A 56,984-nucleotide genomic window follows, 5' to 3' on the forward strand; every position below is an offset into this window, starting at 1 on the left:
GCGCGATGTTGGTGGTGCTGCGCCAGGGCGGATTAGAAGGCGGCCTGAACTTCGATGCCAAGGTGCGCCGCGAGTCGACCGACCTGGAGGACCTGTTCATCGCCCATATCGGCGGCATGGACGCGTTCGCGCGCGGGCTGGAAGTGGCCCATGCGCTGCTGACCGAATCGCCGTGGGAACAATGGCGCACCGAGCGTTATGCCAGCTTCGACAGCGGCGCTGGCCGCGACTTCGAGCAGGGCAAGCTGGCCTTGGCCGATCTACGCGATCTGGCCAGCAAGCAAGGCGAACCGAAACAGATCAGCGGCAAACAGGAACGCTACGAAAACCTGTTGAATCAATACCTGTTGCGATAAGACGATGAGCGTGCGCTTCGCCCAGGTGGATGCAGCCGGTCTACTTCCGCTTGGGCGGCGCGGCCACCGAGTCGCGCACGATGAGGCGATGGGGAACCACTTGGTCCACCAGCACGCGCGTAGTGGGATCCTTGCGACGGATGCCTCGCAACAGCACGTCGATGGCGGCGTTGGCCATCGACGCGATGGGCTGGTGGATAGTGGTCAGCTCGGGCCAGACAGTAGTAGCAGCCGAAGTGTCGTCGAAGCCCACTACCGACAGATCGCGGGGAACATCCAGACCGCGGCGGTGCGCCACCGAGATCGCCGCCGCAGCCATGTCGTCATTACTCGCGAAAATCGCGCTGGGCGGCCGGCGATGCGCCAGCAGTTTTTCGGTGGCCTTCAATCCGGAACGGTAGGTGTAGTCGCCGTGTTGCACCAGCGTGCTGTCCAGGGCGATGCCCGCTTCGTCCAGTGCGGCGTGGAAGCCCTGGAAGCGACGCGTGCTGGCGCTCAGGTCGGAGCGGCCTTTTATGCAGCCGATGCGGGTGTGGCCCTGCTTGATGAGGTACTCGGCGATTTCCTTACCGGCCTGAAAGTCGTCGATGCGCACGCAGGAAATGTCGTCGCTGAAACGGCCCGAAGCGATCGCGACGACGGGCACGTTGGCGCGAACGAATTCGGTGACCGCGGCGCGGGAGTCGCACAGAGGCGGCGGCAGGATCACGCCGTCCACTTTCTTGGCCAGTTTGCGGGCCGCCTTGCGCTCGGACTCGGCATCCAGGTCGTCCCAGTAATCGATGACCAACTGGATGGCGGTACTCGAGGCCACGCGCAGCAGGCCAACCAGCAGTTCGCGCAGATAGGCGCCACTGGGGTTGGTGTAGATGAGCGCGATACGCGTGTGTTGGGCCGCGGCCAGCGAGCTGGCGGCCAGGTTGGGCGTGTAGTCCAATTCGCGCACGGCGCGCATTACCCGTTCGCGAGTCGTATCGCGCACCTTGCCCTGGCCGTTGATCACGCGCGATACCGTCATCGGCGAGACGTCGGCCAGCGCCGCTACGTCGTCGATGGTGACGCTGCTGCTCTTGCGGCGTACGGATTTCCTGGGCTTTTCCAACGCTCTTTCCTTCATTCGGCTAGCGGCGGAGACGCCGCAGCCGATTTGTGCCATGGGGAACGCTTATGAGATTCAGCTCATGAGATCCAGCCGCGGAACGGTTTCCGGATGCTCAGAATGTTAACGCTAACCCGTTGGGGCGACGATAGCCAGCAGGCAAGCTCGCCCTTGCGTGGCTTTGGCATGGCTGTCCTCCTGTTCTGCGCGGCCGCCATGGCATGCGTGCCTGCCGCGCATGCCGAAGACGGCTACGATCTTTGGCTGCGTTACAAGCCGATTGAATCCGCAGATGCCACGGCATATCAGGCGTACATCTCACAATTGGTGGCTGCGGATGCCACGCCAACGCAGGCCGCGATACGGGCGGAATTGTTGCGTGGCCTGCGCGGCATGCTTGGCGCAACACCAGCATTGACGAACACCATCACCCAGGCGGGAGCGGTGGTGGTGGGAACGCCATCCTCTTCACCGACGATCGCCCGACTGCGCTTGGATACACGGCGTCTGGGGCCAGAGGGTTATCTGATCCGGAGCGTCGTGATCGACGGTCATGCCGCCACGGTGATCGCCGCCAATGGAGACGCTGGTGCGCTGTACGGCGCTTTCCATTTTCTGCGCCTGCTGCAGACCGGGCAGTCGATCGCAAAGCTCGACCTGCGCGAAACGCCACGGATGAAGCTGCGATTGCTCAACCACTGGGACAATCTGGATGGCCATGTGGAACGCGGCTATGCGGGCGCCTCGATCTGGGATTGGCACAAGCTGCCCGACTACCTGGATCCGCGCTACACCGACTATGCGCGTGCGAACGCCTCGCTGGGCATCAACGGCACGGTGCTCAACAACGTCAATTCCAATGCGCTTAGCCTGACCCCGGCGTATTTGGAAAAGGCGGCGGCGCTGGCCGGGATATTTAGGCCCTATGGAATCCGCGTTTTCCTCAGCGCTCGTTTCAGCGCGCCTATGGAAATCGGCGGGCTCAAGACCGCCGATCCACTGGATCCCGCGGTAAAGCGTTGGTGGCGCGACAAAGCCAATGAAATCTACCGCGTCATTCCGGACTTCGGCGGCTTCCTGGTCAAGGCCAACTCAGAAGGTCAGCCCGGTCCGCAAGACTACGGCCGCTCGCATGCCGACGGCGCCAACTTGCTGGCCGACGCTCTGGCGCCGCATGGCGGCACGGTCATGTGGCGCGCGTTCGTCTATTCGCATGAAGAGCCGGACGATCGCGCCAAGCAGGCCTACGCCGAGTTCGTACCGCTGGACGGCAAGTTCCGCGACAACGTGCTGGTCCAGGTGAAGAACGGAGCGATCGACTTCCAGCCGCGCGAACCTTTCCATCCTCTATTCGGAGCGATGCCCAAGACGCCGCTGATGATGGAGTTCCAGATCACCAAGGAATACCTCGGTTTCGCCACCCATCTGGTCTATCTGGGGCCACTCTACGAGGAAACCCTCAAGGCCGATACCTACGCGAAAGGGAAAGGTTCGACAGTCACGAAAGTGATCGATGGTTCGTTGGATGGCCATGCGCTGACCGGCATGGCCGGCGTGGCCAACATCGGTGCGGACCGCAACTGGAGCGGTTCGCATTTCGATCAGGCCAACTGGTACGTCTACGGCCGCCTGGCTTGGAACCCGACGCTTTCTTCGCGCGCGATCGCCGAAGAATGGGTGCGAATGACGTTTTCCAATGAGGAAAGCGTGGTCGCTCCCGTCGTGGAGATGATGATGGGTTCACGCGAGGCTGCCGTCGACTACATGACGCCGCTGGGCCTCCACCACCTGATGGGGCGCAGCCACCATTACGGCCCCGGGCCGTGGGTTGAAGGCGGGCCACGTGCGGACTGGACCTCGGTCTATTACCACCGCGCCAACCGCGAAGGCATCGGTTTCGACCGCACCGCGCACGGCAGCAATGCGGTTGCCCAGTATTCCCCTTACGTCGCGCGCGAATTCGGCGACCTGCAGCGCGTGCCGGAAGAATTCCTGCTCTGGTTCCATCACCTGCCGTGGGACTACCGAACCCGTTCGGGCCGCCCGTTGTGGGACGAACTGGTGCACCGTTACACGAGCGGCGTCGACTCTGTGCGGGGAATGCGCAATACGTGGAGTGGCCTCGAAGGCAAAGTGGACGCTGAGCGACATGCGCAGGTAGCCGCCTTCCTCGGCATTCAAGAGAAAGAGGCGCAGTGGTGGCGCGATGCCAGCATCGCTTACTTCCAGACGATCTCCGGACGTCCGCTGCCTGCCGGGGAAACGGCTCCGGCGCATACGCTGGAGTACTACCAATCGCTGGAATTTCCGTACGCGCCGGGAAGTGGACGGTGAGGAGATTTCCAGTGACAGTGAAGTTGTGGTGGTGCCGCGTCGTCGGCGCATCTCTGACGGCCTGGTTGTGCTTCGTCGCGTTCGCCGTAAGCGCGGCAGAGCAGGGCGATGCGCCATTGCTGCATGCCATGTTCCAGGATCACGGGGTGCTGCAACGGGGCAAGCCGATTCACCTGTGGGGCCACGCGAAGCCCGCCGAAGAAGTACGAATCACGCTGGCCGGAAAGAAAGCCCGTGCACGCGCCGACGGCGAGGGTCGCTGGGAAGCGCAACTGCCGGCGTTGAAAGCCGGCGGCCCTTACGTTTTGACCGCGACCGCGGGAAATGTCACGCAAACGGTCAGCGATGTGCTGATCGGCGACGTGTGGCTGTGTTCGGGCCAATCGAACATGGAGTTGCAGGTCTGGCGCACGCTCGATGCGCGCGCCGAGATCGCCGATGCGGCCGGCGACACCATCCGCCTGCTGACGGTGCCGCAGACCGGCAGCGCGGTGCCGCTGGAAACCTTCCCGACTCCCACGCGATGGCAAACGGTTAGCTCCGATACGCTGCGCGATTTCTCCGCGGCCTGCTTCTACTTCGCGCGCGAACTGCAGAAGACCGTCAACGTGCCTATGGGGCTGGTCAATTCGGCTTGGGGCGGTTCGCGCATCGAGGCCTGGATCAGTGGCGATGCGTTGCGCGCCAGCGGTCGCTACAACGACGAACTGGACGTGTTGGCGGCGTACGCCAGCGACCCGGTAACGGCGACCGGCCGCTGGGGCGAACTCTGGGGTCGCTGGTGGAGCGGCCGCACCGGCGCTGTCGCTGGAGACGAGCCCTGGAGCCTTGCCTATTCGACGGGTGCCAGCTGGCGTGACGCACCGCGTGAGCTCGGCGCGTGGGAACGCTGGGGCGTACCCGAGCTGGCGGATTTCAACGGCATGCTCTGGTATCGCACCAAGGTCCAACTGACCGCGCAGCAGGCGGCGCAGCAAGCCACGCTGATGCTTGGTTCCATCGACGAGACCGACATGACCTGGGTCAACGGCCGCGGGGTGGGCAGTGCCTATGCACCGGGTTCCGACCGCGAATACGCGCTTCCCGCGGGCCTGCTGCGCGCCGGCGAGAACGTCGTCGCCATCAACGCGCTGGACACCTATCACGACGGTGGCCTGGCCGGTCCCGCCTCGGCCTACGCGCTTCGATTGCAAGATGGAACCCGCGTGCCGCTGGACGGCGGATGGAAATACCGCATTGCGGGCGAAGACACGCCACCGCGTGCGCCGTGGCAGACGGCAGGCGGTCTGTCCACGTTGTACAACGGCATGATCGCGCCCATCGGTCGCTACGGTTTACGCGGCGTGTTGTGGTACCAGGGCGAATCCAACACGACCGAAGCGGCGGGTTATCACGCGTTGTTGGGGGAGTTCCGCAGCGACTGGCGTGCGCGTTTCGATGCGAATCTGCCCTTGCTGATCGTGCAACTGGCTAGCTATGGCAAGCCGAATGCGGTCCCCGCCGAGAGCGGTTCGGCGTCGCTGCGCGAGGCCCAGCGGCAAGCGGCTTCGGAAGATCCGAATACCGGGTTGGCCGTCACTATCGATATCGGCGACCGCTACGACATCCATCCGCCCAACAAACAAGAGCTCGGCCGCAGGCTGGCGCGTGCGGCGCGCCGCGTGGTCTACGGCGAAAGGCTGCCGGCATCCGGGCCTGTGCCGCGATTGGCAAAACGCGACGGCGAATCGGTGGTGGTGAGTTTCGGCGACGTGAGCGGCAAGCTGATCGCGTACGGCGCCGATGGCCCGGTCGGCTTCGAGCTGTGCGCTGCCGCGCCCGGTTCCTGCCGCTATGCCAGTGCCGAGATTCGCGGCCACGATGTGATTCTGCACGCGCCATTGGCGACTCCCGCCACGCGGGTGCGCTACGGCTGGGCCGATAGCCCGGTCGTCACTTTGTTCGACAGCGCCGACCTTCCCGCGGGGCCGTTCGAGATCCAGGTTCCCTGATGCTTTCCTTACCACGGACATCTTGATGACTACGCAAGCCCCTACCGAGCAAGCCCGTACTGAAACCGGCACCCACGGTTCATCGCGCGATCGTCGATGCCAAGGTCATCGTCGCTTGCCCGGGACGCAACTTCGTTGGTTCGATGCAAGCCAGGGCCGGCGATGGTTGAACGAGAATGAGGACGGTACGTTGCTGAGTACCGATGTAGCGGATGGTTTCATCGGCGCCGTGATCGGGCCGCACGCGCGAATAGCGCCGAAAGAACGAAAAGGAGCAAGCGAATGAATTATGAAGGCATGGTTAAGAAGACGATGCGCGGTACCTTTCTGGCCGCGCTGATAGCGGTCTCATGGCACGCGCAGGACGTTCGAGCTGCCGATGCGCAGCAAACATCGCCGGTCTACCAAAACACGCAGCGCAGCTTCGAGGAGCGCGCGGCCGACCTGGTGTCGCGGATGACGCTGGAAGAAAAAGCCGCGCAGATGCAGAACAACGCGCCTGCGATCGAGCGCCTGGGAGTGCCTGCGTACGACTGGTGGAACGAGGCGCTGCACGGTGTCGCCCGCGCCGGTGCGGCGACCGTGTTTCCGCAGGCCATCGGCTTGGCGGCGACTTTCGACGTTCCGCTGATGGACGAGGTCTCGAAAACCATCAGCGACGAAGCGCGCGCCAAGCACCACGAGGCTTTGCGGCGCGGCGAGCATGGCCGCTACCAGGGCCTGACTTTCTGGTCGCCGAACATCAATATCTTCCGTGATCCGCGCTGGGGACGCGGGCAGGAAACCTATGGCGAGGATCCGTTCCTGACCGCGCGTATGGGCGTGAGTTTCGTACGCGGCCTGCAGGGCGACGATCCCAAGTACCGAAAGCTCGATGCCACCGCCAAACATTTCGCCGTGCATAGCGGGCCCGAGGCCGATCGCCACCACTTCGATGCGCAGCCCAGTACCCGCGACCTGTACGAGACCTACCTGCCGGCATTCGAGGCGCTGGTGAAGGAAGGGCAGGTGGACGCGGTGATGGGCGCGTACAACCGGGTTTACGGAGAATCCGCCAGTGCAAGCCACTTCCTGCTGCGCGACGTCCTGCGCCGTGACTGGGGCTTCAAGGGTTATGTATTGTCCGATTGCTGGGCGATCGTGGACATCTGGAAGAACCACAAGATCGTGGCCACGCGCGAGGAAGCGGCTGCGCTGGCGGTGAAGAACGGTACCGAGCTGGAGTGCGGGGAAGAATATTCCACCTTGCCCGACGCCGTACGCAAGGGCTTCATTACCGAGGCCGAGATCGACGCCGCGCTGACGCAGCTGTTCACCGCGCGCATGCGGCTGGGCATGTTCGACCCACCCGAAATGGTGCGCTGGGCGCGCATCCCCGCGTCCGTCAATCAGTCGCCGGAACACGACGCGTTATCGCGCAAGGTCGCGCAGGCTTCGATAGTGCTGCTGAAGAACGACGGCGTGCTGCCGTTGTCGCGCAAGCTGCGCCGCATCGCCGTGGTCGGCCCTACCGCCGACGACACCATGGCCTTGTTGGGGAATTACTACGGCACGCCGGCGGCGCCGGTGACCATTCTGCAAGGCATTCGCGATGCCGCGCCGCAGGTGGACGTAGTTCATGCGCGCGGCGTCGATCTGGTCGAAGGGCGCGAAGACCCCGCCGCGACACCGCTCGTCGAAGCGCAATATCTGCGCCCGGCGGCGGGCAGCAGCGAACGCGGCCTGCGCGGCGAGTATTTCCGCAGCAACGACCTGTCCGGCACGCCAGCATTGGTACGTGTGGATGCGCAGATCGGGTTCCGATGGGATCGTGGTTCGCCCACCGACAATCTGATGGCGCGCGGCGAAGCCGGCCCCAGCCAGGGCGTGCCCTCCGACAACTTCAGCATTCGTTGGAGCGGCCAGTTGCTGCCGCCGGTGTCGGGCACCTACCGGTTCGAAGCCGCGGCCAACGACGGTTTCCGCCTGTACCTGGACGGACGCCTGTTGATGGATCATTGGCAGCTGAGTGACCGCCTGCGTGCCGATAGCGTCAGTGTGAAACTGGAAGCCGGCCGCGCTTACGATGTGAAGATGGAGTATTACGACGGCGAGCGCGACGCCAGCGTTCGCCTGGCCTGGAACATGCCGGGCGCCAAGCCGCCATTCGAAGAAGCACTGGAAGCCGCGCGCGGCTCCGATGTGGTGGTATTCGTCGGTGGACTCACTGGCGACGTGGAAGGCGAAGAGATGACGGTCAACTATCCGGGTTTTGCCGGCGGCGACCGCACCGACATGCGCTTGCCTTCAACGCAGCGAAAATTGCTGGAAGCATTGCACGCCACTGGCAAACCGGTGGTGCTAGTGCTGACCACGGGTTCGGCGCTCGCCGTCGATTGGGCCAAGCAGCATGTGCCGGCGATCCTGGTGGCGTGGTATCCCGGTCAGCGCGGCGGCAACGCGGTGGCGGACGTTCTGTTCGGAGACGCCAACCCAGCCGGACGCCTGCCGGTAACGTTCTACAAGGCGGACGAGAAATTGCCTGCCTTCGACGATTACGCCATGAAGGGGCGTACCTATCGCTACTTCAGTGGCGAGCCGCTGTTTCCTTTCGGGCATGGGCTCTCCTATACGAGCTTCGCTTATTCCGGTTTGCGTCTGGACCGTAGCAATGCCGGACCAAAGGAGCAGGTAAGGGTATCGCTGAAGGTGAAGAACACCGGCCAGCGCACCGGCGAAGAGGTGGTGCAACTGTACCTGCATCCGCTCAAGCCGCAGCGTGAGCGTGCCTTGAAGGATCTGCGCGGCTTCGAGCGTTTGAGTCTGCGGCCTGGCGAGGAGCGCGAAGTGTCGTTTACTTTTACGCCCCAGATGGCCTTGCGGCATTACGATGTCGAGCGCAAGACGTATGCCGTCGATGCGGGCGCATACGAAGTGCAGCTGGGAGCATCGAGTGCGGATATCAGGCTGAAGAAGCACTTCGAAGTCACAGAATAGACTTCGCGATTCACGCCCCTCTCCCCTCGGGAGAGGGGTGAGGCGTCAGAAGGTCGCAATTAGCGATCGAAGCCGAGACCGGTTGCCTTCACGCGTACTCGCGCGACGAAGGAATGCGAGGTCATATAAAGCGTGCGGCCGTCGTCGCCGAACGCGCAGTTGGAAATCGCCACACCGGTCTCGATGCGTCCAAGACGCTTGCCATCGGCGTCGAATACCAGCACGCCGCCGGGCCCGGTGGCGAAGAGGTGCTCGTCGCTGGATATGGCCATGCCGTCGGGCAAGCCGGGAACGCCTTCGCCCAGCAGGTCGGAAGCATCCGAGAACACGCGTTTTTCCAGAACATCGCCCTTGGCATCGAGGGAATACGCCATCCATACGGGTCGTTTCGGATCCGAATTGGAGACGTATAACGTACGCCCGTCCGGCGACAACGCGATTCCATTCGGAAAGCTTAATCCATCGTCAAGCAGATGGACGGTACCGTCGGTATCGATGCGATATACGCCATTGAACCCCAGTTCCTTGGCGGGAGAATCATCCAGTCCCTTCAAGCCGTAGGGCGGATCGGTAAAGAACACCGTGCCATCGTCGCGCCGGACCACATCGTTCGGGCTATTGAAGCGCTTGCCCTTGAAATTCGTCGCAAGCGTGGTTTTCTGCTTCGTTTGCGGATCGAGCCTCGCCACCAGGCGCGAGCCCGAGTCCGCCAGCAACACCGTGCCGCCTGTTTCCGCGAACAGACCATTGGCGCCCGCTTCGCGCAACACGCCCGTGTCGGGGCCATCGTAACCGGAAGGCTTGAGGAACACCGACAATCCGTCGCGCTGCGACCACCGATACAGCGTGTTCTCGGGTACGTCGGTGAAAAGCAGATAGTTCCCCGCGGCGACCCAAGTCGGTCCCTCTGACCAGGTGAAGCCTTCGGCGATCTTCTCGATTCTGGCGTCGGCGGCCACGACCGCGTGCAACGACGGATCGAAGGCGGTCAGGCGCCCTACTGCGGGGAAGTTCGCTGTGGATCCGTTGGAAGTCGCGCAGCCGGCCGGTATGACAATGAGCAGAATCGGGAGGAGGTGGCGGGTGAGATTTCGCATCGAGGGTTCCTGGTTGGATCATGTCCGCGAGCAGTCGGCGCGAAAGGTACTTTATAAGGTGAGTAGCCTAGCGCGTTTTATGCCGGCAAACGCCGGCTTGCGGCTCGGTCAAAACCGCTTTGCGGGGTCGTTCAATTCAGGTGTTAGGCATCTCGAGAACATGGCCAGTGCACCCGGCGCAGTCGGACGACGACGGTTAATTCCGTGATAGCGCTATCATAAATAATAATCTAGCCGGTGCACGTCACGACGCAGAAGCAGTATAAAAGCCAAAGAAACCGGGAAAAAATGCTGCAATGCGGCGAAATTTGGTCCGAAGAAAGCATTCAGGAATCGATGTTGCTTCGCAGCGTGCGTGGTAATGTTTGGTAGCGCTACCATCAATGCTTGGTTGAATGCGGTTACGAACGCCGCGTTCCGGGCGCGACTGTCGTGTTCGGAATTCGTGGAAAGTTTTGATTGATGCGTTTCCCTCCACCGCCCACTCCGACGTTTCGGCGACGGGTGGGCGGTTTCTTTCTTCACACGTGTTCATGCGGTACGCGATCGCCAGGAACACATTGCCCGGGTTTGGCACAACGCCTGATCGAGTGGATAGCGGGGGGCCGAGTGATACTCCATAGCGACGTTACCTACCACGTCAAAGATCCTTCGCTGCAACGAGAATCCGGTCGCCATGCATAGCACCTCGGAAAAGCTTTCCGTATTGGAAAAGGTCGGTTATAGCCTGGGCGACCTGGCGGCCAATCTTATTTTTCAAACGCTGGTGACGTTTCTGGCTTTCTTCTATACCGACGTATTTCGGATTCCTGCAGGCACGGCGGGAACGATCATCTTCGTCGTCGGTCTGCTGGGCGCCTTCGTGTTCACGCCCCTCATCGGCATCGCCGCCGACCGTACCCGCACGCGCTGGGGAAAGTTCCGTCCGTGGATCCTATGGACCGCCGTTCCCTTTGGCGTGCTTGCGCTGTTGGCCTTCAGCACTCCGGACCTGGGCGAACGCGGCAAGGTCATCTATGCGATGACGACCTATACCCTTCTGGTGCTGGTGTACGCGGCCAACAACCTTCCTTATTCCGCTCTGAGCGGTGTCTTGACCGGCAGCATGGCGCAGCGCAACAGCCTTTCTTCCTACCGCTTCGTCGCGGTCATGGTGGCGCAGTTCGTCATCCAGGTGTTGCTGCTGCCCTTGGTGCTGATCCTTGGCGAAGGGGACAAAGTAAAGGGCTTCGAGAAGACGATGACGCTGTTCGCCCTCATAGGCACGGTGTTCTTCCTGATCACATTCTTCACGACTCGCGAACGCATCCTTCCCATGCAGGAGAAGACGTCCGGCATCGCCCAGGATCTGTCCGATCTGGTGAAGAATCGACCCTGGAAAGTGGTGCTGGCGCTGACGGTACTGGTGTTCATGAACCTGGCCCTCAAGGGCGGTATGTACATCTACTACTTCCAGTACTACTTGAACGAGACGCACCTCGCCGCGTTTCTCGACGGCGTAGGTTTCAACGGATTCATCGAAGGGCTGAACGCGCTATTGACCGGCATGGGCCTCACCCAATTCCAATGGCCCAAGGACGCGCCGACCTCCGCATTCAGTCTGTTCAATGCAGGCGGAATCATCTTCATGATCGTGGGAATAGGTTTTTCCAAGCGATTGGCGGACAGGTTTGGCAAGCGCAATGTGTTCGGCGGGGCCCTGTTCGTATCCAGCCTGTTCTTACTGGCCTTCTATTTCTATCCGCCCGAAGCTATCGCTCTGGTGTTCGTTTCCTACATTCTCCACGGCTTCAGCTACGGCATCACCATTCCGCTGCTCTGGGCGATGATCGCCGATGTGGCGGACTATTCGGAGTGGAAGAACGATCGGCGCGCAACCGCCATCATTTTCTCGGCCATGTTGTGCGGCCTGAAGATCGGCCTGAGCGTCGGCGGCGCGACCGTCGCTGGAATCCTCGCTTTCTACGGATACGACGCCGGCGCGCCGACGCAATCGCCGCAAGCCGTCAACGGCATCCGGCTTGCGGTGAGCGTGATCTGTTCCGCGCCCTTCCTGCTGGCGGTCGCCCTGTTGTTTCTCTACAAAATCGACAAGTCGATGGAATCGCGCATCGAACGCGAGCTGGGCGAACGTCGATTGCAAGCCCGCAAGACCCTTAACCCCACGCTTATTGAATAGGTATCTCCATGTTTGACAAGTCAGCAGCCGCTGATCTTCGGGCGCTAGCCAGCAGGGCCATTTCGCAACCGCTGGTTACTCATCTCTATACCGCAGATCCCTCCGCCCATGTTTTTGAAGGCAAGATCTATATCTATCCCTCGCATGACATAGATGGGGGTATACCGCTAAACGACGACGGCGATCACTTCGATATGGAGGATTACCACGTGCTGCGGATGGACTCGCCCGATGGCGAGGCGGTCGATTGCGGCGTCGCTTTGCACGTTAAGGACGTGCCTTGGGCCGATCGTCAGATGTGGGCGCCGGATGCGGCTTGCAAAGACGGGAAATACTATCTTTACTTTCCCGCCAAGCGCGCCGACGGAATCTTCCAGATCGGCGTGGCCGTCGGCGACAACCCCGCAGGCCCTTTTACCGCGGAACCCGAAGCGATCGCTGGCAGCTATTCGATAGATCCTGCCGTCTATACCGACGACGATGGAAGCTCGTATCTGTATTTTGGTGGCATCTGGGGCGGGCAGTTGCAGAAATACCGCAACAACGTCTACGACGAGGGCCATGAGGAACCGGCCGACGGCGAGCCGGCGCTGGGGCCACGGGTGGGAAGACTAAGCACGGACATGAAGCAACTCGACGAGGCGACGCGTGAAGTGCTGATCCTCGATGAGAGCGGACGGCCGATCAGCGCGGGCGATCACACGCGGCGCTATTTCGAGGGGCCGTGGGTACACAAGTATCAAGGCAAGTATTATTTCTCCTATTCGACGGGCGACACGCATCTGTTGTGCTACGCCGTCGGAGACAACCCTTACGGACCCTTCACTTATCAGGGCGTGATCCTGAAACCCGTGGTGGGTTGGACCACGCATCATTCCATTTGCAGGTTCGGCGAGGGTTGGTATTTGTTCTACCATGACTCGCTCCTTTCCGGAGGAGTGACGCATTTGCGTTCGGTCAAGGTCACGGAACTGAAGTACGACAGCGAAGGCCGCATCCAGACCATCGATCCTTATGGCGCTTGATCGCAATCCTGCCGAGCCGGGGACTGGCGCCACGGTGCCGTTCGCGCCTGGCGAACTGTTCACCATCGCCAATGGACCGCTGGTTGTAACCGTTGCGCCGTTTGCGGGTGGACGGATTGCGCAGATCATCCACCGAGGCGAGCCATTGCTGGTCGAATACGGACCAGAAACCTCGGCGATGATCGCGTGGGGAAGCTACCCGATGGTGCCGTGGGCCGGGCGGGTGAGAGATGGACGCTTCGATTTCCAGGGGAATAGCTACGAACTCCCTCTGAACCTAGGCGAGCACGCCATTCATGGCGTGGGATTCGCTTTTCCGTGGCGAGTCGATCGCCACGAAGAAAATCTCATCGAGCTTTCGCTCGCACTGCCTAACGATGAGCGATGGCCCTTTGGCGGCGAGGCTCGTCAATGCATCGAGGCAGGAAGCGGTTGCCTGAAAATGAAGCTGTCGGTGCGCGCGACAGAAAGGGCTATGCCGGCCGTGATCGGATGGCACCCTTGGTTTCTGAAGCCGGAGCGTCTCGATTTCACGCCCAGAAAAATTTATCCGCGGGACGGGCGAGGAATCGCGGTCACGCCTTGCGTAGATCCGACGCCTGGGCCATGGGACGACTGTTTCATTAATAACGATCCGGTCCGGCTCCACTATGCCGGACAGTCCGTGCGACTGCTTTCGGACTGCAGTCACTGGGTCGTCTACGACGAAACGACTTACGCCACCTGCGTCGAGCCGCAGAGCGGCCCGGCGGATTCATTCAATATCGAGCCGACCGTCCTGCAGCCGGGAGAAGCGTTGGAACGAAACTTCCTGATTGAATGGGAGTGATGTTCGTCGCAACCCTATAGTCAGAATCATCTGTCTAGGCTGCATTCCCTTGCACTGGCGACCTTTCTAGCTGAACCATTCATTGCATTGGGATCGCTTTTCACGTGCCGTTGTCGGCGGCGCCCGAACAATGCCGCTTCGTACACAGGTATGAGGTTCGGACATGAAGACGATACGTACGATTCTGCTAGCCGGCATGATGCTGCTCTCGGCCACCGCGTTCGCGCAGCAGTATGGACCGAAGGACGAAGGCCGCCGCTTCAATGACGGCAGCAAAGTGGTGTGCAAGAACGTCGAGGTCCAGCGCAGCAGCAAGGACTCCAATCGCATCATCGGTACCGCCACGGGTGCGGTGGTCGGCGGTCTGCTCGGCAACCAGGTCGGCAAGGGCAACGGCAAGAAGGCCGCCACCGTTGGAGGCGCGGTAGCCGGCGGCTTGATCGGACGCAAAGTGCAGGGCGACAGCCAGGAAAGAAAGGGCGACCGCGTGGTCGAGCGCCGTTGCGAGCGTGTCTACCGCTGAGTATCCGGGGCTGAAACATGCGACGGACATAAGCAGATAGACGTAGGGCGGGCCAGAGTCCGCCCTTCCCGGTTCGGCGATGTATTCTCTGCACCGTTGATTTCTGGAGAAGGCATATGCGACGACAGAACCGCGCTGCTCGGTTTGTTCCGGCCATGACGATGTTGCTGGCTATGCTGTGCGCATCTTGCGCTGAAAGCGACTCGCGCTCTTCGGCGCCGTCTGCACCGCGGCCTAATTCCTCATCCACATCGTTGCCCGAATGGCTTCGGGTGAAGATCGGGGAATTCGAAACGTTGCCTGCCGATCGAGCGCCGCTCGGCGTTTGGCGGATCACCCACAACGGCCAACCCGCCTTCTACCTTCTTTCCCCGTGCTGCGATCAATACAACCCGTTGTTCAGCGCCGAGGGAAAAGAGATCTGCAATCCTTCCGGCGGCTTCACTGGTAGAGGCGACGGCAAATGCCCTAAACCGATGGACCAGGGAACAAAAGCCGCGCTGGTTTGGGCACACCCGGCTTCAGCGTCCCAGACCGATGAGCCGCCGGGCCTGATGCGCGACTGAGCCTTCGCCGCTGCGCAGGCAATGGACGCCTACGCAAGGCTTGGTCGCTCAGCCTGATCTATTTCCGGGCGGAAAGCTCGAAATCCACCACCACCGGGAAATGGTCCGACGGATAGCGGCCGCGGCGATGGGTGGTCACGGTCCGGGCCGACTTCGCCTGCAATCCTCGAAACAGTATCCAGTCGATGCGTAGGTCGGCTTTGCCGGTGAAGTTATGGAACGTCGCCGGCGGACCTTGATGCCGCGATGCCGCCAGCCAAGCGTCGGTCAGCGTGGTGGTCAGTAGCGCATGGGCGGGGCTGTCGGGGACGGTGTTGAAGTCGCCGGTGAGAAGTATCGGCTCATCGGCCGGCAGTTGCCGCAAGCGCTCCAGAATGAGTGCGGCCCCGCGGGTACGTACCGGCTCGTCTTCCTCACGGTAGGGCAAGTGGGTGTTGTAAAGGATGAAGGTCGCGCCATCGGCGACACGTTGGAAGCGCGCCCACGTCACCATCCGCGGATACAGGTTTCCCCAGGTGATACTGCCCACCACTTCGGGCGTATCGGATAACCAGAAATCACCGGTCGCAAGCACGCGCAGGCGATCCTTGCGATAGAACACGCCCATGTGCTCGTCCCCGTCCCCGCCGCCGCGGCGGTCACGGCCGAACCAGGCGTATTGCGGCAAGCGTGCGACCAGATCGTCGCCCTGCTGTTTGAACAGTTCCTGCGTGCCGATCAGATCAGGATGCTCGCGCTTCACCACTTCGGCGATCAGCGCGCGCCGGGCTTCCCAGCGATCAGCGCCATCGCTGTCTACCGGCAGACGCACGTTGAAGGTCATTACCCGAAGCGACTGCGCCATCGCCGGTTTGCTCGTCGGCAGCCAAATGGCCAGGCACATCAATACGTACAGCCCAATCCGCTTGCTGGCGGTGTTGCGTGGTGCATATCGAGCGCGAGGGAAGATGGGCATATGGGGAACCGAAGCAGAATGGCTATCTCGCCGGAAGTCTAGTAAACACCGCGTTTGTGATGGCTTGTTGTCAGATGAGTTGACGACCTGATCGCGGCTGCTCGGCCCGGCGTCCCAGGATAAAGCGGAAGAACGGGCCGGTGAGAAGAGTGGACAGCACGGCAAGCGTGACCAGGGCCGCGAAGGCATGCTCCGAGAGCAATCCCTTATCACGCAGGATCGTAGCGGCCACGATCTCCATCAATCCCTTGCATTGCAGCAGCGCGCCGATGGCCAGTGCTTCTCGTCGGGACAAGGTGGAAGCTGGCGGACAGATCTGTACCGCGACGAGTTTGGCCACCACCGAGACGGCCAGCAATGCCAGGGAAGCCTGCAACGAAGCCCAGCCAAGCGCGTCCCCATCGATTTTCAGACCGCTGTGGCCGAAAAACAATGGCGCCAGGCCAAGCAGCGCGAACTGACCGATGCTCTCGACCGGCAGTCGACGCGCCCATGAAGGCGGAATCATTGCGCCCGCGAAATAGGCGCCCAGCAATGCGTGCAAGCCCAGCTGCGAACTGGCCCAGGAACCGGCGATCAGATAGAGCGGTAGCGTCAACCAGATCGCCCAGCCTGGCGGCACGAAATTCCGGCGACGACTGATAGCGCCCAATGCCATCATCGCCACCGGCACCGCGAGCGCCAGGAGCTGCAAGAGCGAGCCACCGGACAATGCGGCATCGCCATCGGCGACCAACAAAAGCAAGGCCAATCCGATCCATAACACCGCATCGTCGACCACGGCGATGCGTACGGCCACTTGGGTAAGGGAACGATGCAGCGGACCCAGCTCGCGGACGATGCCGATCAGCACCGGCAAGGCACTGACCGCGATGCACAGACCGATGGCGATCGAGCCCAGCCCACGGCCGCCATTCGGCGTAGCCCAGTTCGGCAACACCGAGAAATAGTGGTAGGCCGCCAGCGCGCCGACCAAGAAAGGCAGCAACAGCGCAAGCGCCGCGCTGGCCACGAACCGGAATACGGAACGGCGCGACTCAGCGGGCGCACCGGTCGGGGAATCCGCGTGCGCGAACTGGCGCGTTTCCAGACCCGCAGTGAAAGCCAACAGCAGTACGCCGACCCAGCCGATTTTGTCGCCGACGACCGAAGGCACGCCCCAGCCCTGCGGCAGCCAGCCCGTAGCGGCCAGCACCAGGCCGATGATGATCGGCACTACCGCGATGGGTATCGAGCGGCCGAGCAGGCGCCACAGCGTCCATGCCAACAGAATGAAGATAAGCGCATCGGCGCCGGTAGATAGGATCGTGTGCATGTTGATCAGTGTGCGGGAATTGGGGGCGGAACAGTAACTGCGCAGCTAGTCCGATGCGCCGGCAGCTGGCGTACGGTATTAGCTAGTGCGGATGTCGCCGAGAAAGCGAGTCAGGTCCGGTTCGCGTCGCACCTGAGCGACCGGAGGGCGGCCTGGTCGATTCTCGGAACACCAGGGTAGGTTCGACATGGACCATGCGCCCTGCGCCGGGCGTGCGGATTCTCTCCAGTAGTTCCAACGTCGCCAGCCGACCCATTTCCGAGGTCGGCTGGCGCACTGTGGTCAGGGCAGGGTAGATATGGCGTGCAATAGGCGTGTCGTCGAAACCGCAGACCGACAAGTCGCGCGGCACGGCAAGGCCGCGCTCGCCGGCGGCCCGGATCACGCCGGCCGCCATATCGTCGTTGGCTGCGAAGATCGCGGTAGGCGGATCGGTCAGATCAAGCAGCTGGTTGGCGCCACTGATGCCTGAGTCGAAAGAGAACTCGCCCTGGGTTACCAGCGCTGCGTCATAAGCTATTCCTGCCTTGCGCAGCGCCTCGCGATATCCCGCGTAGCGCCAGTGGCAAGCGCCATGAGTCCGCGGACCCTTGATATGGCCGATGCGCCGATGTCCGAGCGCGATCAATCCGGACATCAATTCCAGCACCGCAGCGGTTTCCTCCATCATCACACCGATACGCTTCTGCGGATTTCGTGGAGCGATGCAGGCGAATGGCACCTCGTGCTCTTCCAGATAAGTCAGCACCACGTTATCGTCGGTCAACGGTGGTATCAGCACCACGCCGTCTGGGCCGAAGTATTCGAAAAGCCCTTTAATATCGTCGGCGGTGCGTTGCTTGCCCGAACCGACGGGAGCGAGGACCAGGTTGTAGTGGTGGGCGCGACAGGCTTCGAGCATGCCGCTTTGGACTTCCATCAGATAGTTGCGCGAGGGATTGTTGTAGACCAGCGCCACCACATAGGAGCGTTGCCCGGCCAGGCTGCGGGCGGAGAGGTTCGGCTTGTACTGCAACTGCTCGACCGCGCGCATCACGCGATCGCGCGTCTCCTCACGCACATTGGGTTCGTGATTCAGCACTCGCGAGACCGTTTTCATCGACACACCGGCAGCGGCGGCCACATCCTCGATACGACTACGCATTCCTGGTCCCGTCCCTGAAGTAGGCTAGCTCTGCGATGGCTGGTTGGATCAAGCGATTCTGCCAGCGTAAGCGGCAATTAGGGGTATTCGCACCTCCTACTCATGGCTGGACTGTGGCGCCTGACCAGCGGAAAGTGGCTACGCTTTTGGCCGGAAGCGTGTAGCTGAAACGCCGGGCTTGCTGGCGTACCGAAAAGCTGCGTTCCTTCTCATTCCTATTGGTGACGATCAGCACCACGGAGCCATCATCGGTGTTCTGGAAGGCTACGTTGTCCAGGCCATCGCCGGTCGCGGTGGACGCGACGCGATACGCATCACGGCGGACGAAACGACTGGCGTGGGCGAGTGCGTAATAACCGTTGTTGCGACTGACGCGGCCTGTCGCGGAGTCGATCGTCACTACACCGATGCAGGTATCGCAGCCCCCTGCGTGCGGACCTCCGCGTTCGTCCAGGGCCAGGTTCCAGAACAGCACGCCGCGGGCCCAGTCGCGAGTGGCCTGCACTATCAGCTGCTGGGTCTGCAAAGGCAGGCCGCCACTGCGCACGGGTTCCCAGGTGCCGTCGGAGCATTCGGTCATATAAGCGTCCTTGTCCGGGAACGCTGCGTGCACGGCGGACTGCGCCGCAGGATCGCCGCCATAGCAATGCCAAGCCACTGCGGCCACGTACGGTCCGGCGATGGGATCGGACAACACGGCTTTCGGTTCCTGCGGCTTGTCCCAGTTGTGGTCCCAATCGAAAATCAACGGACCCTTGCCGCGTGCGGCGATCAGCGGTCCGAGGTGATCGCCTATCAGGCGCGCGCGCGCCGGCGCGTTCAGGCGCATGCCCGGGTAATCGGCGGGTTCGAAGTCGGGTTCGTTCTGTACGGTGAGCGCGAAGATGGGAATCCCTTCAGCCGCATAGGCATCGACGTACTTGAGCAGGTAACGCGCGAAGGCGTCGTAGTATTCGGGACGAAGCGTGCCTTTGATCATGCTGCCGCCGTTCTTCATCCAGCCGGGCGCGCTCCATGGCGAGGCCATTACCCGCAGCTGCTGATTCACCGCAAGCGCCTGGCGCGTCACCGGAACCACGTCGGACAGATTGGGGTCGATGCTGAAATGCAGTAGCTGGGGATCGGCTTCACCGTTGGGCGGATCGTCCAGGCTGTAGTGATGCCGCGAGAAATCCGACGCGCCGATGGTCAGGCGTGTGAAGTCCAGGCCGATGCCGTCTCCTGAGCGTCCGAACAGTTCCTGCAGCAGCGCTTGGCGCTGGGCGGAAGTCATCTTGTGTTGGATCAGCCAAGCGGACGAGTCGGTGATGGAGGCGCCGAAGCCGAGCATGCGCTGATACCGCTTGCCGGTATCCACTTCTATCTCCGCCGGCGCATCCACAGAATCCGGCCGCACCTCTACAGGCTGCAACACCCAGCGATGATCGGAAGTGGTGACCCAGGCTTCAACTTTTGCGGTGCCGTCAACGGCGTTGGAATAGGGAAGACGAAGTTGGCCAGCACAGGCAGTCCCGATCAGTACAAACGAGAGGGACAACAAAACTGCTCTTGGTTGCGCATTGCGACGACGGAGCGGAATGTTCATTTAATCTCCCCGTTTAATGCGTTATGTAACGTTACATCGTGCGCAGGTGCATGCTGCATCGCAACGACCACGACGTATTGCTACTGGCGAAGTACTTGCAATCGTGAGGTAAGCGCGACAAGTGCCATAACGTTCCTTGTTATTGGTTGACAAGCACTTTCGCGGATTATAAGACAGCGCTGTCAAAAGTGCCGGGGAGGGTCTATGGCTTCTACACGTGAATCTTCAAGAATGATATCGAGCGCGCGTCAAGCAGTTCCACGCAAGCGCGTTCTGGCCACCGCCTGCTGTCTGGGTCTATTCGCCGCGCAGTTCGCGCATGCGCAGGACCAGCAAGTAGCGCCGGCGGACCCGGCTTCCGCGCAAGAGGCGGAAGTCAGTACGCTGGACAGGATCACGGTGACCGGGATTCGGCAGAGTATCGCCAAGTCGGTGGAAGTAAAAAACGAATCGAGCTCGATTGTAGAGGCGATCTCAGCAGAAGACATCGGCAAGCTGCCAGACATTAGCATCGCAGACTCGATCTCGCGTCTGCCGGGCCTGACGATGCAGCGCGTAGATGGGCGAGGGCAGGTCATCCATATCCGCGGCATGTCCGAACAGTTCGCCGGCACGTTGCTCAACGGCCGCGAACAGGTCAGCACCGGCGATAGCCGCGGTGTCGAGTTCGACCAATATCCAGCCGAACTGATCAACGCCGTCGTCGTCTACAAGACACCCGACGCTTCGCTGGTGGGGCAGGGTCTCTCGGGGACGGTCGACATGCAGACCATTCGTCCATTGGACTTCGGCGAGCGTCGCATCGTGTTCAGCGGCCAAGGCGAGTACAACTCGCTTGGCGATTTGACGGCAGGGGGCAAGGACAAGGGTTATCGACTCTCGGCTTCCTACGTAGACCAGTTCGCTGACAACACTATTGGCGTTGCCATCGGTGTCGCCCGCCTCAACTCGCCGTTCCAGGAAAAGCACTACAAATCGTGGTGGTGGGCCAATACCGATTTATGGGGCACGCCGCAGGGCGCCAAGCCCGCCGATGCAATCGCCCTGCAGGGCGCCGAGGGTTGGGTGAAGTCCAGAGACATGACCCGCGATGGCGTCATGGCGGTGCTGGAATTCAAGCCCAACGATACCTGGCACAGCGTACTGGACATGTACCACTCCAAGTTCGAACAGCAGGAGTCGATGCGCGGCACGATGTGGACCAATGATCCATGGTGGAACAGCGGTGCGGTGACCTATACCGCCGCCAATACCACCGAGTACCACGGCTATCCGGTGGTCACCAGCGGCACCTTGAGCGGAATCCAGCCGGTGGTGCGCAACGACGATAACCAGCGCGAAGACAAGCTATCCGCGATCGGTTGGAATAATGAGTTCAAGTGGGGCGTGTACACGCTGAACGCTGATGCCAGCTATTCGCGCGCCGAACGCGACCAGTCCGCGCTGGAAACCTACGCAGGCATGCTGGGTGGGCTGGACGTTGACTTCGAGATTCCGTTGACGGCAGGCTACGCCAACTACGCTCTGCCTGATTTGTCCGATCCGAATTCGGTCTACCTGCGCGACCCACAGGGATGGGGTCATGACGGACGCATGGAGGATTCGCAGCAGAAAGACACGCTCAAGTCGTTCCGGCTGGACCTGAACCGTCTGGTGGAATCTTCGGACTTCCTGCGCAGTTACGACGTCGGTTTCAACTACAGCAAACGTACCAAGGACAAGAGCGCGCAGGTCTACTTCGCCGATCTGCCGGGCCGTGTGCCGACCCTGGTCGATCCCTCCTTGTTGTCCACGCCCACCGATCTCGGCTTCGCTGGCATGGGCAACGTGATCAGTTTCGACCCGCGCGAGCTGCTTGGTCGGTATTACGACGTGTATCTGAGCGAGAGCAACGACGATCTGCAGAAGGACCAAAGTATCGAGGAAGAGATTCGCACGTTCTACGCGAAGGCCAACCTCGACATGGATCTGACTGATACGGTGCGCCTGCGCGGCAACGTCGGCGTGCAGTACATCCGCACCGAACAAGCCTCGAGCGGGGTGGTCATCGACGCTAGCGGTCCTGTGGCGGTCGATTCGTTGGGCGCCAGCTACGGAGACATTCTTCCCAGCTTGAATCTCGTAGCCGATTTCGGCAATGGTTGGAATGTCCGCTTCGGCGCGGCCCGCGAACTGATGCGTCCGCGCATCAACGACATGGGCGCATTCGGCAGCGTCGGGGTAGCCGTCACCAATGGTGTGGGCGAATGGACCGGCAGTGGCGGCAACCCGCAATTGGAACCCTACCGTGCCAATGCAGTGGATCTGTCCGTCGAGAAGTATTTCGGCGAATCCAATTCGAGCTACGTGGCCGTGGCCGTGTTCTACAAGGATCTGGATTCGTACATCTACACCCAAACCATCCCGTGGAATTTCGCCGGTTACGAGTACGAAGGGGACGTGCCACCGAGCTCTGACTGGGGCACCTTTTCCAGCCCGGCCAATGGCACGGGTGGCTACATGCGCGGCGTGGAGTTCGGCAGTGCGCTGAGTGGCGATCTGCTGCATCCGATGCTGGATGGGTTCGGCCTGTTGCTCAATGCGTCCTACACCGAATCGTCGATCGACCCCGATGGTCCAGACCAGGGTAGTGGTACCGACACGTTTCCCGGGCTATCGAAGATCGTTGCCAATGCCACGCTTTACTACGAAAAGAACGGGTTCTCGGCGCGCGTGAGCCAGCGCTTCCGCGACCCGTACCGCGGCGAGTACAGCTATATCTTCGGCCAACGCAACTATCGCTACACGTTGAACGAGCGCACGATCGACCTGCAGGTGAGCTACGACTTCCCCGAATCCAGCAAACTGGGCGGTCTGTCGTTGATGTTCCAGGTCAACAACCTGAATAACGAGCCTTTCCGCACCGAAGTCAGCGACTCCAACGGGCTGGGTCTGTTCTTCCCCGAGGAATACACCGAGTACGGTCGCCAGTACATGCTGGGCTTCCGCTACAAGTTGTAACCCCGCAACCACGCAACAGCCGACCGCAGGCAGCGAGCTGCCTGCGGTCGGCCAGGGCCATAGTTCAGAGCGAAGACGACAAAAGCGCTGCCCTACGCGCTTTGCTTAACGACCCCAGCGCCTTGTGGTACGACCATTCCACAAGTTCGCGCAGATAGTCGGCGGGCACGCTGCGCACATCCACGATCGTGACCCAATGGAAACGGGCCAGCCAGCGGGCGGGTTTGATGCCGGGGATATCGGTCAGTTCAAGGAAGCGTTCCGACGAAACCTTGATGCTGAAGCGCCATTGCTCCGGCTGGCTGGTCTTGAAATGCGCGAAGCGTTTTCCACCCACGCCATAGACCAGGATGTTCGCGGGCGCGCCATGCAACTGCGCGGAAGCGCCAGGAAGGCGGGCGCAGAATTCTTTCAGTTGCTTCGTATCCATAGGTCAGGTTGGAAGAGGCGTAATCTAAGCAGGAAATAGCGGGCCACCGCGTCGTGGTGGGGTTATCACCTTACGCCGTCGCCTCGAAAACGCACCGTCAACCCTTTGAGGAAATTGCGGAGTATCTGGTCGCCGCAGGGACGGTAGTGCTTGTGGCCGGCTTGTCGGAACAGGGCGGTCAGTTCCGGCTTGGTGAGGGGGAAGCCAGCGGCCTCGAAGACCTCGTGCATATCCACGTCCTTCAACTGGAAAGCGACGCGCAACTTCTTCAACACCACGTTGTTGGTGATGCGGGTTTCCACCGGGCGCTGCGGCTGACTTTCGTCCCGTCCGCGGTAATAGAACACCAGGCCATCGAGGAAATGCGCGAGCACGCGGTCGCTGCAGGCGACGAATCCTTCCTCGTCCTCCTTTTTTAGGAGCGCATGCACCTGGGTCTTCTCGATAGGAAAATCCGCATCGGCCAACTGGATCACTTCGACCACCTTACTGTCGCCGAGATCCAGCATGTAGCGGATGCTGCGCATCACGTCGTTGTTGATCATGGTTCGTCCTGTGCTGGTCCTGGCGACCCAGGCAGGACACAGTCTAGCGTCGACCCATCCGCTAGCGATACGCCGAGGTTGCCGAAAGGACCTCTAAACGCATCCGGCGCGGTCGTTGCACTTGACGCGAGAGACCTCGTCCTCGAGTAGTTTTTCGCCCCGCTCCTTCTGTTCGCGGAGCTGTGCCGGTGTGCGGCAGACGCGGCTGACGTAATTGCTTCCGGTCCGCGCCTCCTGGGTGCAGACCAGGCGTTCGCTCTGGTTGTTGTTGACGGTCGCCTCGATCCGAGCCATCAATCTGCGGACCTCCGCCTGATCGGTGGACGCAAGTTGCGATGTATCTGTCTTTCCTTCCAGCAGCTTCTCCAACTTTTCCTGATCGGACAGAACAGACTTCTGCGCATCGCGCGGCATGTTCGCGTAGCGTTCCCGTTTGGCCTTCATGTCGGCGCGGATCGTTTGCTGTTGGGCAAGGATGTCTGCGGACCGCGTCGGCGCATCTACGGCCTTTACGGAAGAGACGATCGCCAGCAGGGCGACGCAAGCCAATGTGCGCGGTCGGTAGGTCATTTCGTTCTCGTCCCCGGAATTCTCCGTCCGACCGTATCCGATCGGAAGGGTCGCTCCAAGAGGCGGATGGCAAGCGGACAATTTGCGCAAAACCAAGGCTGCGCGCCCGACTTCGCCGAAGCCGCGCAGAATGGCTTGAATCGGACGGAAGCCTTCGTCAGGATGCGTCCAGAGGCGAGGAGATGGTAATGGATCGGAAAGAACGACAATTTCCATGCATGGGGAGGTTGCGCGATGCTGGCCGTACGCGAGAAGAACTGGAAATGCCGTTGAAGACTGGTATGGCAGCCGTGCTCCTCGCCATCGTATTTCTGCTCGTCGCGTGTTCGCCTGCCGATGATCCTGCAGCGTCGGCCACCGCACCCGCACGAGTGGCGACGGCCGCACCGCGCAGTCCGGCGCAGGCGACGGCGCGGATGCAGGAATGCCGGGCGAAACTCGAAGCCGGCATTCCGCTGGGATTGGTGATCAATGCCTCGGTGGATAATGGCCGCCCGATCCTCTGGGTCGGGCCCGCTTGGCAAAAGAGCACGCGGGAGGCCAAAGAATCGCTTGCGCGCGATGCCGCCTGCTTCTTCCTGTCCGGCGACGAATCGAAGACCATAAAGTTCTCGATCTACGAGCAAACCACGGACAGGGAAGTCGCGGTATGGAATCTCTCTCGTTTGATCGAGTGGTGATTGCATTGTTCGCGACGATTCGTACGAAATAGAACGACGCGGTGGAGCTACCCCGCAGTGCAGCTTGTGTGGCCACGGGGCCCTATGCACACTCCCACACGGATTGCTCCGACTACGAGGTGTTCCATGCTGCGTTGCCTGCTGGTGCTCTTGTCTGCTTTCGTTCTGGCCACTCCGGCGCTGGCCGCAAAAGCGCCGCCTTATACCTACTTGCGCGTCGGCAATGTCGCCGATGTAGCGCCGGCCACCACTCCCGGCGTGGTGCTGATGGGCGGAGGCACCGATGTCGACCAGGCTTTCCAATGGCTGTGCGGCCTGGGCGGCAACGGCGATTTCCTGGTGATCCGCGCCACAGGCACCGATGCTTACAATCCTTACGTGCGCGATTTGTGTCCCAACACGAACTCGGTGGCCACGTTGATCATTCCCAGCGCCACGGCCGCCAATCTGCCGGCGGTGGCGGCGATCATCGCTCAGGCCGAAGTGGTGTGGATCGCCGGCGGCGACCAGTCCAATTACATCAATTTCTGGAAGAACACGCCGGTGCAGTCCACGCTCAATGCGCGCATCGCCCAGGGCGTGCCGGTGGGTGGAACCAGCGCCGGATTGAACGTGTTGACCCAGTTCGTCTACACGGCGCAGGCCAGCCAGGGCGTGACCAGCAGTCAGGCCGTGGCCGATCCGTTCAACCGCTATATGAGTTTCGACCGCGACTTCGCCAGCGTGCCGGTACTGCAAGGCGTGATCGGAGATCCGCACTTCGCCGCGCGCGACCGCATGGGCCGCGACATCGCCTTCCTGTGCCGGGTGGCCGCCTACGGCTGGAGCGCTGCGCCGCGCGGCATCGCGGTGGACGAAATGACCGCACTGCTGGTGGCCAATGGCGGCTACGCCAGTGTGGTTGGCTCCGGGAAGGTCTATTTCCTGCAGGCACCGGGATTGCCGCAGGTCTGCGCCGCCAAGAAACCGTTGACCTACCGCAATATCGGCGTCGCGCGCATTACCGCCGGCGATGGTTTCGATCTCACTAACTGGATGCCTGCCGGCGGGACCACTTATACGGTGTCCGTTGAAGCCGGTGTGCTCGTCTCCTCTCAGGCGGGTGGCTCTCCTTATTGAGAGAAAGAGCGATTACAGCCTCGGGAGCGCTCGCTTAACCGCGTCCCCGGGACGGTAAGGGGATAACGAGTTCGTAAGGTTTGATTCACCCGACGACGCCGACACTTGCTCCACGTTTCACAAGGAGGGCGAATGATGAAGACATTGAAGAAGATCGGCCTGGCCGCCGCGTTGGCGATGGGACTGGGTATGGGTGTAGCGGCTTCGGCGCAGACGGTGGGTTACAACATCCGCACCGGCGACGTATGGGTGGATACCCGCTTGGGTGAGATCAACGACTACGGCCGGCGCTACCGCGATCCGTTCGTGGGCGAGATGACCGGTTATTACGGTGCGCCGCGCAGCCTGATCGTCGAGTTGCTGGATCGCCGTCGCTGGGCGCCGGCCGACGTTTATTACGCCTGCGCACTGGCTCATTCGCTGGGCATTCCGTGCGTGAACGTGGTGCGCGAGTACGACCGTAATCCCGGTCTGGGCTGGGGCAATGTGGCCAAGCACTATGGCATCAAGCCGGGCTCTCCGGCCTTTCATGCCTTGAAGCGCGGCACGGTGTCTACTTACGGGCGATGGGGTTATCCGGTCGTCATCGATCGTCCCGTGCACGTCGACTGGTCCAAGCACGGTCCTGGCAAGTCGCAGGGCAAGGGCAACGCCCCGCGTTCTGCCGCCGATAGTGGGCATGGAAAGTCTGGTCACGAAAGCGGCGACCATGGCGGCAAAGGGAAGGACAAGGGCCAAGGCGGCGGCAAAGAAAAAGGCAACGGCAAGGAAAAAGGCAACGGCAAGGGCAAGTAATTCGCCCAGCGCGATTGCAGTAAGAAAGACGGCGGCCGCAAGGCTGCCGTCCTTGTTTGGGAGGCGTCGGAAGCCAAGCGCCGCGCCGCTGCTGCGTCGCAGTACATACGAATTCATTTCCCGCAAGCGGTTCCGGCTTGTAGCCTCGCTGCACATCGCGAATGCATCCGCCATTCGACGACCTTCGGAATCTTGTATGAAAACAGCGCGCATGAAAGCGGTGATCGCCTTCTGTTTCGGCTTGATGCTCAGCGCGTCCGCGTCCGCGCGCGACTTCGCCATCGATCATCTGGAACCCGCCAGCTGGTGGGTGGGCATGAAGCACTCCCGCGTCGAGTTGATGGTGCACGGTAACGCGATCGGACCGTTGCAGCCCCGGCTCTCGCAACCCGGCGTGAGCGTGGTCGACGTGCAGCGGGTGGCGAATCCCAATTATCTGTTCGTCACGCTTGAGATATCGGGCAGCGCCAGTCCCGGCACGTTCGACATCGAGTTCGTCGACGGCGACCGCATGGCGGCGCGCCATCCATTCCGCCTGGACGCGCGCGAAGCCGGTTCGGCGGCGCGCAAGGGATTCGATGCTTCCGATGCCATCTACCTGATCACGCCGGACCGCTTCGCCAATGGCGATCCCAGCAACGATAGTGTCGCCGCCATGCGGGAGCCGGCCGATCGCGCTTCGCCCAATGGACGTCACGGCGGAGACATCGCGGGCATCTCCGAACATCTCGACTACATCGCCGGCATGGGTTTCACTCAGCTCTGGCCCACGCCGCTGCTGGAAAACGACCAGCCGAAGTTTTCCTACCACGGCTACGCCATCACCGATCTGTATCGCGTCGATCGGCGCTTCGGCAGCAATGAGGATTACCGCGCGCTTTCCCGCAGCGCGCGCGCCAAGGGTATCGGCCTGATCATGGACGTGGTGCTGAACCACATCGGCTCCAGCCACTGGTGGATGCGCGACCTGCCCACGCCGGACTGGATCAACCACGGCGGCAAGTTCGCACCCACCAATCATCGCCGCACCACGGTGCAGGATCCGCACGCGGCGCCGCAGGATCGGGCGGACTTCGTGGAAGGCTGGTTCTCGCCAGGCATGCCCGACCTCAACCAGCGCAATCCACACCTGGCCACTTATCTGATCCAGAACAGCCTGTGGTGGATCGAGTACGCCGGCCTATCCGGTATCCGCGAGGACACCTTCGGTTACGCCGATACCGAATTCCTCAGCGCGTGGGGCAAGGCGGTGCTCGACGAATATCCGGACTTCAGCATGGTCGGCGAGGAATGGAGTGCCAGTCCCGCTACGGTCGCGCATTGGCAACGCGGCAAGGTCAATCCGGACGGCCACGTTCCGCACATGCCGAGCATGATGGATTTCCCCGTTCACACCGCACTGCGCGATGCGTTAAAGGAGCCGGAAGGCTGGGATACGGGGTGGACCCGCCTATACGAGGCGTTGGCGAACGATTACTTGTATCCGGATGCGGATCGCTTGGTCGTCTTCGCCGAAAACCACGACACCACACGCATGCTCGCCAACGTGAAGGGCGACGTCGCGCTGTTCAAGATCGCGATGGCCTACCTGACCACGGTGCGCGGCACGCCGCAGTTCTTCTACGGCTCAGAGGTGCTGATGGAAGGGCCGCGCGAACGCGAAGACGGCACCATCCGTGCCGACATGCCCGGTGGCTGGGCGGGCGATGCGAAGAACGCTTTTACCGGCGCCGGTCTGTCGGCGGCTGAACGCGACGCACAGGATTACCTGCGGCGACTGCTCGACTGGCGCAGGAACACGCCGGTCGTGCAGCACGGCAAGCTGCAGCACTTCGCGCCGATCGACGGCGTGTACGTCTACTTCCGCTACGACGGCCAAGACACCGTCATGGTGGCCTTGAACCGAAATGCCAAACCCACGCCGATTGCGTTGGAACGGTTCGGCAGGTTCATCAAAACCGGCAGCAAGGGCCGCGATGCGGTGAGCGGCAAGGCGGTTGCGTTGGGGGCCACGCTGGAGTTGGCGGGCAACGCGGCGACGATCATCAGCATCGAATAGGCAACGCCCGCAGCTGCGGGCGTTGCGCCTGTTCTGAAAAGCCGACGTTCTGCTAGGGCCCAGGCTGGGCAGGATCGGCGGGCGGTGGGCCATTGGGATCCACGCCGGGATCGTGCGAGGGTGGGAATACCGGGTCGCTGGGCTGCCAGGGCGGCGTATCGCGCGCGGGATTCGGTGCTTCGCCGGGCCGCGGGGCAGGGGGCTGGAAAGGTCCGCCGGGATTGGGATTGTGCTGATTCAAGTCGTTCTCCTCCATTGCCTGCGGCAACGAGTGCCGCATCGGCAACATGCGCGAGCGGACGCTTGCCTCACGTGAAGAAAGTGTCTCAGGTGAAGAAATGCGGGTACGGTTTCGCCAGGGCGCAACGCCGTGCGGCTTTGTCGTTGCCGCACGCGCACCTGATTCGGTTGTCGATTCGCCTTCTTCGGTGCGCTAACTCCTAGGCGCTCCTGCCTTATGCGCCAGCTGTCGGATCCCGGATCCTGCGCCCCAGCAGGCTTTGCTCGCCCCAGCCGCCGGATTCCGGCACCAAATTTACCCGTTTCGTCGCGCCATCCCGCGTCCCGTCGCCGCCGCCGCCAAGACCGGCAAAGCGGCGACTATTCTCGCCGGCACTCCACACAGGCCGGGTGCACCATGAGCAATACCGTCTTCCTGTTTTCCCTGCGCAAACTGCTCGCCTGGTTGTTCGCGTTCCTATCGGCCCTGCTTCCTCAGCATCTGATGGCCCAGTTGTCGGAGGCGAACGTTTCCCAGACAGTCCACGCGACGCCGTCGAAGCTATACGCACAGACCGCTACGCCACCACGCAACTTGGACCGCGTCGTTCTCCCGCATTCGAACGCAAGCAAGGCGGCCGATGCGTCGGCACCCGAGCCGAAAGACGCGGCTGAGCACGCCTCGCAGGCGAGGCAATGAATGGGTTGGCAGCCAGGAAGGGCGGTGCGCAGCAGAATCGCGCAGTACATATGAAGCGCCTCACAGATTGCCGGGTTTGAACCGGCTGCGCCGCGATATATCCGGCCCCGACACCATGAATTTCCCCTCTCCGCGATAGTGCACGGTCTGCGGAATCTTCGGTGCGATTGCGACGTGTGCCTTCACTATCTCCCAAATAAAGAGCCCGTGTTTGCCCACCTGGCTGCCGTCGTAAAGTCGGCACTCGAAGTTGGAATGGCATTCCGCTAGCAGGGGCGCTTCCACCTTGCCGCCGCGCTGTGCGGTGAGCCCGAACTTCTCGAACTTGTCGATATCCGCGCCACTGCAGTTGCCTATACCCACCACGGTATCCACCAGATCCAGCGTGGGCAAATTGATCACGCACTGTTTGCTGCGCCTGATCAACTCGAAGCTGTGGTTCTCTTCCCAGAGGTAGCAGGCGAACAGCGAAGGATCGAACCCCATCATCATGTGCCAGCCCATGGTCATGATATTGCGCTCGTCCTTCCATGCCGAGCTCACCAGCACGATGGGGCCTGGTTCCAGGAAGCGGCGCACCTGGTCCGTGGGAAAGTCCCGTTTGTGGAATTTATTCATGCGCAGCGTACCGTCCGGAGTGGGGACAGTCTCACGCTAGCGGCGTGTGCGTGAAAATCGCGGCACGGATTCTTTCAGTTACGCATCGCATTGTTTCATCGGCGTTACATAGGATGACCTGCGGGAGCGCATTGTGGCCAAGGATCATAAAAACGCCGGTAAAGGCAGCTGATCGAAAAGACCATGCTACCGATAGTCACCTACCCATTACGACGCAATAATCGCCTTATCGTTTGCCCACCCGCGCGAACGAAACAACGCGATTCGCGATTTGCAAAATGTGACATTCAACTTGCGCGCGGTCACAGTGCTTGACTATGCCGGTTGTATCGAGCTAATTTTCGACTAGATTGCATATCCGCCTGTTTAGGCGAGATCGCCATCCACGCGCGCCCTTGAGCGTTGCCGGATCGGACGCAATTCACGGGGAAAGTGTTTCATGGAGCGTTTCTGCCAGGGAGGTGGGGTACTAATGTCGCGAAATTCCTCTGCGGTCACTGCCGATGCGGGTCAGGGATATGACGGCCGGCAAGTCGGATCCGTTCGCGCGATTCCTACTTTTGCAATTCGCTTCGCGGTACGCACCGCCGTCACTGGCCGTGCTGGACCGCGCCTTTCGCTTGCCTCTTATTCCCATCGCCATGCCGGCCGCCCGGCGGCATCGGCGCGTCAGTCGATCCTTTCAATCTCATCCGTTGGTGAAGTGTGAAACATAAAACTCTGGCTGGCTGCTACTGGTGCGTGTTGATCCTATCGGTTGTCGCGTTGTCCGGATGCGCCACGCGCCCGGCTCCGGATTTTGGTGGCCGCTGGAAAGCGGTGAATCGCTACGCGGCGACGGCCGAAGAGATTCCCCTGTACCAGTCCTACGTGTTCCATGCCTCGCCCATGGATGGCACGCTCAAGACCATGCTCACGCGCTGGGCGAACGATTCGAAGATGACCTTGTCCTATCTGCACCCTTCGGATTTCACGCTGTACGGGCCAGTGGCGCAGATCCAGACCAACGATCTGCAGCAGGCCGTTTCGCAGTTGACCTCTGCTTACGCGGGGCAACGGGTATCGGTCACGGCCAGCAACAACCAGATCGTTGTCCGCGTGGCCGAGGCCGGTGGGGACACGCCCGCGGCGGTGGATACGCCGGCGACCGCTCCCTGAGCACGGTCGGAATATCTCCAGGTCAGCACCCCCTAGCGGCTTCAAGGAATTAAGTTGATGTTCGGGAAGAGAGTTTCATCGCCGCAGATCGATAACGCGGTTTCCAAGGCGGTCAATTTCGAGATCACCCTGGCCGATATGGCCAGGCGCAGCGAGCGCAGGGCATGGTTCGTCGCCTCCGGCGCCATCGTGTTGTCGCTTATCTTGGCGGCAGGCTATTTCTACATGTTGCCGCTGAAGGAAAAAGTCCCTTATCTGGTAATGGCCGACGCCTACACCGGCACCAGTTCGGTCGCCAGGCTCGATGAGGACCTCGGCGATCGCAGCATCACCAGCAGCGAAGCGATCAACCGCAGCAACGTGGCCCATTTCGTTCTGGCCAGGGAATCCTACGACCTCGCACTGATCAACCTGCGCGACTGGACCACCGTCTACAGCATGTCCTCTCCAGACGTCGCTGCGGGTTACACCAGCCTGCACAACGTGAAGAATCCCAGCGGTCCGCGAAATATCTACGGCAAGAGCAAAGCGATCCGGGTCAATATCCTGAGCATTTCGTTGATACCCGGCTCGGGCAAGATCAAATACAAGGGGGCCACCGTGCGGTTCCAGCGCAGCCTATTCGACAAGGCCTCTGGCGCCTCTGCGCCGCTCGATAGCAAGATCGCCACCATCGAGTTCACCTACAAATCGAACCTCAAGATGGACGAGAAGTACCGCCACGAGAATCCACTCGGCTTCCAGGTCACCAACTACCGCGTCGACAGCGACTACGACGCCACTCCGCCAATGGAAACAGCGGTTCCGTCGGCGCCGGTCATGCAGCAAGCGCCCCCGAATGCCCTGCCGGCCGCGCCGCCTGGAACGCTGCCGGAGAACGCGGGTTATCCCCCGGCCGCCTATCCGGCCGGCACCTATCCTCCCGCCGCGCCGCCGGCTGCCGCACCCGCTGCCACCGCGCAACCGGGCAGCGTACCGCCGCCACCTTTACCCACGGATAACTCCAATGGAGCCAGCAACCGATGAAACGCACGAGTAGCCAGTGCCTGGCAGCGACTTTGTTCCTGGCCTTGCTCTGTCTTGCGCTGCCGGCCAGCGCGCAGGTGGTGCAGGAATACGAATACCAGTCCGACCGCATCTACGAGGTGCGTACCGGTCTCGGCATCACCACCCAGATCGAGCTGAGCCCGAACGAGAAGATCCTGGATTTCAGCACCGGCTTCAGCGCAGGTTGGGACCTGACCAGGCGCGAGAACGTGTTCTATCTCAAACCGAAGAACGTGGACGTGGACACCAATATGGTGGTCCGCACCGCCACCCATTCCTATATCTTCGAATTGAAAGTGGTGGCCACCGACTGGACCGCGCTCAGCCAAGCCAAGCAGGCCGGCGTGCAGTACAAGATCACCTTCGCCTATCCGAACGATACCCAGTTCGTCGCCGAAGTCGAAAGCGGACCCCAGCTCAATACGCAGTTGGACAAGAATCGGCGCTACAACTTCAACTACGACTACTCCACGCGTAGAGCCAAGAAACAAGGCTGGCTGATACCCACCAACGTGTATGACGACGGTCAGTTCACCTACGTGAAGTTGAGCGATCTGAAAGCGTTTCCGACCGGCAATTTCCCCGCCATCTTCGGTCGCGAACGCGAAGGCAGCGAAGATTTCGTGGTCAACACCACGGTTGAGGGCAACACCTTGATCGTGCACGGCACCTACCCCTATTTGGTCATCCGGCACGGCAAGAACGCCGTCGGTCTGCGCAGGAACAAAACACAATGAGCCAGAACATGCCGCCCAACCCGCCCGGCAGATCCGATGAAGAGGGCGAATCCAACGCTTCCTATAATCGCGATCACGATCGCGATGCGGATGCGCGCGATCAAACCAGCAACCCCTATTACGCCAGTCAGCAAGGTGCGCCGCCGCCGGACCTGGATGCCAACGCACCACAATTGAAATCCAACGAGCTGCAGCGGCTCAACCGCAAGGCGTTGCTGTTTCTGGCAGGCATAGTCGCGTTGCTGGTCGTGGCGGCATTCTGGATGATCAAGAGCGCCAGCTCCGGTGACGACAAAGTCGCAAAGCCGGTGCGCGAAGAAAAGGTGGTGATCCCGGAGTTGCCCGGCAGTACCGGCGCCCCTGCGGAACCAGAACCGATAGAAGTAGAGCAATACGCCGCCGCGCCGGCGCTGCCGCCTTTGCCTTCGGAGCAGCCCGATCCGTCTGAATATGGAGATGGGAACGTTCCCGCGGCGCCGCGCGCGCCCACCCTGATGGAGCGCCGCATGAGCGCGGGTGCCGACAGCGCCAACGTGGATGCGCCAGGCAATGCTTACGGGCAGCCCATGGTTCCCGGAGCGCAACCCGTTGCGCCGCCTGAGAACGAGCCTTCCAGCGCGCAGTTCATCTATAGGCCAGACGCCCTGCTGGTGCGCGGTACCTATATCCGGTGCGTACTCGAGACCCGCATCATCACCGATATCCCCGGATTCACGTCCTGTGTGGTGACCGAGCCGATCTATTCCATCAACGGCCGCAGCCTGCTCCTGCCCAAGGGCTCCAAGATGTCCGGCAGATACAACAACGCCGGTGCGACGGGGCCGCGGGTGGCGGTGATCTGGGACCGCATCACCACGCCCAACGGCATCGATGTCAGCATGGCTAGTCCTGGTGTGGACAACCTGGGCGGCGCAGGCCACCCGGGCGACTACAACGCGCACTGGGGTAGCCGCATCGCCTCGGCGCTGCTGATCAGCCTGATCAGCGACGCCTTCAGCTACGCGGCTGCCGAGAATGGTCCGCGCACCACCACCATCACCAACGGCACCGTGCTCGATACGCCGTTCGAGAGCACCACCGCGAGGACCATGGAGCGTCTGGCCAACCAGGCGCTGGACAAGAGCATCAACCGTCCGCCCACCGTCACCATCAATCAGGGCACAGTGGTCAATGTCTATGTCTCCAAAGATGTGGATTTCACCAACGTGCTGGCCCGCAACTGACCCGGGCCAGCTCCATGGATACGGACGAGTCCCCAGTCGCGCGCGTCTCCAATGAATTCCTGGAGTATCAATACTCGGTGCTCGGAATTCTGGAGTACATGAGTTCGCCCGACGTCACCGAGATCTGCATAAACAAGCCCGGCGAAATTTATCTGGAAAGCCGACAAGGCTGGCAGCGCGTCGAAGTGCCGGCGTTGAACTTCGAGCGCGCGCGCCAGTTCTGCACCGCGGTCGTCAACGAAAGCAACACCGGGCAGCGCATCACCGATACCGACCCGGTGGTGTCGCTGACCTTTCCCACCGGGCAGCGTGCGCAGTTCGTGATTCCGCCGGCCTGCGACGCAGGCAAGGTGTCCATCACCATTCGCCTGCCGTCCAAGCACACCAAGACCCTGCAGCAATACCAAGAGGACGGGTTCTTCGACCAAATCCTCGAACAAGGCCATGTCCTGAGCGATCACGATCGCGAGTTGCTGGAACTCAAGTATTCGCGCAACTACGCCGAGTTCTTCAAGAAGGCCGTGCAGTACAAGAAGAACATCGTGGTTTCGGGCGCCACCGGCAGCGGCAAGACCACGTTCATGAAATCGCTGGTCAACCACATTCCCGAAGACGAGCGCCTGGTCACCATCGAGGACGCCCGGGAACTGTTCATCAGCCAGCCCAACGCCGTGCACCTGCTTTATTCGAAGGGCGGGCAGAGCGCCAGCAACGTCACCGCCAAGAGCTGCATGGAGGCGTGCCTGCGTATGAAGCCGGACCGCATCATCCTGGCCGAGCTGCGCGGCGATGAATCCTTTTATTTCATCCGCAACTGCGCCTCAGGCCATCCCGGTTCCATCACCAGCTGCCATGCCGGCAGCACCACTCAGACCTGGGACCAGCTGGCGCTGATGGTCAAGGCCTCTGCGGAAGGCGCGGGATTGGAATTCGCCATCATCAAGCGCTTGCTGATGATGACCATCGACATCCTGGTGCACATCAAGGCCCATGCGGGCCAGCGCAGCATCACAGGCATAGATTTCAATCCAGAGAGGACGTTCGCCGAGTAATCAGGAATAACGCTATCGGATGGCTTTGCGCACAGTCACGTGGTTACTTGTGCTGGCATTTCTTCGAAGAGGCGACGAATGCTACCAATAGCGGACGTGAGAATCGTGAAGTCTGTCAGATATGTAACATTTTCCCCGCAGAATTTTGCGGATACAGCAAGTTGACAACGCTATGCCGCTCATGAAATATGGGTGCAGGGATATTCGGTGGTGAATTCGGAGAGCCGTGGGATTTCACGGTTTATCGGATGATCGTCGAAGAGTGGTAAGCGTGTAATGGAGGAGTACGCTGTGTTACCTGGCATGGAGCTAATGAGTTGCACCGATCTGGCGGTTCCGCCGGACGTCATGCATCACGTCGTGCGCGTAGAGTCGTCGCACAATCCTTATGCCATCGGCGTGGTCGGTGGGCATCTGGTGCGGCAGCCGAAGAATCTTCCGGAAGCGCTCGCCACGGTCCGCATGCTGGAGAGCCGCGGCTTCAATTTCTCGCTGGGCGTAGCCCAAGTGAATCGCTATAACCTCGGCAAGTACGGCCTGAACTCCTATGAGAAGGCCTTCGAGGTCTGCCCCAACCTGCAAGCGGGTTCGCGCATCCTGGCCGAATGCTACGGCCGCTCGGGCGGCGACTGGGGAAAATCGTTCAGTTGCTACTACTCCGGTAATTTCGTTACCGGTTATCGCCATGGCTACGTGCAGAAGATCTACGCTTCGATGCGCCAGACCGCTCCAGGATCCGCTAGCGCTCCGCGAGGCCTGGCCATACCCGTCGTGAGCCGGCCTTCCCGTCGGACCGTCGAGGTAAGCCGTTATCCGGTCTATGCGGCTCCGCCGCAGGGCGCCGTATCTCAGGCCCAGTCGGCGGCCCCCTCCAGGATTTCGGCTCAGCCCGCAGTGGCGCAGGATGCACCACGCACCACGCCGGCGCGTACTTCGGAACTCGTACAGGAAGCCCCGGTTGTCCTGCAGAGCACTGCCGCTGCTTCACCGTCGATGACGAACCCGCCAGTGATAATTCCGACACCAGCATCCGCAATGCCCTTGCCGCCAACCGACGAGGCGTTTGTTTTCTAGCCCGTCATCCCCCCGCGGCAGCTCACCCTTATCCGCAGCCGCTTGTTTTACCGTTTTGCACTTAACCAAGGAGATCTGAAAAATGAAACCAGCCATCCATAACGAATCTCATGCTCATGCCAAGAAGCTGATGTCTTCCTTGCTCATGGCGGTCGTATTCGTCGGCATACTGGCAGCCCCTGGCGTCGTATTGGCGCAGGATAATGGCTCTGCCTTCGGCGACGCAGAAGACAAAGTAAAAGGGTTCTTCTCAGGACTCAATTCCCTGCTCAACATCGCTTCCATCGCGGTGGTCACCATTGCGGTGATTTTCGCCGGTTATCAGATCGCTTTTGCACATAAGAGAATTTCCGATGTGGCGCCAGTACTCATCGGCGGTTTCCTGATTGGCGCAGCGGCGCAGCTCGCCAAGATGTTGCTGGGCGATGATGCAGATATCAGCACCGGAACCACGATGCTGTTGAACAGTCTGCCGACGTTCTATGCATAAAAACGTGCTGTTCAGGGGTTGCACACGCCCGGCCATGTTTCTGGGCGTACCTTACCTGCCGTTTTTCCTGGCGGCCGGCGTGTGCATCCTGCTGACCTTCTACATCAACATGTACTGCCTGCTCCTGCTGCCGCCGGTGATCATGGTCATGCGGCAGATGGCCAGGCGCGACGAAATGATCTTTCGTCTGCTGGGCTTGCGCCTGCAGTTCAAGTTGAAGGCAAGGAACCTGAAACACCATTCGGGTATGTGGGTGTTCTCGCCTAATAGTTACCGTACCAAACCCGCACAGCGTCCTTAGGCGGGCGCGCCCGTTTTCCCCGATTGTCCCCGGCTCCACGATTCCCTGGATTACAACGAAGTATGTTCACCCCCGACACCTCCATCAGCGAATTCATCCCGCTTTCCACCCACGTCTCGCCCTCGGTGCTCAAAACCACCGGCGGCGATTATTTGCTGGTGTGGCACCTGGGCGGGCTGCCGTTCGTGGGGCGCGACGAGTGGGAAATCGAGCACCGCCACAATACGTTCAACCGCATGCTGCAAACGCTGCGTGCTCCGGACTTCGCCAATCTGGCGTTCTGGGTACACGACATACGCCGCAAGCGTCGCATCAAAACCCACAGCAAGTTCGGTCAGGCCTTCAATCAGGACATGTCCGACGCCTACTTCGAGTCGCTGTCCTCGCAGAAGATCATGCAGAACGAGCTGTACCTGACCATGATCTATCGCCCGGTCGTGACCGGCAAAAGATTGGTGGAGAAGTCCGCCAACATCGCTCAGTTGCAGTCCGAGCAGGACCAGGCCATCGCCAAGATCCAGGAGCTAGCGGGCAACCTGGAAGCGGTGCTGAAGGATTACGCGCCCTATCGGCTGGGCATGTACGAAGCCAGCAACGGCGTGGTGTTCTCCGAAGCGCTGGAATTCTTCGGCTACCTGCTCAACCGCATCGACGAACCGGTGCCGGTGCTCAGCGCGCCGGTGAACAGCTACTTGCCAGTCAGCCGGCACATGTTCTCGGACAAGACCGGCGACTTCATCATCAATACGCCCAACGGCGTGAACCACTTCGGCGCTATTCTCAACATCAAGGAATACACCGATGGCACCTATCCCGGCATTCTCAACGGATTGAAGTACCTGGATTTCGAATACGTGGTGACCCACTCGTTCAGCCCCATCGGCCGGCAGGACGCGCTCAAGGTGCTGGATCGCACCAAGGGCCGGATGATTTCCTCCGGCGACAAGGCGGTCAGCCAGATCGTCGAGCTGGACCAGGCCATGGACCAGTTGGCGTCCGGAAACTTCGTGCTTGGCGAATACCACTTCACTCTGGCGCTATATGCCGAATCGCAGGAGAAGTTGTCGCAGAACTCCGCTACTGCTCGCGCCGAACTGTCCAACGCCGGCTTTGTCTCCACCAAGGAAGATCTGGCCGTGGCGTCCTCGTTTTATTCGCAGCTCCCGGGAAACTGGAAGAACCGTACGCGCCTGGCCAATGTCAGCTCGCTCAACTTCCTGGGCCTGTCCCCGCTGCACAATTTCGCTTCCGGCAAGAAAGAGAATAATCCGTGGGGCGAGTGCGTCACCACCCTGCAGACCACCAATGGTCAGCCCTACCACTTCAATTTCCACGCCACCCATCCGGCGGAGAATTCGCTGGGCGAGAAGGCCATCGCCAACACCATGGTCATCGGCAAGTCGGGTACCGGCAAGACCGCGCTGATCAACTTCCTGCTCAGCCAGGTGCAGAAGCTGGACCCGTCGCCGACCATCTTCTTCTTCGATAAAGACCGCGGCGCCGAGATCTTCGTGCGCGCCTGCGGTGGCAATTACCTGGCTCTGGAGAATGGCCGGCCCACCGGTTTCAACCCTTTCCATTGCGAGCGCAACGAGGCCAACCTCCAGTTCCTGGCCGATCTGATGAAGGTGCTTGCGGGCAAGGCCGGCTATACGTCGCGCGAGGAAGAGGACATCTTCCGCGCGGTCGAGAACATGCTCGACACGCCCATGCATCTGCGCAATATGACCAACTTCCAGAAGAGTCTGCCCAATATGGGCGACGACGGTCTGTTCGCGCGCATGCGCAGGTGGACCGCCGGCAATTCGCACGGTTGGGTGTTCGACAACCCGGTGGACACCATCGATCTGCAGAAAGCCAACATCATCGGTTTCGACTACACCGACATCATCGACAACCCCGAAGTGCGCGTGCCGGTGATCAATTACCTGCTACACCGTCTGGAGGCGCTGATCGACGGCCGCCGCCTGATCTACGTCATGGACGAATTCTGGAAGATCCTCGACGGCAAGGGCGGTCTGAAGGAATTCGCCAAGAACAAGCAGAAGACCATCCGTAAGCAGAACGGCCTGGGCATTTTCGCCACGCAGAGCCCGGAAGACGCGCTGGCCAGCGATATCGCCGCCGCGTTGATCGAGCAAACCGCAACCATGATCTTGCTGCCTAACCCCAACGCGAGCCGCGACGATTACATCGACGGTCTGAAGCTGACCGAAGCCGAGTACCAGGTGGTGGTCAGTCTGGATGAGCGCTCGCGCTGCTTCCTGGTCAAGCAGGGCCATGCGTCCAGCGTCTGCCAGCTCAATCTACGCGGCATGGATGACGCTCTGGCGGTCATCTCCGCTTCCACCGACAACATCGAAATCATGCATCAGGTGCTGGAGCAGCAGGCTGAAGTAACCGGCGTCCCAGCTAACGAGCTCCGCCCCGAGCAATGGCTGTCCGAGTTCTATGAGCAGCGCAAGGGTTCGGGCAAGGGAAAGAGCAAAGAAACGGTTAGAAGCAGTGGTGAACGCTATGCCCGCGCCTGATGCTGACAGATACCCGATGAATCGCAAGACCCCGCACTCACATGACTACCAGTTCCGAGGTGATCCCATGAAGAAGACGACCAAGACATCAAAGCGCCGTATCAACAAAATGCCGCTCATCGGCGGGTGCCTGCTCGCATTGCTTGTCGCAGGCAGCGCAAGCGCCGAATGGAAAGTTGCCGACGACACGGTCAGGAAGCAGATCGGCGAAGGCAATGTCAACAAGAAGCTCGACCAAATCTACAAACAGCATGGCATTGGGCCATACGCGGTCAGTGGCGAGGCCGTTGCCGACCCGGAGCAGAAGATCGAAAAGGGAACCATCACGTTGACCACCGGTTCCGAGCGCTGCAAATCTGCCAATAACGATCAGAAGGCGACTTGCGAGGAAATCGTCAAGACCGAGAATTCACAATATCTCTATATGGTGAAGATGTTCGAAATCACCACCAAGCGTAAGGAAGTTCTTGTCGCTATCGAAAAGGAGCGAGAGAAGCTGGGGAGTGGAGTGGATAACTACGGCAAGCTGCAAAGCAATACCAACAAATTGATCGCGCTCAATACGCGCATGGCCCTGGACCAGGCGCAGATGGAATCGGCGATGCATGCCTATGAAACGCGACTCCGTTATTTGAAGCAATACCAGACTCAGAAGACCGATGATCGCTTCACAGGCAAAACGAGCGGAGAAAGCTCGCCGTTCGGTGACATCGGCGCGATTGGCTCTACGCTGGTTGCCGGTGCGGTATTGGGCGGAACTTTGGAAGCCTTGAAGTCGCCCGATCCGGATAAGCGTATGGGTTGGCTGTAACGGCCTGGCCTACAGGAATGCATGCGACAGAGTGAATAAACAACACGCCGGTGCGGAGACGCACCGGCAAGGCAGGGCCCGCAAAACCGGGCACTGCACAACAGGGGTGATTTATGTGGGGTATGCAATGTCGGCTTTGCGATGGGCGGGCCAAAGTCGTTGGTGGTGCATCCTATGGGTGAGCTAAGCCAGTTCGTATTCTTCAAGGTAATCAATGAGTTCCTACGCCACGAAATTGATGCCTACACTTGGGAGCTGTTGACGCGCTTCTCCTTGATGCTGAGCTCGTTCATTTTTTCGCTGATGGCGATATGGATCTTCTATCAGGGGTACCGGATCGTGACTGGCCAGTCGCGCGACTCGCTGATGGGCCTGGTGGTCAGTTCGTTGCGCGCGGTGCTCATCGTCGGCGTAGCGACCAGTATGGCGGCCGGTGGTTCGCAGATGTACTGGGCCCTCACCGATGGGCTTGGCCAAACCATCGTCGGCGTAGTCGCGGACGAGAGCGATCCTTACGAGAGTATCGACAAGAATCTGGCGATCATGACGGCCTCGATGGCGGCTATCGATGCGCTGCAAGACGAGAAGGAAGAGACGGTCAAGGAGGATAAGGATCGCGCTATCTGGTTCACCGGTATCGGCATCGCTGGTCCGGCGGTCATCGCTTCCTCGTTGTTGTTGCTGAACAAGATCGCCATGGCCCTATTTGTTGGCTTTGGGCCGTTGTTCGTACTGTCGTTGCTGTTCGAGCAGACCAAAGGGATGTTCAGCCGATGGCTTTTCTACGGCATAGGCACAGCCTTTAGCCTGGGCGTTCTGACGGTGATGGTGAGCTTGGCCACCAAGGTGGTAGGCGCGGTGGCGTTGGCGTTCCTGGCCAAATATGCGGCCAGCGGTTTCACCGGCGGCGGCGAGGGCGTCAACTCCATGGCTCTACAGCAGGGCGGTCTGGGATTGGTCATGAGCACCCTGATCGTCATGGCCCCGCCGATGGCGGCGGCATTCTTCCAGGGTACGCTGGCCAACTTCGTGGCTAACTCGTCCTTTGGCAACGTTGGCCGTAACAGTACCGGTCAGGCGTCCGATTACGTTCAACAGACCCAGAAGCAGATGGGCGGGGGCGGAGGGGGGCCGCGGAATGATAATCGTATTGATGGCAACCGCAGTGGCGGCTACCAGCCTGGATCAACTTACAACGACCCCAATGCAGGCACGCGCCTTATGACGAATTCAGGGCCGAGTAACAATGCCAGGACTATATGAGTCGTAACTTAGGTCAAGAGTGATCTTATGAAGAGCAAATGCATTAGTGCAGCTGTACTTTTAATTTCAAGTGGTGCAGCTTGGGCGCAAATGACGCCGCAGCAGCAGGCGAACTTGCCTATGAGTGATCCCAACTCACCGCAGTACAACACCGTCTATCTTCCCTCCCTGGAGAATGCCGCTCCCCCGCAGGAGCGCTGGGCAGATCGATGGGGCGCAATTGCTACGGACGACAATGGTACCGCCGGTATCGTTACAGATTTAGCTAATAAAAAAGATGCACAGCGATCCGCGATTGCAGAGTGCGAGAATCGAGGGGGGGGTGATTGCAAAGTCAGTTTGGCTTATCACAACCAGTGCGCTGCCGTTGCGGCAAGTAGTTCAATGTCATTTTCATCTAGTGCGCCAACAATTGAAGAGGCAAAGGAACGTTCTATGGAGCGGTGTAAGAGCGCCGGCAGCGAGTGCTGGATCTATTATTCTGGCTGTAGTCTGCCAGTAAGAGTGAATTGATCGCTATCTCTGCGTGGAACGAGTGTGAATGGTTTGGTGCTGCCGAACTGTTCGTATCGAGCATTACGGCTTGGGGCGGCACATCTCAGAATGCAGTTTCGCCGAACGAGTTCGATAATCTCTAAAATGCAGATCGATGTTTGAGAATATCTCGCAATAGTCCTGCCATTCAATCGTTGAGTGAATTCAGATGGAACTCGAATGAATCACAAAAAAATCATTTTATTAGCCTGCGTGGCAGCCATCACTGGTTGCCAGATGGGTGCTCCGGCCACAGCCGCCACAGATTCCTCGTCGGAAAAGGTAAAGACCGAAAGCGCCATGCCAACGACGGACACTACTAAGCAAGAAACATCCAGTCACAAGGAAGCGACCGTGGCCGAATTGAATACATTTGCCGAGGGAAACTCAAAAATACTCTCCAGCCAGCAGGGTGATATCAGCGGCAACGGCACGATAGGCGTGGTATTGGTGGTCGATCATCCAGGAACCGGCAGCGAAATGTTGGGCGAGGGGACGCCGCGGTCGACCCTACTGTTGATGCGCGATAGCGCGGGGAAGCTTCAGAAAGCCAAACAGAATGACCGGCTTATCCCTTGCGCCCAGTGCGGAGGCATGGCCGGTGATCCATTCGGTTATGTGCGAGTAGACAAAGGCGGTTTCACAGCACTCATCGAAGGCGGCTCGCGCGAGCGCTGGTCCGATGAGTACGCCTTCACGTACTCGGCCGAGCAGCAGGATTGGCTGTTGGATAAAGCAGTGCGGACCGTGACTGATACGGAAACCGGAGAAGAGAAGCAAATCGAACTGACAGGAAAGGATTTCGGCACGATCCGTTTTGAGGAATTCGATCCGAAGACCTTGCCGAAAGTGGAGGGAAAGTAGAAGAAAGGTCTCTCTAGAAGCAGGAATGGATTCCAAGACAGAGAGTGACGGCGTTTAATCATCAGGAATGAGGAGCTACAAGATGACAACGGACAGAGAAACGCAATTGTTGCAAGCGGCGAGTACGGCGGAAATAAACTCTCAAAAAGAGCTGGCAAACTTCATGGCACAGGTGGGCCACGAGTCTGGAGGCCTCACCCGTCTGGAAGAAAGCTTCAGGTACACCAAGGGAATCTGGCAGATTCCAGTCAAATCCGCCATGCGGGAAGGTAAGGAGGCGCTGGAAGACGCGCGGGTGGAAGCTTTGCAAGGAAAGCCAGAGAAGCTGGCCGAACTGATGTATGGCGGCCGCATGGGAAATAATGAGCCAGGCGACGGTTACAAATTCCACGGGCGTGGATATATGCAGTTAACAGGCAAGGACAATTACCGCGCCGCGGGGGAAGCCTTGGGGCTGGATCTCGTGAAACATCCGGAATTGGCCGCGGAACCTGAAAATGCCGCGAAGATTGCGACTTGGTATTGGAATTCCCGCGTGCCGGAATCTGCACGCGAAGATGTCACCAAGGCGACGCACGCCATCAACGGCGGCGAGAACGGCTTGGCGGATCGCCAGGCACGTTTCGAGAAGTGGGAAAAGGCATTAACGCCTGAGCTGATGGAAAAACTATCGATGGGGGATTTAGGCCGTCTGATAAGTCAGCAACCCAGCGAGCGTAGCCCTGCGGTTGCCGCAGCGCAGCCGGGGAAAAATGATAGCGACGGCGTGCTCCGTCATGGCGAGAAAAACGAAAGTATCCGCCAGCTCCAAGACACCTTGAACAATTTCGGCTACCGCGACAAAGACGGCCGTGCTTTGCGCGAGGATGGCGGCTTCGGGGATCGCACCAAGGAAGCATTGCAGTCCTATCAGCAGGCGCATGGATTGAAGGCCGATGGCATAGTGGGACCGCAGACTCTGGATGCGTTGAAGAAGTCGCAGTCTGCTCCTCTGCTTTCCGATACACGGCATCCTGACAATGCGTTGTACCAGCAGGCAGTCAAAGGTTTGGAACAGCTCGGGCCGCAGGCGTTCAAAAACCGACATGAACTGGAGAATGCAGCGGGCGCAACGGTGTTCGAGGCTAAGGCCAGCGGCCTGACGCGAATCGACCATGTCCTACAAAGCACCAACGGCACCGGTCTATTCGCGGTACAAGGCGCGCCCAATGATCCTGCGCATAACCGGGTACATTTGGACAAAGCGCAAGCTGCCGCAGAACCACTCGAGAAGAGCACGGCGCAGGTGCAGCAGGAAGTTCAGGTCCAGCCTCAGGTGCAACAAGAGCGAGAGCAGCGACGGGCAGTAGCGATGTAATCGTTGTTTGTTTTATGTCTCACAAAAGCCCCGCACACGCGGGGCTTTTGTTACATGAAATAGCCTCGCACCAGTTGTCGTAGCTGCTAGCATCGCTCAATCGATACGGACCATACAGAACATGATGTGGGAAAATTTAGAGCCATCTCACCTCATGTCTTGACAAGTGCCTACTTCACTTCCGTCTCGTTGAACTGAACTGGGTCAGCCCTTGGCCCCATAAGGACTCGGAATATGGCAAGGATGACCGTTCTTCTAGTCATGGCTGCATTGCTGGGGGGCTGTAAGGCTACGTCCCAGCAGAATTCGGTTGATGCCCAGTCTGTGGTTCGAATTCCGGCGGCATCGGTATCCGCCGCGCTAGCTTGCCCATCGCCCAGCTTCGACGGCTTCCTGAAAGCTTTTATAGAGAGCGTCGAAGTGCAAAAGACATTCTCAGCCGAGCCGCTGGAAAGCCAAGCCGCCGATGCCACGGCAGAGCCGGAACCCGCATTGGTCACAAGAATGTTGACGGCGGCCGAGCTGCAGTTCCCGTTGATCCCCGGCGAACAGCAGCAGGCCAAAGAAGACCTGACGATGCGTCAATCGACTCTCGAGAACGGCGATATCAAAGTGACACTGGCAAAGGAGGACACCGACTACCAGATGTCATTCTATTTCAAGAAAGGACCATGCTGGAAGCTGGTTCGCATAAGGGACGATTCGCTGTGATGAGGACTAAAAACATGATCTGCAAGAAAGTGTTGGTCATCGTATTCGTCGCCTTGGTAGCTGCCTGTCATGCGAAACAGTCGGACAGTCAGGCGATAGCGCCGACCGTCTCCGCGACGGCTCCCGGTGAGAGTTCCACGTCCTCAGACTCAGCAAGCAAACCTGCAGGGAATGCAATCGAAAATCAAACCAGGACCGAAACTGTCGACCAGCAACCCACTGCCGCCGCTGGAAAGGCGCTTTTGCCCGAGCTGAAGGAGGGCATGGCCTACGCCGACTTCCGAAAGTTGGTGCTGGCGAATGGTTGGACACCGGCCGTGACTCCAGAATGCACGGCCAATGTGGTGGGTGGCGACTATGCAAGCGTTTGCAAGGCCAACCCGGATCAGATCAGTTGCCGGATTTGCGAGTTAATGCCGGAGTTGGATTCCTACAGTGGGGATGGTTACAGCTTGGTGCGGTTCCGGCACGCTCGCGAAGGCGAACAACTGGAGGCAACTGGTTACGGGATGATCGAAGACTGGAATGTCTCCGGAGACGATTCGCGGTTGCAGGCCGTGGGTTGGGAATTTACAAAGAGCCCAAAGCAATAAGCCGCGTAATGCAAAAAATATGAGGCAAGCGGAAGTGAGCGCGAGTTATCCCCGGTCTATCACAATCAGTGCGTCGTGATTGCATGGGCCTCGGAAAATGGAAAAGCAATCGTTGACACAAACGCAGGTAGGTCCGCCGATCGACGTTGCGTCGAAAGATAGTCAGTTAATCAGGAGAGTAAATATGCCGCGCTTTGGGATTGGAATGATGCTGTCCATGATAGTAATGGTGTTGGCCTCAGCATCTGCATCGGCGCAAAGCTACCCTTGTCCGAACGGCGCCGGTCCGGGAGAGCGGCAGATCGGTACGGCGGGAGGAGGTAATAGTGGGCTGGCTTCATTTCCCATTTGCGAACGTGCGGATGATCAGCAGCAGTCTGGATCTCCCGCGCTGCAATTTTACTGGGTGGATAATTTTGTTGTCGTGGCGTGGCACCTCAATGCATCTGATGTCTGGGCGGTTTCACGTGCCCGATCAGTTGAGGAAGGAAAAAAGGGGGCTCTGGCACTTTGCGAAGCAGCAATGAAAGACGGATGTACGATTGCGAATGCGGGAAGCAACGGATCAATCGCCATCGCTCGGTCATCGGATGGTTTGTTATGGTCGGGATGGGGTGCGACGCCCAAAAAGGCCAAGGAAGACGTTCTTGCCTTGTGCCTGAAAAAGGGCGCGCGGTGCGCCTATGAAAAAGCATTCACCGGAAAGCCATGGGAACAATTGGCTGGGACCACGCCCCCCTTCCGGTTAGTGCAATACCTACCTCCGCCAGGTACACCACTCCGTAACCGGTATGGCGCGTTGGCTTGGGCAGAAGGCTCGGATGCGCCATGGGATACAACGGTTTGGGTAAGCGGTGGTTTCGACGCAGTGGAAGAAGCGGAGAAGGTCAGCATTGCGCAATGCGAGAAGGACAGCCAGTTAAAATGCAAAATAGGACAATGGAATAGCAACGGGTTCATCATTCTGTATAGAGACGCTCAAAATTCACTTTTCGCTGGTAGTGGACTAAGCAAAAGCGACGCAGAAAAAGGTTCTAAAGAAGCTTGTAAAAAGGCAAAGCGCAAATGTGAGACTTTAGCCGTCTTTGATGTTCGTCAATCCGGTCTCGTTACAAAAAGTTTCCCGAATCGCTCTGTAGCAAAGTAGCGTAGAAAAATGGTGGACGTGTGTGATTGCAGATGATGGTCAAGAAAAGGCTCGATGCCTCCGAAGGCAGGTGTCATACGGGCGCAGCGTTACCAAAAGTAGCCTTGCGCCGTCCTATATGAACGGTAAGATCGAGGCCATGCTGTGGCCGGGTTAGTATTCCGGCCTGCTGCGGGGCTAGGGTGACTTAAGGAGCCTGCAGCAACGAAAGCGGATTTCGTAAGGAAGAATCGGTTTAGTATGGATTTCTAAGGAGTTTTTATGAAAATTCGGATTTTGGCTTGTGCGCTTTTCTTCGTTTCCTCGGTGTTGCTGGCATCGCCGCCCATGTACGAGAGCCACAGCGAATATCGTGATAACGATGTTTTCCTGTTCTGTTCCGATGGCTTGAAGAAGCCGCGAGCATGGAAACCGATTAATCCCATCGCAGCTCTATGGATGGCGGAACCGACCTATTGCCCGATACCGCATGACGGCGGCGAGTGCCCCCTCTGTGTCCATAACTATGGCGTCCATTTCCAGTCCTGGACCCACAACGACTACGATGCCTGGCAGAAGTGGATGCGCATCTGCCCCAGAGGCGATGAGGAAGGCAAGTGGGAAGGCCAGGGCAGGCCCGAGAATACCCCTCACTCGCATTGATTGAATTTCAGCTTCGATCGGTTGCCAAGGATGGCACCTTTTTGCATTCGCCACGGTGGTAACGCGATGCGCGAACCACAGCATTGCCTGGCCCTGGAACTTCACTGCATCTACAATCCGATAGGACTCAGCGAATTAGCTGCTCAATGCTAAACATCGCAGGGATGGGCAGGTCGTCCGTACGAATAAGGAGCCGAAAGACGCTATGAGACACGGAACCAAGCTACTCCTTGTGCTGATGCTGCTGTCAGTCGGCGCATGTAGCGCCGAGACGTCCGAGGACGTTTCCGGGAAACCCGCCGCCAGCAACACCGCCAAGCCGAACGATAAGGAGGCCCCCCCAGTGGCCAACGATTTTCAGAAAAAAAACGTAGTAGAGCCGCCGTCTCCGAGCAGCGTGCTGTATTTCATCTATCAGAAAGACGGCGACGGCGCCCTGTCGTATGAAGTAGAGAATGGCAGCTGGGCGACGTACTGGTACGGCTACTCGTTCGACCTTGGCGGCAAGCATTACTTCACGGGTTTCGCTACACAGACGCCAGATAAGTACGACAAGTCGGAGGAAGAGAACTATGCGGCCCCCGATGCGAAAGTAACGCTCACGCAAGCGACCTTCTTCACGACCAATCCGGAGGCGGAAAAGCCTTGGACGTTCGATGGCAATCAGTATTTTGTCGGTGAGTTTGGTGGTTACGAAAAAGGCAACGTGATTGATGAAATACGGAAACCACAGACTTACCAGACTCCCGACGGCAAGCTCCTGCTAGCTGTGCCGACCTGGTACCTGGCTACTGGCGTCCAGGTCAACACATTTGACCTGCTTTTGTTCAATCCACATGAGTTGCTGAAGGCAGACGACAAGCGTTGGGACTATCTCGGAAACATTGTGATTGGCACAGACAACAGTGCCGCTTGTGATGAAACGCCAGGCGCGAAGCAGGCCTGTGCAAAGAGTGCCGGAACGCTGAGTTTTTCACCGCAAGAAGGAAGCAATCTTCCCTTGTTGAAGGTGCAGCGCAGTGGAACGGAGACTGTTTCCGCCGGAACGGTGCGGACCCTGGGCCCGGGCGATACCTATGAGTACCGTTACGACTCAGAGAAGAAGCAGTACCAGTAAGACTCAAGAAACAGAGCAGCTGTTGACTGACAACATAGGATCCAGGGACGGATCCGGTTGACGCATCGCGGCGGTTCGTGCCGCAAATCAACCTGAGAAGAGGAGAGCCAAGCATGGCGCACGACTACAGTAAGAAGGAAGTTCTCGACATCATCGAAAGGGAAGCGCAGGAAAGGAACATCCCGCGCGATGATTTTATGCGGTTCGCCTATATCGAAACCGGGGGTACGTTCAACGAACTGGCCTCTCGTGGGGCACAAGGGGCAAAAGGCCTATTTCAGTTCGTGCCGGGAACGGCGGACGTTTACGGCATCCGCGGCCGTGAGTTAGATGCTGTGGTCAATACCGATGCGGCAGCCCGCTTGTACTTGGATAATCGAAACGCATTGGTCAATCGACATGCGAACGATGATCGCCCCTACCTGTCAGGCAAGCCAGAACCCGATGGTTTGGATATGTACCTGGCGCACCAGCAGGGCGCGGCAGGCTATAGGTCCATACAGACCGCCATCGCTACAGGCGAGTTCGGCCGCCAAGATACACGCAGCAAGATTCTCAACAATGTCAGCTCCCGCGATTTCGAGGCGGTGACAGGCCAGAAGTACACCGACTTCAGAACCATGTCGGATCGCGACATGGCGACGACATTCACGCAGTACTGGGATACGAAGTTCGATCGGGTACGAATTCCGGAAAAAGGGATCGAGCCGATCACCGATGCACGCCAAAACACACCGGCGCAGACCACATCCGTTCAGAGCACGTCCACGCAAACCGTACCCGCAGCGGGAATAGCGTTGACCGCCGCCCACGACCTGAGCGTGAAATACGATCATGTGAAGTACGCCATGAGCGGCAAGATCCCGGGCGTCGACGGCAAGCATCCGGACCAGGGTTATGTGGATTGCTCTGGCTGGGTGGCGACCATGCAGAACGCGACCATGAAGGAGGTCAATGCTAAGGCAGGGCAGCAGGTCTTCGGCAGGGACGAGTTTTTCAATCTTGGCACCGACGGCGCAGCGATGATCGTCGAGAAGGCCCAATCCCGCTCCGGCGTGATGATCGAGGGCAAGGCGGTCACCCGCGATGCGCTGAAGGAAGGAATGATCATCGGTGAGGACAATGGTCCGACCAAGTGGGATGCAGGCCGCTACAAAGGCATAGACCACATCACCATGGTGGTGAAGGATCCGAAAAGCGGCGAATTGATGATTAGCCAGTCGCGGGGCGGTGAAGGCGTGGAACTGAGCTCGCTGGATCGTTATCTCGAGCGCAAGCAGGCCAATGGCGTGAAGCTTTACGCCACCGATCCGCTGGCCGGGGCGCGCACCTTGCTGCAGGACAAGCAGCAGACGCAGGGACAAACACCGACGCAAGAGAAAACAGAGTCGCAATCGCCTTCTAAACCCTCCGACGGAACTCTACGCGCGGGCGAGAAAGGCGAGAGCATCCGCCAACTCCAGGACACCTTGAACGGCTTCGGCTACCACGACAAGGAAGGCCGCGCGTTGCGCGAGGACGGAGGCTTCGGCGACCGCACCAAAGAAGCCCTGCAGTCCTACCAGCAGGCGCATGGTTTGAAGGCCGATGGCGTAGCGGGTCCGCAGACCTTGGACGCCCTGAAGAAATCCAAGGAAGCGCCGCTGCTTTCCGATACGCGTCATCCCGACAATGCGCTGTTCCAGCAGACCGTGAAACACATGGAGCAACTCGGGCCGCAGGCCTTCAAGAGCCGGCAGGATCTCGAGAATGCGGCGGCGGCCGGCGTATTCGAAGCCAAAGCCAGCGGCCTGACCCGGGTCGACCATGTGCTGCCCAATACCAACGGCACCGGCGTGTTCCTGGTGCAGGGCGAACCGGGCGATCCCGCCAATCGCCGCGTCTACATGGACAAGGCACAGGCCACCGCCGAGCCGATCGAAAAAAGCACGGCGCAGGTGCAGCAGGAGACGCAGAATCAGCCGCAGGTGCAGCAGGAGCGCGAACAGCGCCGCACGATGGGCGTCTGATCGATCCGCCCGAAGACAGAAGCCCCGCGAAAGCGGGGCTTCTTTTTTGCAAGGATACGGCTGAGACTTCGTTCTTCTTGAAGGTTACCGCTGCAGATATCCCATGCTGACCCGCATTCCCTCCGACTTCCTTCAATTTGCACGGAACTGCGCACCCGATTTCGGTCCCGCCACGGCGCGGGCGGCGTTCCTGGTGGCGCCGGACGGATTCGCGCGGGCGGACCAATCGGCGCGCGACAACCGCTACATGGCACAGGCGACCGCATTCGATGCAGGCGCGGCGCAGGCCCAGCACCGGGAGTTGCAGCGCGCGCTGGCGACCGAATTGCCGGTGGTGTGCTTCAGCGGCGATCCGGCTATGCCTGATGCCTTGTTCCCCAACAATGTTTTTGCTACCGCGCCGGGTCGGTTGGTGGTGGGACGCATGCGCCACGAAGTACGTCAGCGCGAAGCCGCACGCAGCGATATCCGCCAGTTCTTCGCCGACCTGCTGGGTTACGAGGAAATAGACCTGTCGGCGCAACCGCATCCTTGCGAACTCACCGGCGCCCTGGTCATCGATCGTGCGCGGGGCCTGGGCTTCTGCGGTTTGTCCGAACGCTGCGACGAGGAAGGCGCAGCGCTGCTGCACGAAGCCTTTGGTTTGCGCGCCACCCTGATGTTCGACCTGGCGCCGGGCGAATACCACGCCAACGTCGTGTTGGCGGTGCTGGCCGGCCGCGCGGCCCTGGTCTGCGCGGACGGGTTCGCCGATGCCGCCGTACCCGAAGCCATCGCCGCGCTGTACTCGCCCCACGGCATTTCCCTGTCCCGGGCCGAACATACTGCCTTCGCCGGCAACGCCATCGCGCTGTGCGACGCGTCGGTTTGGATGAGTGCGGGCGCCGAGGCGTCCCTGACGCCAGCCACCCGCAGCCGCCTGCTTGAGGCGGGCTTTACGCCACGCAGCGTGCCGCTGGAGGCCATCGAAGCAGCCGGGGGCTCGCTGCGCTGCTGCGTGGCAGAGGTTTTCTGAGCAGCAAGGAACCTGAATGAGTCGCACGGGGCTGTGGATAAGTTCAGATCGGATTCACCGCCTGACGCCAGAATCCATCCCCTAATCATTTACAGGCCGGCGTCGGCTCCCGTTCATTCAGGGAAGCCGAAACCCGTTACGATTCCGTTATGCGATTCATGCTCCGCTTTCCACTGTCCCTCTGCGCTCTGCTCGCCCTCTCCGGTGTAGCGGCAGGCAGCGCGTGGGCGCAATCGGCGCAGGAACCGCCGCGCCCCGATCCGCCACCGCGCCAGAACATGCCGCGCGAGAGCATGGTGCCGCAGCGCAATCCCGCCTCGTTGTCGGATTCGGTGCGCCGCGCGCAACGCGAGACCGGCGGCCAGGTCCTGGGCGCCGAGCGGGTACAGTTCGACGGCCGCGAGATCAATCGGGTCAAGGTCATGGACGATCGCGGCCGCGTCCGCTACATGGACGACGATCCTCAGCGTGGCGGCAATGCCCGCGACCGCGACCGTGGTTTTCCGCGCGAGGATGCGCCACCGCGTGCACGCGGCGACAACCCCCGCCGACCGTAAGATGTTCCCTACCCGGGGGCCTGCTGGCCGCCAGTTCTAGTCACAGGAGTGTCCATGCGTATTTTGCTGGTCGAAGATGAAGCCCCCCTCCGCGAAACCCTGGCCGCCCGCCTCAAACGCGAAGGCTTTGCCGTGGATGCGGCGCAAGATGGCGAGGAAGGCCTGTACATGGGCCGCGAAGTGCCGTTTGACGTGGGCATCATCGATCTGGGCCTGCCCAAGATGTCGGGCATGGAACTGATCAAGGCGCTGCGCGACGAGGGCAAGAAATTCCCGGTGCTGATCCTGACCGCGCGTTCCAGCTGGCAGGACAAAGTGGAAGGCCTGAAGCAGGGCGCCGACGATTACCTGGTCAAGCCGTTCCATGTGGAAGAGTTGCTGGCCCGCGTCAACGCGCTGCTGCGCCGTGCCGCTGGCTGGAGCAAGCCAACGCTCGAATGTGGCCCGGTCGCGCTCGACCTCGCCGCGCAGACGGTCAGCGTCAACGGCGGCAACATCGATCTGACCAGCTACGAATACAAAGTGCTGGAGTACTTGATGATGCATGCCGGCGAGTTGGTGTCGAAGGCCGATCTGACCGAGCACATCTATCAGCAGGACTTCGACCGCGATTCCAACGTGCTGGAAGTCTTTATCGGCCGCCTGCGCAAGAAGCTGGATCCGGAAGGCGAACTGAAGCCGATCGAGACCGTGCGCGGTCGCGGCTACCGCTTTGCCATCCCGCGCAACCACGAGGGCTGATGCCCCCGCGCGCGACGGACGCTGCTGCGACACCAAGCGGGCGCGATCCTTTTCAGGGATGGCGCCCGCGCTCTTTGCGCGCCCGGCAGTTGCTGGCCGCCAGCGTAGGACTGGTCGCTTTCCTGTTCCTGGCCGGCTACGCACTGGACCGCGCCTTCGTCAGCACCGCCGAACTCAACCTGCGTAATCGCCTGAAAGGCTATGCGATTTCCTATGCCAACAAGCTGGAATTCGGCCGCGACGGTACCTTGATCCCGCCGGAACTACCGGTCGATCCGCGTTTCACCCAGCCGGGCAGCGGCCTTTATGCCGAAGTGGTGCTGCCCAATGGGCACTGGGGTTCCGATTCCACATTGGGTCCCACCTTACCCCCCACTGCGATGCTCAATCCGCTGCAGGAAACCTTCGAAGGTCCGGTGCCGATGCGCCAGATCGACGGCAACGAAGGTGGGGTGTACCGCTTCGGGCTGGGCACGATCTACGCCAGTCGGACGCCGGATGGCGAGTTCCCTTATTCGCTCTATGTCTCCGAGGATTCGCGGGTGTTGGGCGCGCAGCTGCGTACCTTCCGCGGCGCTTTGTGGGTGTATCTGGGCGCGGCGGGTGCATTCCTGTTATTGCTGCAGGTGGCTGTGCTCAACTGGAGCCTGCGGCCGTTGCAGCGAGTGATCAACGAACTGACCCGCGTGCAACGCGGACAGGCCAGCCGCATGACCGAGCGCCACCCGCGCGAGCTGGAGCCGTTGACCGAAAGCATTAACGCTTTCATCGAGAGCGAACGCGAAAACCTGGACCGTCAGCGCAATACGCTGGCCGACCTTGCCCATAGTCTGAAGACGCCGTTGGCGGTGCTGCGTTCGCAATTGGATGAGGGCATCCATGCCATCGCCCTGCGCGAGGAACTGGATACGCAGTTGAAGCGCATGAACAATCTGGTGTCCTATCAATTGGCGCGTGCGGCTTCGAGCGGCCATGCGCTGTTTGCCGCGCCGGTGCCGATCGAATCCAACGCCGAGGAAATCGTGCGCGGCCTGGAAAAGGTCTACGCAGCCAAGGGCGTGATCTGCGAATTCGATATCCACCCGGATGCGCGTTTCCACGGCGAGCCGGGCGATCTGCAGGAACTGATGGGCAACTTGCTGGAGAACGCGTTCAAGTGGGCGCGTTCGCGCGTGTTGCTGACCGCCACGCCCACCAAGACCGTGGGCAACCGCCGCGCCGGCTTGCTGCTGGCGGTGGACGACGATGGTCCCGGCATCGCCGACGAAGACGTCGCGCATATCCTGCAGCGCGGCGTGCGCGGCGACGAGCGCGTGCAGGGGCACGGCATCGGGTTGGCGATCGTGCAGGATCTGGTCCGTGGCTATCGCGGCGAGCTGCAGGTGGTGCGTTCGCAAGAGCTGGGCGGGGCGCGCTTCGAAGTGATTCTGCCGCAGGGCCTGTAACTCCCCGTCCTGCTTTTTTTGTCTCGCGACTTACGTCGCTCCTACGGGGGCGATGCCGGCGTAGGGCCATAGAAGCGTCGCAGATGCGCGGCCACTCGCGGCATTTCCACCACCAGCAAGGCGGGCGCGGAGAAATGGTATTCGCTGGTGACGGCGAAGAATTCTTCCGGAGATTCCGCGGCGTAGGCATCGATCACGGTATCGCGCCCGCGATCCACGTCTTTGCAGAATGCATCATATTCGCGCTGGAAATCTGCGGCCCATTCGCGTTGCAATCGATGCGGCAACGGCGGAGTGCCGTCCATCGCACCATCCAACGCATCCAGCTTGTGCGCCATTTCGTGGATGGCCACGCAGTAGCCAGCGAAGGGGTCGGCCAGGTCCGCCTGCACATCGGCCCAAGACAGGATCAAGGGGCCGGCCTCCCACGACTCGCCGATGAGTTCGTCTTCGAACTCGTGCAGCACGCCGGCCGCATCCTCATGGCTGCGCTGTACGCGAAAAGCGTCCGGATAGACCAGCAGCTGCGACCAACCGTGCAATCCCTTCTTTCCGAATTCCATCAGCGGCAGGCAGCACAGCGCCGCCAGCTGCGTGCGCGCCGTGGCGTCCAAGGTGAGGTCGGCGAGTGGGGTGATGGTTTTGTCGTGCAGGAAGCGCGCCACCAGCGATTGCAGGACCGCGTCCCGGGTCGCATCCATTCCATGCAATAGCGGAACCGACCGGCGGGTTTCGGCCCAGATTTCGCTATCGACAGAGCGGGGCTGGCGGTTGAGCCAGCCGAACCACGATCCGGTCAGCGGAACATGCCCGGCAGGAAACTGTGCCATTTGGAGCCGCGCACACGCTGCAGACCGTCTTCATCGCCACCACCACCTCCGCCTCCTGGGGAAGCAGAAGCCGGCTTGGCGTATTTGTTGCGGGCAGCGGTGGCCTTGGGATGCGCAGCGCCCGCCTGAGCCGCATCGTCGCGCGCGACCGCTTCGGTTTCCTGGCAGGCACCCGGATTGGGCGGCGCACTACGTCCGTTCTGGGCCAGGGCGTGGGCGCTGGCGCAGATTAACAACAAGGCTAGGCTGATACGCAGCATGGGAGACTCCTGTCTGGCGGACGCTCTGACCGCGCGAACTATAACGCGGTTCGCGGCCCGTTTGCGGCCGAACCCCGGCTTTGCCGATTACCGGCTGCTGCAGTGCGGCAAGATCGTTGCGGAGGTTCATACGGATTCCCTGAACGCGGTGCGCCGGAATGGCAAGCTGCGGCTTATGGCTTGCAGCAACTCATCGATCGCGGGGCACCGTCCGGGTCGGAACCGGCGCGACCCTCGGCGCGCTGCGTGCAGGTCAGGGCGCTTTGATTGTCGCCGCATGGCCAGCGCCGCCACCCTGACGTGCCGCCCATCTCGCGCATAATTACCGCATGCCCACGCTTGTCCTATCCCCCGCGCTGATTCTTGCCGCGTACCTGCGGGTTTCGCGGTCGGGCGATCGGTGCCTGCGCACCATTTCCGAATCGCATTTCGAACGCGCACGCCTGCTGTGCAGGTGCAAGTGAGCGGCGAACGCGGAATCCTGCAGCGGCTCATTGCCGGCCCGGTGTCGGGCGACGCGCTGGCGCAGGAGGCGGGACTGACCCGGGCGGCGATGTGGAAACGCATCGAGGCCCTACGCGAAGCCGGTGTGGAAATCGATGCGCAGGCAGGCCGCGGTTATGCGCTGCGCCATCCGGTCGAATTGCTGCAGGCCGACGCCATCATCGATGCGCTTCCGCCTTTCGTGCGCGCCGGCCTGGCCTCGCTGGAGATCGCCTGGTCACTGGATTCCACCAATAGCGAACTGCTTCGCCGCGAGACTCCC

Annotated in this window: 52 protein-coding genes and 1 pseudogene (1 of these 53 running past the window's edge); 40 read left to right on the forward strand and 13 right to left on the reverse strand. The window is 60.4% G+C overall.

What is annotated here, in order from left to right; all coding sequences use genetic code 11:
• A pseudogene (locus AC1DTQ_RS12900) lies at positions 1–356 on the forward strand (xylose isomerase); the annotation flags it as partial.
• A gap of 40 nt (positions 357–396) precedes the next feature.
• On the opposite strand, the gene AC1DTQ_RS12905 reads toward AC1DTQ_RS12900, so the two are convergent.
• On the reverse strand, positions 397–1,458 hold the full coding sequence (locus AC1DTQ_RS12905) for a LacI family DNA-binding transcriptional regulator (RefSeq protein ID WP_477850098.1): 1,062 nt from the start codon (positions 1,456–1,458) through the stop codon (positions 397–399).
• A gap of 183 nt (positions 1,459–1,641) precedes the next feature.
• Here AC1DTQ_RS12905 and AC1DTQ_RS12910 point away from each other — a divergent pair, with 183 nt between their 5' ends.
• From AC1DTQ_RS12910 to AC1DTQ_RS12920, 3 genes are all read left to right on the forward strand, one after another.
• The gene (locus tag AC1DTQ_RS12910) at positions 1,642–3,789 is read left to right on the forward strand and encodes an alpha-glucuronidase family glycosyl hydrolase (protein ID WP_477850099.1); all 2,148 of its coding nucleotides are present in this window, start codon (positions 1,642–1,644) and stop codon (positions 3,787–3,789) included.
• 53 nt (positions 3,790–3,842) lie between these two features.
• Positions 3,843–5,780: a sialate O-acetylesterase gene (locus tag AC1DTQ_RS12915; protein ID WP_477850607.1), complete on the forward strand. Its 1,938-nt coding sequence runs from the start codon at positions 3,843–3,845 to the stop codon at positions 5,778–5,780.
• Positions 5,781–6,092: 312 nt separating this feature from the next.
• On the forward strand, positions 6,093–8,756 hold the full coding sequence (locus AC1DTQ_RS12920; RefSeq protein WP_477850608.1) for a glycoside hydrolase family 3 C-terminal domain-containing protein: 2,664 nt from the start codon (positions 6,093–6,095) through the stop codon (positions 8,754–8,756).
• 59 nt (positions 8,757–8,815) lie between these two features.
• Here AC1DTQ_RS12920 and AC1DTQ_RS12925 read toward each other — a convergent pair whose 3' ends face one another.
• The gene (locus AC1DTQ_RS12925) at positions 8,816–9,853 is read right to left on the reverse strand and encodes an SMP-30/gluconolactonase/LRE family protein (protein WP_477850100.1); all 1,038 of its coding nucleotides are present in this window, start codon (positions 9,851–9,853) and stop codon (positions 8,816–8,818) included.
• Between the two features lie 676 nt (positions 9,854–10,529).
• Between AC1DTQ_RS12925 and AC1DTQ_RS12930 the strand changes: the two genes are divergently transcribed.
• The 5 genes from AC1DTQ_RS12930 (at position 10,530) to AC1DTQ_RS12950 (ending at position 14,975) form a co-directional block, all read left to right on the forward strand.
• A complete protein-coding gene (locus AC1DTQ_RS12930; protein ID WP_477850101.1) occupies positions 10,530–12,032 on the forward strand; it encodes an MFS transporter in 1,503 nt (500 codons plus the stop codon).
• Between the two features lie 8 nt (positions 12,033–12,040).
• Positions 12,041–13,057 (forward strand): glycoside hydrolase family 43 protein, encoded by a 1,017-nt coding sequence (locus AC1DTQ_RS12935; RefSeq protein ID WP_477850102.1) that lies wholly within the window; start codon positions 12,041–12,043, stop codon positions 13,055–13,057.
• The gene (locus tag AC1DTQ_RS12940; RefSeq protein WP_477850103.1) at positions 13,047–13,886 is read left to right on the forward strand and encodes an aldose epimerase family protein; all 840 of its coding nucleotides are present in this window, start codon (positions 13,047–13,049) and stop codon (positions 13,884–13,886) included. The genes AC1DTQ_RS12935 and AC1DTQ_RS12940 overlap by 11 nt, the downstream gene beginning before the upstream one ends.
• Positions 13,887–14,049: 163 nt before the next feature.
• Positions 14,050–14,409 carry a glycine zipper 2TM domain-containing protein gene (locus AC1DTQ_RS12945; protein WP_477850105.1) on the forward strand — a complete coding sequence of 120 codons (360 nt, stop codon included), beginning with the start codon at positions 14,050–14,052 and terminating at the stop codon, positions 14,407–14,409.
• Between the two features lie 155 nt (positions 14,410–14,564).
• On the forward strand, positions 14,565–14,975 hold the full coding sequence (locus AC1DTQ_RS12950; RefSeq protein WP_477850107.1) for a DUF6970 domain-containing protein: 411 nt from the start codon (positions 14,565–14,567) through the stop codon (positions 14,973–14,975).
• A 58-nt stretch (positions 14,976–15,033) separates the two neighbouring features.
• Here the strand turns inward: AC1DTQ_RS12950 and AC1DTQ_RS12955 are convergent, their stop codons facing one another.
• From AC1DTQ_RS12955 to AC1DTQ_RS12970, 4 genes are all read right to left on the reverse strand, one after another.
• Complete coding sequence (locus tag AC1DTQ_RS12955; protein ID WP_477850108.1) at positions 15,034–15,930, reverse strand: endonuclease/exonuclease/phosphatase family protein; 897 nt, start codon at positions 15,928–15,930, stop codon at positions 15,034–15,036.
• 70 nt (positions 15,931–16,000) lie between these two features.
• Positions 16,001–17,245: a cation:proton antiporter gene (locus AC1DTQ_RS12960; protein ID WP_477850109.1), complete on the reverse strand. Its 1,245-nt coding sequence runs from the start codon at positions 17,243–17,245 to the stop codon at positions 16,001–16,003.
• 82 nt (positions 17,246–17,327) lie between these two features.
• Positions 17,328–18,389: a LacI family DNA-binding transcriptional regulator gene (locus tag AC1DTQ_RS12965; RefSeq protein WP_477850111.1), complete on the reverse strand. Its 1,062-nt coding sequence runs from the start codon at positions 18,387–18,389 to the stop codon at positions 17,328–17,330.
• Positions 18,390–18,489: 100 nt separating this feature from the next.
• On the reverse strand, positions 18,490–19,974 hold the full coding sequence (locus AC1DTQ_RS12970; protein WP_477850112.1) for a glycoside hydrolase family 30 protein: 1,485 nt from the start codon (positions 19,972–19,974) through the stop codon (positions 18,490–18,492).
• 231 nt (positions 19,975–20,205) lie between these two features.
• Between AC1DTQ_RS12970 and AC1DTQ_RS12975 the strand changes: the two genes are divergently transcribed.
• A complete protein-coding gene (locus AC1DTQ_RS12975; RefSeq protein ID WP_477850114.1) occupies positions 20,206–22,974 on the forward strand; it encodes a TonB-dependent receptor in 2,769 nt (922 codons plus the stop codon).
• A gap of 64 nt (positions 22,975–23,038) precedes the next feature.
• Here the strand turns inward: AC1DTQ_RS12975 and AC1DTQ_RS12980 are convergent, their stop codons facing one another.
• The 3 genes from AC1DTQ_RS12980 to AC1DTQ_RS12990 all read right to left on the reverse strand — a co-directional run bounded on the left by AC1DTQ_RS12980 (position 23,039) and on the right by AC1DTQ_RS12990 (position 24,735).
• Positions 23,039–23,404, reverse strand: a complete 366-nt coding sequence (locus AC1DTQ_RS12980; protein ID WP_477850115.1) for an MmcQ/YjbR family DNA-binding protein — start codon at positions 23,402–23,404, stop codon at positions 23,039–23,041.
• A 65-nt stretch (positions 23,405–23,469) separates the two neighbouring features.
• Positions 23,470–23,949, reverse strand: a complete 480-nt coding sequence (locus tag AC1DTQ_RS12985; protein WP_477850116.1) for a YehS family protein — start codon at positions 23,947–23,949, stop codon at positions 23,470–23,472.
• Between the two features lie 93 nt (positions 23,950–24,042).
• Positions 24,043–24,735, reverse strand: coding sequence for a hypothetical protein (locus AC1DTQ_RS12990; RefSeq protein ID WP_477850117.1), 693 nt, complete (start codon positions 24,733–24,735; stop codon positions 24,043–24,045).
• A gap of 65 nt (positions 24,736–24,800) precedes the next feature.
• Between AC1DTQ_RS12990 and AC1DTQ_RS12995 the strand changes: the two genes are divergently transcribed.
• From AC1DTQ_RS12995 to AC1DTQ_RS13010, 4 genes are all read left to right on the forward strand, one after another.
• A complete protein-coding gene (locus AC1DTQ_RS12995) occupies positions 24,801–25,199 on the forward strand; it encodes a hypothetical protein (RefSeq protein ID WP_477850118.1) in 399 nt (132 codons plus the stop codon).
• A 126-nt stretch (positions 25,200–25,325) separates the two neighbouring features.
• A complete protein-coding gene (locus AC1DTQ_RS13000; RefSeq protein WP_477850120.1) occupies positions 25,326–26,318 on the forward strand; it encodes a cyanophycinase in 993 nt (330 codons plus the stop codon).
• 135 nt (positions 26,319–26,453) lie between these two features.
• Positions 26,454–27,113, forward strand: coding sequence for a hypothetical protein (locus AC1DTQ_RS13005; RefSeq protein ID WP_477850122.1), 660 nt, complete (start codon positions 26,454–26,456; stop codon positions 27,111–27,113).
• Between the two features lie 196 nt (positions 27,114–27,309).
• The gene (locus AC1DTQ_RS13010; RefSeq protein ID WP_477850123.1) at positions 27,310–29,172 is read left to right on the forward strand and encodes a glycoside hydrolase family 13 protein; all 1,863 of its coding nucleotides are present in this window, start codon (positions 27,310–27,312) and stop codon (positions 29,170–29,172) included.
• A gap of 52 nt (positions 29,173–29,224) precedes the next feature.
• On the opposite strand, the gene AC1DTQ_RS13015 is transcribed toward AC1DTQ_RS13010, so the two are convergent.
• Positions 29,225–29,413 (reverse strand): hypothetical protein, encoded by a 189-nt coding sequence (locus tag AC1DTQ_RS13015; RefSeq protein WP_477850124.1) that lies wholly within the window; start codon positions 29,411–29,413, stop codon positions 29,225–29,227.
• A gap of 396 nt (positions 29,414–29,809) precedes the next feature.
• On the opposite strand from AC1DTQ_RS13015, the gene AC1DTQ_RS13020 reads away from it, so the two are divergent.
• Complete coding sequence (locus AC1DTQ_RS13020) at positions 29,810–30,091, forward strand: hypothetical protein (RefSeq protein WP_477850125.1); 282 nt, start codon at positions 29,810–29,812, stop codon at positions 30,089–30,091.
• A 60-nt stretch (positions 30,092–30,151) separates the two neighbouring features.
• On the opposite strand, the gene AC1DTQ_RS13025 is transcribed toward AC1DTQ_RS13020, so the two are convergent.
• Positions 30,152–30,709, reverse strand: a complete 558-nt coding sequence (locus tag AC1DTQ_RS13025) for a flavin reductase family protein (RefSeq protein ID WP_477850126.1) — start codon at positions 30,707–30,709, stop codon at positions 30,152–30,154.
• Between the two features lie 741 nt (positions 30,710–31,450).
• On the opposite strand from AC1DTQ_RS13025, the gene AC1DTQ_RS13030 reads away from it, so the two are divergent.
• The 24 genes from AC1DTQ_RS13030 to AC1DTQ_RS13145 all read left to right on the forward strand — a co-directional run bounded on the left by AC1DTQ_RS13030 (position 31,451) and on the right by AC1DTQ_RS13145 (position 55,128).
• Positions 31,451–31,867 (forward strand): TcpQ domain-containing protein, encoded by a 417-nt coding sequence (locus tag AC1DTQ_RS13030; protein ID WP_477850610.1) that lies wholly within the window; start codon positions 31,451–31,453, stop codon positions 31,865–31,867.
• Between the two features lie 57 nt (positions 31,868–31,924).
• The gene (locus AC1DTQ_RS13035; protein ID WP_477850128.1) at positions 31,925–32,893 is read left to right on the forward strand and encodes a VirB8 family type IV secretion system protein; all 969 of its coding nucleotides are present in this window, start codon (positions 31,925–31,927) and stop codon (positions 32,891–32,893) included.
• Entirely contained in the window at positions 32,890–33,651 is a 762-nt protein-coding gene (locus tag AC1DTQ_RS13040) for a TrbG/VirB9 family P-type conjugative transfer protein (RefSeq protein ID WP_477850129.1), read from the forward strand. The genes AC1DTQ_RS13035 and AC1DTQ_RS13040 overlap by 4 nt, the downstream gene beginning before the upstream one ends.
• Complete coding sequence (locus tag AC1DTQ_RS13045) at positions 33,648–34,874, forward strand: TrbI/VirB10 family protein (protein WP_477850131.1); 1,227 nt, start codon at positions 33,648–33,650, stop codon at positions 34,872–34,874. The genes AC1DTQ_RS13040 and AC1DTQ_RS13045 overlap by 4 nt, the downstream gene beginning before the upstream one ends.
• Positions 34,875–34,888: 14 nt before the next feature.
• Positions 34,889–35,926, forward strand: coding sequence for a P-type DNA transfer ATPase VirB11 (virB11, locus tag AC1DTQ_RS13050; protein WP_477850133.1), 1,038 nt, complete (start codon positions 34,889–34,891; stop codon positions 35,924–35,926).
• A gap of 303 nt (positions 35,927–36,229) precedes the next feature.
• Complete coding sequence (locus AC1DTQ_RS13055) at positions 36,230–37,000, forward strand: lytic transglycosylase domain-containing protein (RefSeq protein ID WP_477850611.1); 771 nt, start codon at positions 36,230–36,232, stop codon at positions 36,998–37,000.
• 82 nt (positions 37,001–37,082) lie between these two features.
• A complete protein-coding gene (locus AC1DTQ_RS13060) occupies positions 37,083–37,490 on the forward strand; it encodes a TrbC/VirB2 family protein (RefSeq protein ID WP_477850134.1) in 408 nt (135 codons plus the stop codon).
• Complete coding sequence (locus tag AC1DTQ_RS13065) at positions 37,483–37,791, forward strand: VirB3 family type IV secretion system protein (protein ID WP_477850135.1); 309 nt, start codon at positions 37,483–37,485, stop codon at positions 37,789–37,791. Before AC1DTQ_RS13060 ends, AC1DTQ_RS13065 begins: the two co-directional genes overlap by 8 nt.
• A 62-nt stretch (positions 37,792–37,853) precedes the next feature.
• Entirely contained in the window at positions 37,854–40,322 is a 2,469-nt protein-coding gene (locus tag AC1DTQ_RS13070; protein WP_477850137.1) for a VirB4 family type IV secretion/conjugal transfer ATPase, read from the forward strand.
• 67 nt (positions 40,323–40,389) lie between these two features.
• Positions 40,390–41,133 (forward strand): hypothetical protein, encoded by a 744-nt coding sequence (locus AC1DTQ_RS13075; protein WP_477850138.1) that lies wholly within the window; start codon positions 40,390–40,392, stop codon positions 41,131–41,133.
• Between the two features lie 174 nt (positions 41,134–41,307).
• Positions 41,308–42,396, forward strand: coding sequence for a TrbL/VirB6 family protein (locus tag AC1DTQ_RS13080; RefSeq protein ID WP_477850139.1), 1,089 nt, complete (start codon positions 41,308–41,310; stop codon positions 42,394–42,396).
• Between the two features lie 27 nt (positions 42,397–42,423).
• Positions 42,424–42,909 carry a DUF4189 domain-containing protein gene (locus AC1DTQ_RS13085; RefSeq protein WP_477850140.1) on the forward strand — a complete coding sequence of 162 codons (486 nt, stop codon included), beginning with the start codon at positions 42,424–42,426 and terminating at the stop codon, positions 42,907–42,909.
• 201 nt (positions 42,910–43,110) lie between these two features.
• Positions 43,111–43,794: a hypothetical protein gene (locus tag AC1DTQ_RS13090; RefSeq protein ID WP_477850141.1), complete on the forward strand. Its 684-nt coding sequence runs from the start codon at positions 43,111–43,113 to the stop codon at positions 43,792–43,794.
• Positions 43,795–43,876: 82 nt separating this feature from the next.
• Positions 43,877–45,151 (forward strand): XVIPCD domain-containing protein, encoded by a 1,275-nt coding sequence (locus AC1DTQ_RS13095; RefSeq protein WP_477850142.1) that lies wholly within the window; start codon positions 43,877–43,879, stop codon positions 45,149–45,151.
• Positions 45,152–45,394: 243 nt separating this feature from the next.
• On the forward strand, positions 45,395–45,862 hold the full coding sequence (locus tag AC1DTQ_RS13100; RefSeq protein ID WP_477850143.1) for a hypothetical protein: 468 nt from the start codon (positions 45,395–45,397) through the stop codon (positions 45,860–45,862).
• Positions 45,863–45,876: 14 nt separating this feature from the next.
• Positions 45,877–46,455: a hypothetical protein gene (locus AC1DTQ_RS13105; protein WP_477850144.1), complete on the forward strand. Its 579-nt coding sequence runs from the start codon at positions 45,877–45,879 to the stop codon at positions 46,453–46,455.
• Between the two features lie 97 nt (positions 46,456–46,552).
• Positions 46,553–47,602 carry a DUF4189 domain-containing protein gene (locus AC1DTQ_RS13110; protein ID WP_477850145.1) on the forward strand — a complete coding sequence of 350 codons (1,050 nt, stop codon included), beginning with the start codon at positions 46,553–46,555 and terminating at the stop codon, positions 47,600–47,602.
• Between the two features lie 261 nt (positions 47,603–47,863).
• Positions 47,864–48,244, forward strand: a complete 381-nt coding sequence (locus tag AC1DTQ_RS13115) for a hypothetical protein (RefSeq protein WP_477850146.1) — start codon at positions 47,864–47,866, stop codon at positions 48,242–48,244.
• A gap of 232 nt (positions 48,245–48,476) precedes the next feature.
• A complete protein-coding gene (locus AC1DTQ_RS13120) occupies positions 48,477–49,361 on the forward strand; it encodes a hypothetical protein (RefSeq protein WP_477850148.1) in 885 nt (294 codons plus the stop codon).
• A 113-nt stretch (positions 49,362–49,474) separates the two neighbouring features.
• Entirely contained in the window at positions 49,475–51,370 is a 1,896-nt protein-coding gene (locus tag AC1DTQ_RS13125; RefSeq protein ID WP_477850149.1) for an XVIPCD domain-containing protein, read from the forward strand.
• A gap of 103 nt (positions 51,371–51,473) precedes the next feature.
• Positions 51,474–52,385 (forward strand): arginine deiminase-related protein, encoded by a 912-nt coding sequence (locus AC1DTQ_RS13130; RefSeq protein WP_477850150.1) that lies wholly within the window; start codon positions 51,474–51,476, stop codon positions 52,383–52,385.
• A gap of 149 nt (positions 52,386–52,534) precedes the next feature.
• Positions 52,535–52,942 (forward strand): PepSY domain-containing protein, encoded by a 408-nt coding sequence (locus AC1DTQ_RS13135; RefSeq protein WP_477850151.1) that lies wholly within the window; start codon positions 52,535–52,537, stop codon positions 52,940–52,942.
• A 54-nt stretch (positions 52,943–52,996) separates the two neighbouring features.
• Positions 52,997–53,683: a response regulator transcription factor gene (locus AC1DTQ_RS13140; RefSeq protein WP_093286361.1), complete on the forward strand. Its 687-nt coding sequence runs from the start codon at positions 52,997–52,999 to the stop codon at positions 53,681–53,683.
• Positions 53,683–55,128 (forward strand): ATP-binding protein, encoded by a 1,446-nt coding sequence (locus AC1DTQ_RS13145; RefSeq protein ID WP_477850153.1) that lies wholly within the window; start codon positions 53,683–53,685, stop codon positions 55,126–55,128. The genes AC1DTQ_RS13140 and AC1DTQ_RS13145 overlap by 1 nt, the downstream gene beginning before the upstream one ends.
• A 41-nt stretch (positions 55,129–55,169) precedes the next feature.
• Here AC1DTQ_RS13145 and AC1DTQ_RS13150 read toward each other — a convergent pair whose 3' ends face one another.
• Positions 55,170–55,958, reverse strand: a complete 789-nt coding sequence (locus AC1DTQ_RS13150) for a M90 family metallopeptidase (protein WP_477850154.1) — start codon at positions 55,956–55,958, stop codon at positions 55,170–55,172.
• Positions 55,925–56,218 carry a hypothetical protein gene (locus tag AC1DTQ_RS13155; RefSeq protein WP_477850155.1) on the reverse strand — a complete coding sequence of 98 codons (294 nt, stop codon included), beginning with the start codon at positions 56,216–56,218 and terminating at the stop codon, positions 55,925–55,927. The genes AC1DTQ_RS13150 and AC1DTQ_RS13155 overlap by 34 nt, the downstream gene beginning before the upstream one ends.
• A gap of 448 nt (positions 56,219–56,666) precedes the next feature.
• On the opposite strand from AC1DTQ_RS13155, the gene birA reads away from it, so the two are divergent.
• A protein-coding gene (birA, locus tag AC1DTQ_RS13160) for a bifunctional biotin--[acetyl-CoA-carboxylase] ligase/biotin operon repressor BirA (protein WP_477850156.1) crosses the window boundary here: on the forward strand, positions 56,667–56,984 show its 5' portion. It continues 663 nt past the right edge of the window; 318 of the gene's 981 nt are visible here — the first part of the coding sequence; the start codon lies at positions 56,667–56,669; the stop codon falls past the right edge of the window.

Source organism: Pseudoxanthomonas sp. P4_B2, assembly GCF_056402315.1.

What these genes read in the sequence shown, in the direction of transcription:
- AC1DTQ_RS13020 (WP_477850125.1), top strand. Translation starts at nt 29,810, where the DNA reads ATGAGCAATACCGTCTTCCTGTTTTCCCTGCGCAAACTGCTCGCCTGG.
- AC1DTQ_RS12925 (WP_477850100.1), bottom strand. Translation starts at nt 9,853, where the DNA reads ATGCGAAATCTCACCCGCCACCTCCTCCCGATTCTGCTCATTGTCATA.
- AC1DTQ_RS13135 (WP_477850151.1), top strand. Translation starts at nt 52,535, where the DNA reads ATGCGATTCATGCTCCGCTTTCCACTGTCCCTCTGCGCTCTGCTCGCC.
- AC1DTQ_RS13155 (WP_477850155.1), bottom strand. Translation starts at nt 56,218, where the DNA reads ATGCTGCGTATCAGCCTAGCCTTGTTGTTAATCTGCGCCAGCGCCCAC.
- AC1DTQ_RS12940 (WP_477850103.1), top strand. Translation starts at nt 13,047, where the DNA reads ATGGCGCTTGATCGCAATCCTGCCGAGCCGGGGACTGGCGCCACGGTG.
- AC1DTQ_RS12985 (WP_477850116.1), bottom strand. Translation starts at nt 23,949, where the DNA reads ATGATCAACAACGACGTGATGCGCAGCATCCGCTACATGCTGGATCTC.
- AC1DTQ_RS12930 (WP_477850101.1), top strand. Translation starts at nt 10,530, where the DNA reads ATGCATAGCACCTCGGAAAAGCTTTCCGTATTGGAAAAGGTCGGTTAT.
- AC1DTQ_RS12920 (WP_477850608.1), top strand. Translation starts at nt 6,093, where the DNA reads ATGCGCGGTACCTTTCTGGCCGCGCTGATAGCGGTCTCATGGCACGCG.
- AC1DTQ_RS13005 (WP_477850122.1), top strand. Translation starts at nt 26,454, where the DNA reads ATGAAGACATTGAAGAAGATCGGCCTGGCCGCCGCGTTGGCGATGGGA.
- AC1DTQ_RS13045 (WP_477850131.1), top strand. Translation starts at nt 33,648, where the DNA reads ATGAGCCAGAACATGCCGCCCAACCCGCCCGGCAGATCCGATGAAGAG.
- AC1DTQ_RS12990 (WP_477850117.1), bottom strand. Translation starts at nt 24,735, where the DNA reads ATGGAAATTGTCGTTCTTTCCGATCCATTACCATCTCCTCGCCTCTGG.
- AC1DTQ_RS13065 (WP_477850135.1), top strand. Translation starts at nt 37,483, where the DNA reads ATGCATAAAAACGTGCTGTTCAGGGGTTGCACACGCCCGGCCATGTTT.
- AC1DTQ_RS13090 (WP_477850141.1), top strand. Translation starts at nt 43,111, where the DNA reads ATGAATCACAAAAAAATCATTTTATTAGCCTGCGTGGCAGCCATCACT.
- AC1DTQ_RS13055 (WP_477850611.1), top strand. Translation starts at nt 36,230, where the DNA reads ATGGAGCTAATGAGTTGCACCGATCTGGCGGTTCCGCCGGACGTCATG.
- AC1DTQ_RS13075 (WP_477850138.1), top strand. Translation starts at nt 40,390, where the DNA reads ATGAAGAAGACGACCAAGACATCAAAGCGCCGTATCAACAAAATGCCG.
- AC1DTQ_RS13040 (WP_477850129.1), top strand. Translation starts at nt 32,890, where the DNA reads ATGAAACGCACGAGTAGCCAGTGCCTGGCAGCGACTTTGTTCCTGGCC.
- AC1DTQ_RS13125 (WP_477850149.1), top strand. Translation starts at nt 49,475, where the DNA reads ATGGCGCACGACTACAGTAAGAAGGAAGTTCTCGACATCATCGAAAGG.
- AC1DTQ_RS13025 (WP_477850126.1), bottom strand. Translation starts at nt 30,709, where the DNA reads ATGAATAAATTCCACAAACGGGACTTTCCCACGGACCAGGTGCGCCGC.
- AC1DTQ_RS12970 (WP_477850112.1), bottom strand. Translation starts at nt 19,974, where the DNA reads ATGAACATTCCGCTCCGTCGTCGCAATGCGCAACCAAGAGCAGTTTTG.
- AC1DTQ_RS13035 (WP_477850128.1), top strand. Translation starts at nt 31,925, where the DNA reads ATGTTCGGGAAGAGAGTTTCATCGCCGCAGATCGATAACGCGGTTTCC.
- AC1DTQ_RS13060 (WP_477850134.1), top strand. Translation starts at nt 37,083, where the DNA reads ATGAAACCAGCCATCCATAACGAATCTCATGCTCATGCCAAGAAGCTG.
- AC1DTQ_RS12980 (WP_477850115.1), bottom strand. Translation starts at nt 23,404, where the DNA reads ATGGATACGAAGCAACTGAAAGAATTCTGCGCCCGCCTTCCTGGCGCT.
- AC1DTQ_RS13010 (WP_477850123.1), top strand. Translation starts at nt 27,310, where the DNA reads ATGAAAACAGCGCGCATGAAAGCGGTGATCGCCTTCTGTTTCGGCTTG.
- AC1DTQ_RS13140 (WP_093286361.1), top strand. Translation starts at nt 52,997, where the DNA reads ATGCGTATTTTGCTGGTCGAAGATGAAGCCCCCCTCCGCGAAACCCTG.
- virB11 (WP_477850133.1), top strand. Translation starts at nt 34,889, where the DNA reads ATGGATACGGACGAGTCCCCAGTCGCGCGCGTCTCCAATGAATTCCTG.
- AC1DTQ_RS12945 (WP_477850105.1), top strand. Translation starts at nt 14,050, where the DNA reads ATGAAGACGATACGTACGATTCTGCTAGCCGGCATGATGCTGCTCTCG.
- AC1DTQ_RS13085 (WP_477850140.1), top strand. Translation starts at nt 42,424, where the DNA reads ATGAAGAGCAAATGCATTAGTGCAGCTGTACTTTTAATTTCAAGTGGT.
- AC1DTQ_RS12955 (WP_477850108.1), bottom strand. Translation starts at nt 15,930, where the DNA reads ATGCCCATCTTCCCTCGCGCTCGATATGCACCACGCAACACCGCCAGC.
- AC1DTQ_RS13145 (WP_477850153.1), top strand. Translation starts at nt 53,683, where the DNA reads ATGCCCCCGCGCGCGACGGACGCTGCTGCGACACCAAGCGGGCGCGAT.
- AC1DTQ_RS12995 (WP_477850118.1), top strand. Translation starts at nt 24,801, where the DNA reads ATGGCAGCCGTGCTCCTCGCCATCGTATTTCTGCTCGTCGCGTGTTCG.
- AC1DTQ_RS13000 (WP_477850120.1), top strand. Translation starts at nt 25,326, where the DNA reads ATGCTGCGTTGCCTGCTGGTGCTCTTGTCTGCTTTCGTTCTGGCCACT.
- AC1DTQ_RS13070 (WP_477850137.1), top strand. Translation starts at nt 37,854, where the DNA reads ATGTTCACCCCCGACACCTCCATCAGCGAATTCATCCCGCTTTCCACC.
- AC1DTQ_RS13095 (WP_477850142.1), top strand. Translation starts at nt 43,877, where the DNA reads ATGACAACGGACAGAGAAACGCAATTGTTGCAAGCGGCGAGTACGGCG.
- AC1DTQ_RS12975 (WP_477850114.1), top strand. Translation starts at nt 20,206, where the DNA reads ATGATATCGAGCGCGCGTCAAGCAGTTCCACGCAAGCGCGTTCTGGCC.
- AC1DTQ_RS13110 (WP_477850145.1), top strand. Translation starts at nt 46,553, where the DNA reads ATGGAAAAGCAATCGTTGACACAAACGCAGGTAGGTCCGCCGATCGAC.
- AC1DTQ_RS12965 (WP_477850111.1), bottom strand. Translation starts at nt 18,389, where the DNA reads ATGCGTAGTCGTATCGAGGATGTGGCCGCCGCTGCCGGTGTGTCGATG.
- AC1DTQ_RS13100 (WP_477850143.1), top strand. Translation starts at nt 45,395, where the DNA reads ATGACCGTTCTTCTAGTCATGGCTGCATTGCTGGGGGGCTGTAAGGCT.
- AC1DTQ_RS13115 (WP_477850146.1), top strand. Translation starts at nt 47,864, where the DNA reads ATGAAAATTCGGATTTTGGCTTGTGCGCTTTTCTTCGTTTCCTCGGTG.
- AC1DTQ_RS12910 (WP_477850099.1), top strand. Translation starts at nt 1,642, where the DNA reads ATGGCTGTCCTCCTGTTCTGCGCGGCCGCCATGGCATGCGTGCCTGCC.
- AC1DTQ_RS12950 (WP_477850107.1), top strand. Translation starts at nt 14,565, where the DNA reads ATGACGATGTTGCTGGCTATGCTGTGCGCATCTTGCGCTGAAAGCGAC.
- AC1DTQ_RS12935 (WP_477850102.1), top strand. Translation starts at nt 12,041, where the DNA reads ATGTTTGACAAGTCAGCAGCCGCTGATCTTCGGGCGCTAGCCAGCAGG.
- AC1DTQ_RS13105 (WP_477850144.1), top strand. Translation starts at nt 45,877, where the DNA reads ATGATCTGCAAGAAAGTGTTGGTCATCGTATTCGTCGCCTTGGTAGCT.
- AC1DTQ_RS13130 (WP_477850150.1), top strand. Translation starts at nt 51,474, where the DNA reads ATGCTGACCCGCATTCCCTCCGACTTCCTTCAATTTGCACGGAACTGC.
- AC1DTQ_RS12960 (WP_477850109.1), bottom strand. Translation starts at nt 17,245, where the DNA reads ATGCACACGATCCTATCTACCGGCGCCGATGCGCTTATCTTCATTCTG.
- AC1DTQ_RS13080 (WP_477850139.1), top strand. Translation starts at nt 41,308, where the DNA reads ATGGGTGAGCTAAGCCAGTTCGTATTCTTCAAGGTAATCAATGAGTTC.
- AC1DTQ_RS13150 (WP_477850154.1), bottom strand. Translation starts at nt 55,958, where the DNA reads ATGGCACAGTTTCCTGCCGGGCATGTTCCGCTGACCGGATCGTGGTTC.